Here is a 55,512-nt window from a genome sequence, read left to right as displayed (position 1 = left end):
AGCAGGCCGGCCCCGCGGGCGAGCCCCTGGGCGAGGAGCGCCCGCTGCCGCTGACCGCCGGAGAGCACCGCGAAGGGCTCCCGGGCGAGCGCGGCGATCTCCATCCGCTCGAGCGCGGTGGCGATCGCGTCCGCCGCGCGCGCGTCGCTGCGGCGGAGGCGGCCGAGCCGACCCCAGGTGCCCACCGCGACCACGTCGCGCACCGTCACCGGGAGGAGGTCCGGGATCGACGCCCGCTGCGGCACGAAGGCGATCGCTCCGGTGACGTCCCGCGTGCCGGACGTCAGTGGACGCACTCCCGCGATCACCTCCAGAAGCGTCGACTTGCCGGCGCCGTTCGGCCCGGCGATCACGGTCAGCGAGCGCGCGGCGACGTCGAGATCGACCCCCGTGAGAGCGCGGCGGGAGCCGAAGTCGACGTGAGCGCCTCGGAGGCGGACCGGGGGCTCGGGCAGGGGTGAGACGTCCATCCCGACGAGCGTACAGGAGTGATAACTGTTCTCATTATCGTGTACGGTCGGGCACCATGCCCAGCCTCCTCGCCGGAATCCTCGAGCCGTTCGCTCTCGACTTCCTCCAGCGCGCCCTCCTCGGCGGCGTCCTCGTCGCGGTCCTCTGCGGCGTCGTCGGCACCTGGGTGGTGCTCCGCGGGATGGCCTTCCTCGGCGAGGCGCTCGCCCACGGGATGCTCCCCGGCGTCGCCCTCGCGACGGTGCTCGGCGCGCCCGTCCTCGTGGGCGGCGCAGCCAGCGCGGTGCTGATGAGCCTCGGCATCGCGGCCCTGCAGCGGCGCGGACGACTGTCCTACGACACCAGCATCGGCCTGCTCTTCGTCGCCATGCTGGCGCTGGGGGTCATCGTGATCTCGCACTCGGGCAGCTTCGCCACGGACGCGACCTCGATCCTCTTCGGCGACATCCTCGCGATCACCCCCGTCGACATCGGGGTGCTCGCCGCCGCCGCCGGAGCCGGCCTCCTCGTCGCGGCGGCCTTCCACCGCCCGCTCGTCGCCCTGGCGCTGGATCCGCGCATCGCCGCGGTGCTCGGGCTCGGTCCGCGCTCGGCTCAGGCCGCGCTGGTCGGCCTGGTGACCCTCGCCGTCGTCGCCTCCTACCAGGCGGTCGGCTCGCTCCTCGTCGTCGGGCTCCTTCTGGCTCCCGCGGTGGCCGCCGGGCACTGGACCACCCGCATCCCGACCCGGATGCTGCTCGCGTCGATCCTCGGCGCGGCCTCCGTGCTCGTCGGCCTGCTCGTCTCCTGGCACGCGGCCACGGCCGCGGGCGCCTCGGTCGCCGGCACGGCCATCGCGGTCGCCGCGGTGTCCTGGGCGGTCCGCTCGGCCGCGTCGGCCCTCGCGTCCCGGTCGGGCCCTCAGCCGGTCGCCGCATGAGGCCCTGCCGGCACCGCCCCTCCCCCGCTCACCCTCGAAAGGACTCCGTGCACTCCCGAACCACCGCCTCCACCGTCCTCCTGGGCGCTCTCGCGCTGGGCCTGGCCGCCTGCTCGACCGATGCCTCCGCGCCGGCCGCGGACGACACGGGCTCCGGCCACGGCGCCGTCGCGAACGCCGCCGAGCTCGCCGAGCCGCGCCTGGGGCTGACGACGATCGACCCGTCGGGCGCCGTGTCGCACCTCGACCTCCTCGACGAGACGGTCACCGGCCTCGGCACCATCGGCGCACCGAGCGCGATGACGACCGACGGCCGCTACCTCTTCGCCCAGACCGATGCGGGCGTCGAGATCGTCGACAGCGGCGTGTGGACCTGGGACCACGTCGACCACTTCCACTACTACCGCGCGGACCCCCGCCTGATCGGCACGGTCGAGGGCTCCGGGACGGCCGTCGTCGCCACGACGAACCTCTCGACCACCGGCGGAACCGGACTCTTCTTCCCCGACTCCGGCGAGGCGGTCCTCCTCGACACCGAGGCGCTGTCGAAGGGCGCGATCGTCGAGCGGTTCCGGAAGGACGTCGAGCCCGGACCCGGGATGGTCGTGCCCGTCGGCTCGTCCGCACTGGTGACCGAGGGGTCCGGATCCGGAGCGGCCGTCGCCGGCTACGACTCGGACGGCGAGCCGACGGGCCTCCGCGAGGCCTGCCCCGACCCCGCCGGGACGATCACCACCCGCGTCGGCGCCGTCATCGGCTGCTCCGACGGCGCACTCCTGGCGTCGATCGAGGACGAGGAGCTCATCGTCGAGCGGATCCCCTACCCCGCCGGCACCACCGCGCCACCCGCCGCCTCCTTCGACAACCGCGAGGGCCGCCCCACGGTCGCCGGCCTCGCCGGGGACGCGGGCATCTGGCTCCTCGACACCCGGGAGCGCTCCTGGAGCCTCCTCCCCTCTCCCGCCCCGCTGGCGCAGGTCACCGCGGTGGACGACGCGGACGAGACCGTCCTCGCCCTCGCCGCCGACGGCCGCGTGCTGGTGCTCGACGGCTCCGACGGCGCGGTCCTCGCCGAGACCGCGCCCCTCGTCGCCGACACGACCGCGGACGGCTCGCGGCCCGTCCTGATCGCCGACCAGCAGCGGGCCTACCTCAGCGCACCCGCCGAGCGGAAGCTGCACGAGATCGACTACGCGGACGGCGCGCGCCTCGCCCGCACCTTCGAGACCGCCACCGAGCCGGCCTTCACGGCGGAGACGGGCCGATGAGGCGCCGCTGGGCCCTCGCGTCCGCCGCGGCGGTCCTGCTCCTGTCGGGCTGCACGTCCGCGGAGGAGGACGAGAGGCCCCTCGTCATCGTCTCCACCAACATCCTCGGCGACGTCGTGGGCGAGCTCGTCGGCGACGAGGCGCAGGTCGTCACGCTGATGAAGCCCGACGCCGACCCGCACTCCTTCGAGATCTCGGCGCAGGAGGCGGCGCGCCTGCGCTCCGCCGACCTCGTCGTCTCGAACGGGCTCGGACTCGAAGAGGGCCTGCAGCAGCACCTCGACGAGGCCTCCGGTGAGGACGTCCCCGCGTTCGTCGCCGGCGACGCCGTCGACGTCCTCGACTACAGCGAGGGCGACGCGGAGGGGAGCCCGGACTCGCACTTCTGGACGGACCCCGGCCGGATGATCGACATCGTCGACTCCCTCGGGCCCGTGCTCGCCGCGCTCGACGGCGTCGATCCGGCCGCCGTCCGGGACCGGACGGCCGGCTACCGCGCCGAGCTCGAGCGGCTCGACTCCGAGATGGCCGCGGCGTTCGCCGCGATCCCCGCCGAGCGCCGCGCCCTCGTCACCAACCACCACGTCTTCGGGTACCTCGCCGACCGCTTCGACTTCGACGTCGTCGGCGCCGTCATCCCGGGAGGCACGACCCTCGCGGCGCCGTCCGCCTCCGACCTCGCCGATCTCGTCGACGCGGTCGAGCAGACCGGCGTCCCCACGATCTTCGCGGAGTCCTCGTCTCCCGACCGCCTGGTCCAGGCGCTCGCGAGCGAGGCCGACATCCGCGTGGAGGTGGTCGAGCTGTTCACGGAGTCCCTGACGGGGCCCGAGGGCGGCGCTCCCGACTACCTCGCCATGATGCGCGTCAACACGCAGCGCATCGCCACCGGGCTCTCCCCGTGAGCCCTCCGATCCACCACCAGGAAGAAGAAGCACCCATGCAGAATCCCCACGTCCGGCGGGCGGGCCTCGGCCTGATCGCCGCCTGCTCGATCACGGTCCTCGCGGCCTGCTCGTCGAGCTCGACCCCGGCCGCCGAGTCCTCCGCGTCCACCGCGCCGGCCACCGAGGCCGCGGCGGCCGCCGGCGCCCGCGTCGCCGTCGCCTACGAGGGCGGCATCCTCGTCCTCGACGGCGAGACCCTCGAGACCGTCGCGGACCTGGACTCCGAGGAGTTCACCCGCCTCAACCCCGCCGGCGACGACCGCCACGTCATAGTCACCATGAGCGAGGGGTTCCAGCTCCTCGACACCGCCGCCGGCACCAGCGGCGAGCCGGAGCTGACGGACATCGTCTTCCCCGCGGACACCCCGGGCCACGTCGTCCGGCACGCCGGGAAGACCGTCCTCTACGCCGACGGCACGAGCGACACGACCGTCCTCGAGACCGCCGACCTGGCGTCCTCGGACGGGATGCCCGAGACCGAGACCATCCCGGGCGTCGAGGCGCACCACGGCGTCTCTATCGTCCTCGAGGACGGCACCTTCCTCACCACGGTCGGTGACGCCGACGGGCGCACCGGCATCGAGGTGCGCGACGCCTCCGGCGCCGTGACGGCCACGAACGACCAGTGCCCCGGTGTCCACGGAGAGGGCACGGCCGAGAACGAGGTCGTCGTCTTCGGCTGCGAGAACGGCGCCCTGGTCTACGACGGCGGCGAGATCACGAAGCTCGAGGCGCCGGACCAGCCGTACGGCCGCATGGGCAACGCCTGGGTCAGCGAGACCAGCCCGATCATCGTCGGCGACTACAAGGACGACCGCGACGCCGAGGGCTACCTCCTGCACCGCGTGGCGCTGATCGACACCGAGGCGAAGACCCTCGACGTCGTCGACCTGCCCGAGGGCGTCGAGTACACCTTCCGCGGCGTCGCCCGCGGCCCCGACGACCTGGCGTACATGATCGCCTCGGACGGCGCGATCCACGTCCTCTACCCCCAGACCGGCGAGCTGACCGCCTCCTACCCCGTCGTCGACGCCTGGGAGAGCCCGGTCGAGTGGCAGGACCCGCACCCCGCGATCACGGTCGCCGGGGACATCGCCTACGTGACCGACCCGGCCGCCGACAGCATCCACGCCGTCGACCTCACCACGGGAGAGGTCGTCGCCACGGGCGAGCTCGACGTCACGCCGAACGAGATCGCCGTCGCCGCGAGCTGACCATCGGCACGGAGGAGGGGCGCGGGGCCTTGGGCTCCGCGCCCCTCCTGTTCACCTCGAGGGGCCAGGATCTCCGCATGACGACCGACTTCGATCTCGACCAGGTGGTGCGCGACGTGACCGCGAACGTGCGCAAGAAGTTCCCCGACCACTCCGAGGAGCAGGTCGCGCCGCTCGTGCGCGAGGAGCTCGCGGACCTGCAGGACCGGCCCGTGCAGGACTACCTGACGGTGCTCACGGAGCGAGCGGTGAAGCGCCGCCTCAAGCGCGAGGCGCGCGGGGAGTAGACCGGGTCAGGCGAGCGCCCGCTCGATCGACGCCCGCAGCGCCGGAGCCGGCCGGAGCGCGCCCGCCTCCTCCGCTTCGAGGAGCGCCTGCGCGTCCGCCGGGCTGTGCTCGCGGTACCAGCGGTCGACCGGGACGCCGTGCCCGGGCCGGCTCAGCACCTCGACGGCGTCGCCCGCCTCCACCGATCCGCGGTGCAGCACCCGCAGGTAGGCGCCGGTGCGCCCCTCGTCGGCGAAGCGCTTCACCCACTGGGGCTCTCCGAGGGCCCGTTGGAACGTCGCGCACGGCGTCCGCGGCATCGTCACCTCGACCTCGACCGCCTCGCCGATCCGCCAGCGCTCGCCGATCACGGCTCCGCTCACGTCGAGGCCCGCGATCCGCAGGTTCTCGCCGAACATCCCCGCGGCCACCGGCCGCCCCAGGCGCTCCGCCCACCAGACCGCGTCCTCGTCGGAGTAGGCGTAGAGCGCCTTGTCGAGGCCGCCGTGGTGCGCGCGATCGGCCTGCACGTCGCCGTAGAGGCCCAAGTCGCGCACTCCGACGGGACCCTCGACCGGCCGCTTGTCGATCGCGGTCACGCCGACCGTGCCGGAGTCGGGCAGGAGGCGGGCGACGCGGCACACGGCGAGCAGGCGGGGCATGCCGCCATGGTGCCAGCACTAGGCTCGCCGCGTGCGCGACGCGACCGCTCCTCCCCGGCTCGACCCCCTCCTCCTCGACGGCCTCGCCGAGGGGTATGCCGGGGACACGGGCGCCCGGGAGCAGGCCGAAGGACTGCGCTTCGCCGGCACCGACCTCACCGGCGCCGATCTCACCGCGGCCTCCTTCAGCGAGTGCGTGCTGGAGGGAGTGGTCCTGGACGGCGCCCAGCTGCGGGCCGCGTCGATCGCGGAGTCGCGGCTCGAGCGGCTGGACGTCCCCGGGCTCTCGGCGCCGCGGAGCCGGCTCCGATCCGTCGAGCTGCTCGCCTCGCGGCTGGGCTCGGCCGAGCTCTACGAGAGCACCTGGGAGCAGGTGCGCGTGGCCGACTGCAAGCTCGGCTACCTGAACCTCCGCGGCGCCGCGGTGCGCGACGTGCTGCTCGAGCGCTGCACGATCGACGAGCTCGACCTGGCGGGTGCGACCGGCACGCGGCTGCGCCTGGTCGACTGCGACGTCCGCTCCCTCGATCTCTCCCGGGCCCGGATCGAGCACCTCGATCTGCGCGGCGCCGGGCTGCACGTGCTCACCGGGCTGGACGGCCTCCGGGGCGCCACCCTCTCCGAGCTGCAGCTCAGCCTCCTGCTGCCGCTGTTCGCGGAGCACTTCGGGGTGCGGGTGGGCTGAGCCGCCGGTCCGCCTAGCGCCGGCGGGCGATCAGCCGCGTCAGAGCGCGGCGGCCGAGGAGGAACACGGCCAGCACGACGGCCGTCACGATCACGAAGCTCCACTGCACGCCCTGCCCGGAGGCGATCCGCAGGAGCATCCCGCCCGCGACGGTCACCGCCCAGACGACGAGCCCGGCGGGCACGATCCGGTCCGGGGAGCGCCACGAGCGCGTGACGACCCAGCCGAGCAGGAGCGCCGCCAGGAACGGCCAGAGCGTGGTGAGCAGGCCGATCAGCGCCGACCCCTCGTCGTGGCTCCCGCGGCCGATCAGCACGAAGACCAGGACGAGCACGGCGTCGAGGGCGAGGCCGAGCCCCGCGTGCCGGGTCATGCGGGCTCCGTCACGAAGTCGATGAGCTGCTCGACCCGGCCCAGCAGCGCCGGCTCCAGGTCCTGGAAGGTCCGCACCCGGCCGAGAATGCGCTGCCAGGCGCGCGCGATGTCGGCCTGCTCCTCGTGCGGCCAGCCGAGCGCCTCGCAGATCCCGTGCTTCCACTCGGTGCCGCGAGGGATCTCGGGCCAGCGCTCCAGGCCGATCCGGCCGGGCTTCACGGCCTGCCAGACGTCGATGTAGGGGTGGCCGACGACGAGGACGTGGGCGCCGTGCGGACCGGCGGCGACCTGCTCGGCGATCCGCGACTCCTTCGAGCCGCGCACCAGGTGGTCGACGAGCACGCCGATGCGGCGCCCCGGACCGGGCCGGAACTCTCGCACCAGCTCGTCGAGGTTGTCGACGCCCTCGATGTACTCGACGACGACGCCCTCGACCCGCAGGTCGTGGCCCCAGACCTTCTCGACCAGCTCGGCGTCGTGCCGGCCCTCGACGTAGATGCGGCTGGGCAGGGCGACCCGCGCCTTCGCGTCGGCGACGTGGAAGGAGCCGGAGGCGGAGCGCGCGCGACCGAGGCCGGCGTCGCGCTTCAGCCCGGGCGCCTTCAGCGACACGGGCTTCCCCTCGAGGAGGAACCCGGGCCCGAGCGGGAACACACGGACCTTGCCGAACCGGTCCTCCAGCCGCACCATCCGCAGCTCCACTCCGAGCACGGCGCCCACGAAGCCGGAGGCGACCTCCTCGACCACCAGATCGCGCTCGGCCTCGACCACCGCCACCTCGACCCTGCCGCGGGCGCGCCAGTCGCCGGCGAGCACGTCCTGCCCGTACCTGTCCTCGTCCATCGCACCGAGGGTAGCCGGAGGCGCGCGGGGCGCCGCGCGGACACGGCGCATGCACCTCTGCTTACATGAGCAGATGACCGAGGACCTCGAACCCGCCGCCGAGCTCTTCAAGGTGCTGTCCTCCTCCTCCCGGCTGCGCCTGCTCCGGGCCCTCGCCGAGGAGACGTCGACGGTCGGGCGGCTGGCCGAGGTGACCGGGCTCTCGCAGCCGCTGGTCTCGCAGCACCTGCGGATGCTCCGCACCGCCGGGCTGGTCGCGGTCGAGCGCGTGGGCCGCGAGGCGCACTACTCCGTCGCCGACACCCACGTCACGCACATCGTCGACGACGCTGTCCGGCACGCCCTGGAGGGGTGACCTCCGTCCTTGTCGGGAACGATGATCGCTCTCGATTAGGCGCATCCATTGCAATGCGTTTATGGATCTGGTCGACTGGAGCCCGTCGCGTCCGCGGCCCCCGCATCCGGAAAGGCAGCACCATGAGCACCACCGATCTCCACGCCGAGCACCCCGTCACCGAGCACGAGCACGGCGAGGGCTGCGGCCATCCGGCCGTGCAGCACGAGGACCACGTCGACTACGTCCACGGCACGCACCACCACGCCCTGCACGGCGACCACTACGATGAGCACGAGTCGGAGGCCGAGCACTCGACCGCCGACCACGAGCACGGCGACGCCTGCGGCCACGAGACCGTGCAGCACGACGACCACGTGGACTTCGTCCACGACGGCCACAAGCACGCCGCTCACGCCGGCCACTACGACGAGCACTGAGGCCGTGCGCGACGGGAGGGCTCGCACCCTCCCGTCGGCACTCAGCCCTGACGGGCCTTGAAGCGCGGGTTCAGCTTGTTGATCACGAAGACGCGGCCCCGGCGGCGGACCACCTGCGAGCCGGGCTGCGCCTTCATCGACCTGAGGGAGTTGCGGACCTTCACGGATGCTCCTGTCGTTAATGAGAACTGTTATCGATAGAGTAGCGGTCCATGGAGCCCCACCACCCCGCACCCCCCGTCCTCGCCGTCACCCTCGTCAGCGCGACCGACCCCCAGGACGCCGGGCGGACCGCCGCGCTCCTCGCCGGCAGGCCCGAGTCCCGGATCGCCTTCGAGGTCGATCCGCCCGGCGCCGACGGTCCCGCTCTCGCCGAGGAGCTCCACCGGCGCCTCGCGGCCGACGCCGACGACGGCCACCGCGGTCACACGGTCGTCGCCCTCGATGGCCAGGCCGACCCGCTCGAGATCGGACTCGTGCTCGAGCACCTCTGCGCGCAGCGGCATCCCGCCGACACCCGCATCGCGATCCTCGACGTGGTCGCCGTGACGTCGACGGAGGAGATCCTGCGCGTGCTCTGCGGCGGCGCGGGCCCCTCCTTCGACTCGGCGGAGCGCCTCGCCGCCCGCCTGGAGTTCTCGAGCCTCGTCGCCCTCGCCGAGCCCCTCTCCGAGAGCGACCCCGAGCGGACCGCACTCGTCCGCGACCTCCTGCGAGCACTCGCCCCCACCGCCGATCTCCTCCCCGCCGGTGAGCTCCCGGCGGCGCCACGGAGGCTCCACCCCCGGCGCGCGCACGCGATCGCCTCCTCGATGGGCTGGCAGTGCGCCCTCAACGGGACCTCGCGGCGCCGCGCCTCGGGCACGACCGTCGAGGAGTTCGTGTTCCGCGATCCGCTGCCCTTCCACCCCGGCCGCCTGAGCACGGCGGTCCACGGGGAGCTGGTGGCGGAGAAGGTGGGCCGCATCCTCCGCTCCCGCGGCCTGGTGCGCCTGGCGACGCGCGCCGACCGGGTCGGCTCGTGGTCGGTCGCCGGCGACGTGCTGACGCTGGACCCGACCAGCCTGCTCAGCTGGGACGAGGACGCGCCTCTCGGCCAGGAGCTCGCCTTCTTCGGGACGGGCCTGGACACCGGGAGGCTGACCGCCGTCCTGCAGAGCTGCCTGCTCACCCCCGAGGAGCTGCTGGCCGGCCCCGCCGCCTGGGCGGAGTACGCGGACCCCTTCCCGCGCTGGGTGGACGAGCACCGGAACTGAACCGAGCGCCCTCCGTCGCGCGGGACTCGACGAGCGCGACCCGGCCCCTGCGTCCGAGCGCCGCCCGCCCCGCGCCAGCCGACCGTGCGCCGGGAGTGTGACGCGCGGAGGCTCCCGCCGGGCGGCGGGTGGGTAGGCTGACCGGACAGCACGTGCTCCGGGGTCGGTGGGAATTCCGAACCGGCGGTCACAGTCCGCGAGCCGCAGCCCCTCGAGAGGGGCGGCGGTTGACCTGGTGGAACTCCAGGACCGACGGTGAAAGTCCGGAGGAGAGGCAGCACGAGCGTCGCGCATCACCGCGCGATGCTGAGCGACGGTGCCCGCGCACCGTCGATCGAGACCCCGGAGTTCGGCGACGAACGGAAGAACCGGGAATGACGATCGACTACGAGCACGCGATGCGCCGGGCGCTGGCGCTCGCCGAGCGCGGGCCCGCCCGCGGACCCAACCCGCGCGTGGGCTGCGTGATCCTCGCGCCCGACGGCACCGTCCTCGGCGAGGGCTGGCACCACGGAGCCGGCACCGCGCACGCCGAGGTCGACGCCCTGTCGCACGTCGCGGCGGGCGCCGCCGAGGGCGCGACGGCCGTCGTCTCGCTCGAGCCGTGCGACCACACAGGGCGCACGGGTCCCTGCAGCCGCGCCCTGATCGAGGCGGGCGTCTCCCGCGTCGTCTACGCCGTGCCGGACCCGGGCGAGCGCTCGGCCGGCGGCGGTCGCACCCTCCGCGAGGCCGGCGTCGAGGTGATCGAGGGCGTGCTCGCCGAGGAGGGAGAGCAGTTCCTCCACCCGTGGCTCACCGCGACCCGCCTGCACCGCCCCTTCGTCACGCTCAAGTGGGCCTCGACCCTCGACGGCCGCACCGCGGCGGCGGACGGCAGCAGCCGCTGGATCACCGGAGCGGCGGCCCGGCAGCGCGTGCACGAGCAGCGTGCCGCGCACGACGCGATCCTCGTCGGCACCGGGACCGTCCTCGCCGACGATCCCGCGCTCACCGCCCGCGGCGACGGAGGCGAGCTCCTCGCCCACCAGCCGGTACCCGTCGTCGTCGGCACGCGCCCCGTGCCGCCGGGCGCCCGCCTGCACGAGCACCCCCGCGCCGTCGTGGTCGAGCGCACCCGCGACCTCGCCGCGGTCCTCGCGCACCTCTACTCCGCCGAGATCCGCAGCGTCTACGTCGAGGCCGGACCGACCCTCGCCTCCGCGCTCGTCGCCGACGGACTGGTCGACGAGTACCTCGTGTTCCTCGCGCCCGCGCTCCTCGGCGGCCCCCGCCTCGCGCTCGGCGACCTCGGCGTGGAGAGCATCGGCGGGGCCCGGCGCCTCTCCCTCCGCTCGGTCGAGATCCTCGGCGACGACCTCCTCGTGACCGCGCGCCCCGACGTCCTCCCCGCGGGCGGTGCCGGCACCCCGGCCCGCCTCCCCCACGCCCTGCAGATGGAGACCCACTGATGTTCACCGGAATCATCGAGGAGAAGGGCGTCGTGACCGCCGTCGAGGCGGGCGCCGACGCGATCCGCCTCAGCATCCGCGGGCCCCTCGCCGTCGAGGGCGTGCGGCACGGCGACTCGATCGCGGTCTCGGGCGTCTGCCTCACCGTGGTCGAGCACACCGACCAGGGCTTCATCGCCGACGTCATGGCGCAGACCCTACGGATGTCGACCCTCGACACCGTGGGCGTCGGCGACCCCGTGAACCTCGAGCGCGCCGCGCTGGTCGGCGACCGGCTCGGCGGCCACATCGTCCAGGGCCACATCGACGGCACGGCGACGCTGCTCGCGATCGCACCGGGGGAGGCCTGGCGGGTGCTGCGGTTCTCGCTGCCGACCGGCATCGCTCCGCTCGTCGTCGACAAGGGCTCGATCGCGGTGGACGGCGTCTCGCTGACCGTCTCGGCGATCAGCCCCGCCGCCGAGCCGGAGCAGTGGTTCGAGGTCTCGCTGATCCCCGAGACGCTCGCCGTCACCACGCTGGGCGCGCGCGCGATCGGCGATCAGGTCAACATCGAGACCGACGTCCTGGCCCGCCACGTCGAGCGGATGCTCGCACTGCGCTCGATCGCGGAGGCCCGCTCATGAGCCTCGCCACCATCCCCGAGGCCGTCGAGGCGCTGCGCGCCGGGCGCCCGATCATCGTCGCGGACGACGAGGGCCGCGAGAACGAGGGCGACGTCATCGTCTCGGCCCAGCTCGCCAGCCAGGAGACGATCGCCTGGATGGTCCGCCACTCCTCCGGGTTCATCTGCGCGCCGATGACCAACGAGATCGCCGACCGCCTCGCCCTGCCGCTGATGGTGGTCGAGAACGAGGACCCGCGCGGCACCGCCTACACGCTGTCCGTCGACGCGGCCGACCGGCTCTCCACCGGCATCAGCGCCTCCGACCGCGCGCACACCCTCCGCGTGCTGGCCGACCCCGAGGCGACCCCCTCCCGCCTGAACCGCCCCGGCCACATCCTGCCGCTGCGCGCCGTCGACGGCGGCGTGCGCGAGCGCGACGGGCACACGGAGGCGGCGGTCGACCTGATGAAGCTCGCCGGCCTGTACCCCGTGGGCGCGATCTCCGAGATCGTCGCCGAGGACGGCGAGATGATGCGGCTGCCCGGGCTGATCGCTCTCGGCGAGCGCGAGGGCGTGCCGGTGACCACGGTCGCGGCCCTCATCGCGTACCTGCAGGAGTTCCACTGCGACGCGGAGGTGCCCGTCACGGTCGCGGTCCCGGAGAGCGCGCGCGTGAGCTTCGAGGTCGAGACCACGGTGCCGACCACCCACGGCCCGTTCCGCATCCGCGCCTACCGCGACCGGCAGACCGGAGCGGATCACGTCGCGATCCTCGCGGGAGAGGTCGCCGCGGGGCGGCCCGCCCTGGTGCGCGTGCACTCCGAGTGCCTGACCGGCGAGGCGTTCGGCTCGCTGAAGTGCGAGTGCGGGCCCCAGCTCGACGCCGCCCTCGACACGATCCAGCGGGACGGCGGCGTCGTCGTCTACCTCCGCGGGCACGAGGGCCGGGGCATCGGCCTGATCAACAAGCTGCGCGCCTACCGCCTGCAGGAGGACGGCCTCGACACCCTCGACGCGAACCTCGCCCTCGGGCTCCCCGCCGACGCGCGGGACTACGGAGCGGCGGTCGGGATCCTCGAGGACCTCGGCCTCACCGAGGTGCGCCTGCTCACCAACAACCCCGAGAAGGTCCGCCAGCTCACCGACCGCGGCATCGTCGTCGCCGAGCGCGTGCCGCTCGTCGTCGGGGTCGGCGCCTTCAACGAGGGCTACCTCGAGACCAAGCGCGACCGCATGGGCCACACCCTCGACAGCGTCCTCGACCACGACCCCCTCGACGCCGGGATCTCCGGCCTCGCCCTCGACGCCGGGATCGCCGGCGCCACCACGAAGGAGTAGCAATGGCCGGTAGCGGCGCCCCCACCACCTCCCCTCTCGACGGCGCGGGACTGCGCGTCGTCGTCATCGCGGGGACCTGGCACGAGCAGATCAGCGACGGTCTGATCGCCGGAGCGGGCCGAGCCCTCGACGAGGCCGGAGCGTCCTGGTCGCTCGTGCGCGTGCCCGGCTCGTTCGAGCTGCCCGTCGCCTCGAAGGCGGCCCTGGAGGCGGGGGCCGACGCGGTCGTCGCCCTCGGCGTGATCATCCGCGGCGGCACCCCGCACTTCGAGTACGTCTCGGACGCCGCCACCTCCGGGCTCACCACCGTCTCGATCCTGACGGGCAAGCCGGTCGGCTTCGGCGTGCTCACCCTCGACACCGAGCAGCAGGGCATCGATCGCGCGGGCCTTCCCGGCTCGAAGGAGGACAAGGGGCGCGAGGCGGCCGAGGCGGCGGTCTCGACCGCTCTGCTCCTCCGCTCGCTGCGCAGCTGAACCACTGCGGGCGGCCCCCGTCCTGGGGCCGCCCGCACACGAACCTGGGAGAACACGGAGTAAAGTGGTCGGGTCGTCACGAGCGACCCCTCTCTCCTCCCCCTCGCCCCAGCGGTCCGCGACGCCCGATCGACGCCCCGCCCCGCCGGCTCAGGGGGAGTCGCCGTCCACACGGAGCCCCTCCCTCATGTCCTCTCCCGCCGTCTCCGACGCGCCAGCAGCCGCCCCGCAGAACTCCCGCGGCCGCGTCATCCTCGCCAGCCTCATCGGCACCTCGATCGAGTTCTACGACTTCTACGCCTACGCGACCGCCGCCGTCCTGGTCTTCCCGTCGCTCTTCTTCGTCAACGAGGACCCGGCCACGGCCCTCCTCGCCTCCTTCGCCGTCTTCGGCGTCGCGTTCATCGCGCGCCCGATCGGGTCGATCATCTTCGGCCACTTCGGCGACCGCGTCGGCCGCAAGGGCACCCTCGTCGCCTCGCTGCTCACCATGGGCGTCGCGACCTTCCTGATCGGCTGCCTGCCCACCGCGCTCACGCCCGGCTGGGAGTTCCTCGCTCCGTTCCTGCTCGTCGTGATGCGCTTCTGCCAGGGCCTCGGCCTCGGCGGCGAGTGGTCCGGAGCCGCGCTGCTCGCGACCGAGAACGCACCGGCCGGCAAGCGCGCCATCTACGGCACCTTCCCGCAGCTGGGCGCACCGATCGGCTTCATCGTCGCCAACGTCCTGTTCCTGGTGCTCGCGAGCACGATGAGCGACGAGACGTTCGCGGCCTGGGGCTGGCGCGTGCCGTTCCTGGCGAGCGCCGTGCTCGTGATCATCGGGCTCTACGTGCGGTTCAAGCTCGTCGAGACGCCCGCGTTCCAGAAGGTCGTCGAGAAGGGCGAGGTCGCCAAGCTGCCCCTCGCCCGCGTCTTCGTCACCAGCTGGCGCCCGCTCATCCTGGGCACCTTCATCATGCTGGCGACCTACGTGCTCTTCTACCTCATGACCACGTTCACGCTGACCTACGGCACCTCGCCCGTCGACGGCGCGGTTCCGGGCCTCGGCTACACGCGCAACGACTTCCTCGTCATGCTGATCGTCGGCGTCGTGTTCTTCGGGATCTTCACGCTCGTCTCCGGCCCGCTCGCGGAGCGCTTCGGCCGCCGGCGCACGCTGCTCGTGGTGACCGCGGCGATCCTCGTCTTCGGCCTGCTCTTCGTGCCCCTGTTCAGCGCCGGCTTCGCGGGCGTCATGGCGGTCCTGATCCTCGGCTTCACGCTGATGGGCCTGACCTTCGGCCCGATGGGCGCCGTCCTCCCCGAGCTGTTCCCGACCAACGTCCGCTACACCGGCTCGGCGATGGCGTACAACCTCGCATCGATCCTCGGAGCGGCCCTCGCGCCGATCATCGCGGTCGCGCTGTGGAGGGCGGCGGGCGGCAGCACCGTGCTGGTCGGCCTCTACCTCAGCGTCGCGGCCGTGCTGACGCTGATCGCGCTCCTGCTCTCCAAGGAGACGAAGAACGCGTCGTACCACGACAACGTCTCGTAGGACTCCCTGCAGAGGACGGCCCGACGGGATCCCCCGGCGGGCCGTCCGCGTCTCCGCTCCCTCCCTGAGCACCGGGCCCGCCCTCTGGCGGCCTGCTCGCAGCGACGACGGGGCAGAATGGACGGCGATGAGCACCACCACCTCCCGGCGCGGCGGACGACGACCCTCCCGCGACGACGGACCCCGCGCCTCCTTCTCGCAGCTCGTGCCCTACCTGCTCGAGCACCGCGCCATCCTCTCGGTCGTCGTGGTCCTCAGTCTGTTCGGAGCGGCGGCGAGCCTCGGCCAGCCCCTGCTCGTCGGCCAGGTCATCACCCGGGTCCAGTCCGGTCTCGATCTCGGCCCGCTCGTGTGGGCCCTCGTCGGCCTGGTCGTGGCCTCCGGGCTCATCTCGGGCTTCGCGCACTACCTGCTCCAGCGCACCGGCGAGGGGATCGTGCTCTCGAGCCGCCGCCGCCTCGTCGCACGGCTGCTGCGCCTCCCCATCCGGGAGTTCGACGCGCGCCGCACCGGCGACCTCGTCTCGCGCGTCGGCTCCGACTCCACGCTCCTGCGCGCGGTGCTGACCCAGGGGCTCGTCGACTCGATCGCGGGCTCCCTCGTCTTCGTCGGCGCGATCATCGCGATGGCCGTCATCGACTGGGTGCTGCTGCTGATCATCGTGGCGGTGGTGGCGGTGGCCCTCGGGCTCGCGCTGACCCTCGGCCGCGGCATCCGCACCGCCAGCCGCAAGGCGCAGGAGAAGGTCGGCGATCTGGCCGCGGCCGTCGAGCGCGCCATCAGCGCCGTCCGGACGATCCGTGCCGCCGGAGCCACCGATCGCGAGATCGCGGTCGTCGACCAGCACGCGACGGAGGCGTACCGCCTCGGGATCCGCGTCGCGCACGTCTCGGCCCTCGTGGTGCCGGTGGCGGGGATCGCCATGCAGGTCGCCTTCCTCGCCGTCCTCGGCGTCGGCGGCTACCGCGTCGCATCCGGCGCGATCGACATCGCCCAGCTGGTCTCGTTCATCCTCTTCCTCTTCATGATGGTGATGCCGCTCGGCAACTTCATCGGCGCCATCACCTCGGTGAACTCGGCGCTGGGCGCCCTCGGCCGCATCCAGGAGATCATCGACCTGCCGATCGAGGGCGACGGCGACGCCTCCGCGGGCGGCCTCGGCGCCGGCGTGGCGGAGGAGGCCATCTCCTTCGAGGACGTGGTGTTCTCCTACGAGGAGGGCGCCGTGCCCGACGCGGCGGCCGTAGCGGACGAGCGCGACCGCACCGTCCTGCGCGGCGTCTCCTTCACCGTGCCGCGTGGCAAGCGCACCGCCCTGGTCGGGCCGTCGGGAGCGGGCAAGAGCACGATCCTCGCCCTCATCGAGCGGTTCTACGACCCGGAGGCCGGCGTCGTCCGACTCGGCGGTGTCGACATCACGGCCATCGACCGCGACGCGCTCCGCGCGCAGATCGGCTACGTCGAGCAGGACGCCCCGGTCCTGGCCGGCACCATCCGCGAGAACCTCGTCCTCGGCCGCCCCGACGCCGACGACGCCGACTGCCTCCGGGTGCTCGAGGCGGTGAACCTGACCGACGTGCTCGAGCGCAACCCGCTCGGCCTGCACGCGCCGGTGGGCGAGAGCGGAGTGATGCTCTCGGGCGGTGAGCGTCAGCGCCTCGCGATCGGCCGCGCGCTCCTGGCGGCCCCGCCGATCCTGCTGCTGGACGAGTCCACGTCGAGCCTCGACGGACTCAACGAGCAGCGCCTGCGCCTGGCGATCGACGCGGTCGCCGAGAACCGGACCCTGCTGGTGATCGCGCACCGCCTGTCGACGGTGGTCGATTCCGACCGCATCGTCGTGCTGCAGAAGGGCGAGGTCGTGGGAGTCGGCACCCACTCCGAGCTCGTCGAGTCGACGCCGCTCTACCGGGACCTCGCCAAGCACCAGCTGCTCGTCTGACGGACGCCGCAGCGGCGTCTCGCGACCGCCGCTGCCTCATGCCGGTCGACCAGCCGCGCAGCGCCGTGACGAGACGCCCGCACGTCTCGCCCGGCAGCCTGCGCCCGCTCGTCCCTCAGCGCGGCGGCAGCCGCAGGGCCCCGTCGAGCCGGATGGTCTCGCCGTTGATCATGGGGTTCTCGACGATGTGCCGCACCAGGGCCGCGAACTCCTCGGGGCGTCCGAGGCGGGCCGGATGCGGCGTCGCCGAGCCGAGCGCCTCGCGGGCCTTGTCCGGCAGCCCGGCGAGCAGGGGCGTGTCGAACGTGCCCGGTGCGATCGACACCACGCGCACGAGCCGGGCCGCGAGCTCGCGCGCGAGCGGCAGGGTCATCGCCGCCACGGCTCCCTTCGACGCGGCGTAGGCCGCCTGTCCGATCTGCCCCTCGAAGGCGGCGACGGAGGCGGTCGTGACCAGGACTCCCCGCTCCCCATCGATCGGCTCCCGCTCGGCGATCGACGCCGCGGCGAGGCGCAGCACGTTGAGCGTCCCGGTCGTGTTGATCCGCAGCACCCGGTCGAACTGCTCGAGCGGCAGCGGCCCGTCGCGTCCGAGCAGCCGCCCGGGTGTGGCCACGCCCGCACAGCTCACGGCGACGCGCAGCTCCCCCGCCGCCGCCACGGCGCGCGAGACGGCGTCCGGATCGAGGACGTCCCCGGCGATCAGCTGCACGGAGGCGGGCAGACGCGCGGCCTCCACCGCGTGCGGCAGGTCGAGCACGACCACGTGCGCTCCTGCGGCGTCGAGCGCCGTCGCCGTCGCGGCTCCCAGTCCGGATGCTCCCCCCGCGATCAGCGCGGACGTCCCCTCGAGTCGCACGGTCAGCCCGCCGGAGCGGGGGTGGAGTCGGCGTCGGGCTCGTCGGTCGGCTCGCTGCCGGGCTCCCCCGTCGGATCACTGCTCGGCTCTCCGGACGCGAGCGCCTGCGCCGAGCAGTCGGTCAGGGTGGCGTCGTAGGCGTCCCGGGCGCGCTGCGCCGCCAGGCGGACCTCCTCCTCCGCAAGCGGGCTCGCGAGCGGCGGCCGGTCGCTCAGGCCGTAGCGGGCGAGGCAGTCGCTGATCAGGCGGGTCATGCGCGCGCCGCTCTCGGGATCGGCTGTGCCGGTGGGCGCCGGGGCGGCGGTCGCGACGGAGCCCGAGTCGCGCACGGACCCGTCCGGCACCTCCGCGGCGGGACCGGAGCAGGCGGTGAGGCTCAGTGCGAGCGCGACTCCGACGAGCAGCGCGACGGGCGGGCGGAGCGTCGTGCGCAGGAGCATGGACGACCTCGTTCGTGACGGCTGCGGGCAGGAGTGCGGCCACGGTAGCGCAGTCGATGCTTCCGGCGAGCGCTGGGCGCGCTCTCACGCCCCAGTGGCACCCCCAACGGGGCACAGGCGCGCCTGTCAGGAGGGCTCGGCGAGCGCCCACATCGCGACCGCCGACGCCGCAGCGACGTTGAGCGAGTCGATCCCGTGCCGCATCGGGATCTGGACGGCGACATCGGCGGCGGCGAGCGCGTCGGCGGTGAGACCCTGCCCCTCGGTGCCGAGCACGAGGGCGACGCGGTCCGGAGCGCGGGCGGCGAAGTCCCGCAGGGGCACCGCCTCCGGGGTCAGAGCCATCGCCGCGATCGTGAAGCCCGCTCCGTGCAGGAGCCGCTGCGTCGACGGCCAGTCGCCGACGCGCGTCCAGGGCACCTGGAGGACCGTTCCCATGCTCACGCGGATGGCGCGGCGGTAGTACGGATCGGAGCAGCGCGGCGTCACCAGCACGGCATCGGCTCCGATGGCCCCGACGGAGCGGAAGATCGCGCCGACGTTCGTCGGGTCGACCACGTCCTCGAGCACGACGACGCGGCGCGCTCCCGCGAGCAGGTCGGACGGGTCGGGCAGCACGGGCCGGTCCATCGCCGCGATCAGGCCGCGGTGCAGGGTGTACCCGGTGAGCTCGGCCAGGAGCTCACCCGGGCCCGTGAAGACGGGGACGTCGAAGCAGCCGACCAGGCGCTCGGCCTCGCCTGCCGATCCGCCGAGGGCGAGCACCGAGCGCGGCCGGTGCCCGGCGGCGAGCGCACGCTCGAGCACGAGCGCCGACTCCGCGATGTACAGGCCGTGCGGGCCGCGGGCGTTCTTCAGCGCGACGTCCGTGGCGTGGGCGTAGTCGCGCAGCCTCGGGTCGTCGAGCGCGGTGACCTCGATCCGCTCCACCGGATCAGGCGAAGGGGTCGGGGGTGAGCGTGTACTTGGTGCTGAGGTACTCGTGGATCCCCTCGAGTCCGCCCTCGCGGCCGAGGCCCGACTGCTTCACCCCGCCGAAGGGCGCCGCCGCGTTCGACACCACGCCGACGTTGAGGCCCATCATCCCGGTGGCGAGCCGCTCGATCATCCGCTGACCGCGGGCGAGGTCGCGCGTGAAGACGTAGGACACCAGTCCGTACTCGGTGTCGTTGGCGAGCTCGACGGCGTCGTCCTCGTCGGTGAACGGCACGATCGCGAGCACCGGGCCGAAGATCTCCGTGCGCAGGATCTCGCTCTCCCGGTCGACCCCCGCGAGCACGGTCGGCCGGTAGAAGTGGCCGGCCCCCTCGATCCGATCGCCGCCGGTGAGCAGGCGCGCGCCGCGGGAGACGGCGTCCTCCACCAGCGCGGACGCCTTCTCGACCGCGCGCTCGTCGATCAGCGGGCCGATGGTCACCCCGTCCTCGGTGCCGCGGCCGACGCGCAGAGCGCGCACGCGCTCCACGATCCGCGCGGCGAACTCCTCGGCGATCGACTCGTGCACGAAGAAGCGGTTGGCGGCCGTGCAGGCCTGGCCGATGTTGCGGAACTTCGCGAGCATCGCGCCCTCGACCGCCCGGTCGAGGTCGGCGTCCTCGAACACGACGAAGGGCGCGTTGCCGCCCAGCTCCATCGAGGTCCGCAGCACGTTCTCGGACGCCTGCTGCAGCAGCGTGCGCCCGACGGGAGTGGAGCCGGTGAAGGACACCTTCCGCAGGCGGGGATCCGACAGGATCGGAGCCGACACGGCTCCCGCCGAGGACGTGGTGACCACGTTGAGTACGCCGTCGGGGAGCCCCGCCTCGGCGAGCAGCGCCGCGAAGGCGAGCGTGGTGAGCGGAGTGAGCTCGGCCGGCTTCACGACGACGGTGCAGCCCGCCGCCAGCGCCGGAGCGATCTTCCGCGTCGCCATCGCGAGCGGGAAGTTCCAGGGCGTGATGAGGTAGCAGGGGCCCACCGGGTGCTGCGAGACGATCATCCGGCCGCTGCCCTCGGGCGAGACTCCGTAGCGTCCGCTGATGCGCACCGCCTCCTCGCTGAACCAGCGGAGGAATTCGCCGCCGTACACGACCTCGCCCCTCGCCTCCGCGACCGGCTTGCCCATCTCGAGCGCCATCAGGAGCGCGAACTCCTCGGTGCGCTCCTGCAGGAGGTCGAACGCCCGCCGGAGGATCTCGCCCCGCTTCCGCGGCGCCGTCGCGGCCCACGACGGACCGGCGGCGACGGCGGCGTCGAGCGCCCGGACCCCGTCCTCCGGAGTCGCGTCGGCGATCGAGACCAGGACCGCTCCGGTGGCCGGGTCCTCGACGTCGATCGAGCCGCCGCCGGAGGCGTCCACCCACTCACCGCCGATCAGCAGCTGCGTGGGGATGCGGGCGAGCAGAGCGGTCTCGGCGGCGCGGGACGCGACGGAATCAGTCACAGGAGGGAACCACTTCTTCGGATCGGAGCGCGCAGACCGCGCCAGGAGGAGCTTCTCGTCCTCCCAGTGTAGGACGGGCGATCGCTCCGGGGGCGGGGTCGCCGGGAGCCGCGAGGACCTGCGCCTCCGTGAGCCCTGTGGAGGGACGAGCCCTCAGACGGACCGCTCGACGCGGATTCCCGCCTCCGTGAGCTCGCGCAGCGCCGCGGCACTCGCCTCCTCGGAGACGCCCGCGACCAGGTCCTCGAGCACGCGGACCTCGAGCCCCGCCCGTCGCGCGTCGAGTGCCGAGGCGCGCACGCAGTGGTCGGTCGCGAGTCCCACGACGTCGAGCGCGGTGACGCCCCGCTCCGCGAGCACGGCGCCGAGCTCCTCGCCCGCCTCCGTCGTGCCCTCGAAGGCCGAGTAGGAGGGACGGCCCTGTCCCTTGAGGATCTGCACGTCGATCCGAGCGGTGTCCAGGGCCGGGTGGAACCGCGCGCCGTCCGTGCCGGCGACGCAGTGGACGGGCCAGCTGTCGACGAAGTCCGGCTCCACCGCGAAGTGGCCGCCGTTGTCGGAGTCGCCCTCGTGCCAGTCGCGGGAGGCCAGCACCGCGGAGTACCGGTCGGCGTGCGCCGCCAGATGCGCGGTGATGCCCTGGGCGACGGCCGCGCCGCCTGTGACGGCGAGCGCGCCGCCCTCGGTGAAGTCGTTCTGCACGTCGACGATGAGGAGTGCGGTGGTCATCGTGGGCCTTCCGGGAGGAGGTAGCGAGGAGGAGCAGGAGGTCGACCCGCCCGCGTCAGGAATCGGAGAGCGAGGATCCGCAACGGTACACACCCGTCACGAGAGTGTCGATCGCGGTCTTCGCCGAGTCGGAGACGTCGCCGAGAGCGTAGACCGCGAAGGTCAGCTCGGTGCCGTCCGCCGCGGTGACCACGCCGGCCAGGGTGTAGCCGGTGTCTATCCAGCCCGTCTTCGCCCGCACCGCGCCGTCTGCCGCGGCGTTGTCGCCGGCGAAGCGGTCGGAGTAGGAGAGCGAGCCCGTCCGGCCCGACACCGGCAGGCCGTCCAGGAGGATCCCCAGCTGCCCCTCGCGGGCCTGCACCTTCCGGAGCAGCTCGGTGAAGTACGCCGGCGCGACCGCGTTGTCGTCGCTCAGGCCGGAGCCGTCGACGATCGCGATCCCGGACGTGTCGACGCCGTAACCGGCGAGCCCCTGCAGCACACCGGCCTGCTCGGCAGCGAAGTCGCTGCCCGCGCCGGTGCGGATCGCGACGAGCCGCGCGAGCATCTCGGCGATCGCATTGTCGGAGACGAGCAGCATCTGCTGCACGAGCGTGCCGACCGGGGCCGACTCCACCGTGCCGAGAACCGCGGCGCCAGCGGGAGCGGTCCCGGTGGAGACCACGGGCGAGCCGTCCAGCTCGTCGGCGAACGCCTCTCCGGCCCGGCCGACCGGATCCGTGCCGCGCTCGGAGGTCGAGGCCGTGGGGTCCACGCGATCGCCGTCCACCTGGAGCGCCGTGATCTCGGGCATGTAGCCGTCGACCTGCTCCTTGCGGTTCCAGCTCGGCTGCCAGGTCTCGCCCGAGTAGAGGGAGGAGTCGAGCACCAGCGACGTGATCGGCGTCCCGGCGGTGGACGGGTCCGCCTCCCAGGCGCTCTCGACCTGCGCCGCGAGGTCGTCGAGGTGGGCCGCTCCGGCGTAGGTCGACTCCCGGCCGGTCGGGAGCCGGGTCAGGGTGAGGTCTCCCCCGCCGACGAGGACGACGCTTCCGGGCTCGCTCCCGCGGACCACGGTGGTGGCGATGCGCGTGTCCGGGCCGAGGACCGCGAGCGCCGACGCGGCCGTGAGGATCTTGAGGGCGGAGGCGGTGCGGGACGCGGTCCCGCCCCCGCGGTCGAACAGGACCTCGCCCGTCGCGGCGTCGACCACACGCGCCTGCATCGAGCCCAGGCGCGGGTCGGTAGCGAGCCCCGCCACCGAGCAGGTGCGGAGCGCCTCGGCCGCCGCTTCGGCGGTGGGCCGCGCCGTGGCCGTCGGCGTCGGTGCGGGAGTCGCGGTGGCGGTCGGGGTCGAGACGACGGGCAGCGCCCCGGGCTCCGCGGCGCTGCCGAGGGCCGTCCCCACGCCGAAGGCGCCGCCACCGAGCACGGCGGCCACGAGCACCGCGGCGACCACGAGAGTGCGGCGACGGCGGGGAGGAGGCGTGTCGGTCATCCGCAACAGGGTAGCGACACGAGTTCGACGCGACCTGGACGTCGAGGATGAGGCCGGGAACTCGCGGATCCGGCCGGCACGTCGCGGATGACGGGAGAGGGAGCCGCCTGTGGGAATCGAACCCACGACCTTCTCATTACGAGTGAGACGCTCTGCCGACTGAGCTAAGGCGGCGTGCACGCGGGGCCTGAGCCCCGGACACGATTACACAGCATAGCCTGCTCGCGCCCCCGGGCGTGAATCAGGACGGCGCGGTCGAGCAGAGGCTCCGCGACGGCGGCGGCGACCGCCGCGCTCGGCTCAGGCGAGCGCGCCGCGGAGCTCCTCGAAGGAGCGGGCGATGCGTCCGGGCAGGGCCTCCCGGCCGTCGTGATCGACCCAGGCCGCCCAGGCGTGGCGGACGGCGGCGAGCCCGAGGAGCGTCAGCATCCGCGCCCGGCTGCGCACCCGCTCCGCGTCGTCGTCCTCCTGGCCGAGACGCTCGGCGACGAGCCCCTCGACCGCGAGCTCGAACTCGCGCATGCCCGCGATCTTCAGACCGACCAGATGCGGGTGCTCGCGGAAGAGCGCGCGGCGGAGGACGTGCAGCTCCCGGTCCTCCTCGAGCGGCTCCTCCATCGCGGCGACGAAGACCCGCTGCAGGTCCTCGAGCACGGCGCCCCGGCCCGCGACGAACGCCGCCGCCGTCTCGTCGGCGATGACCGGGAGCCCGCCGACCAGCGCGTCCTCCTTCGAGGCGAAGTAGTTGAAGAAGGTGCGCGTGGAGACGTCGGCGGCGCGCGAGACGTCGTCGATGGTCACGCGCTCCGGCCCGCGCTCGCTAGCGAGGCGGAGGACGGCGATCTCGATCGCCCGCCGCGTGGCCAGGCGCTTGCGCTCGCGAAGCCCGGGCTGCTGCTCGCGGGACCGCTCCTGCTCGGTCAGCACTTCGGGTCCACCTCCGGGACGGTCCCCTCGAGCAGGTACGCGTCGACCGCGTCGTTCACGCAGGACGTCGACTTGTTGTAGGCCGTGTGGCCCTCGCCGTCGTAGGTGACCAGGTGACCGGCGGAGAGCTCGCCCGCGAGCGCCTGCGCCCACACGTAGGGCGTCGCGGGATCGTTCGTGGTGCCCACGACCAGGATGGGCGCCGAGCCCTCCGCGGTGATCGGCTCGCGGGAGCCCTCGAACGCCGCCGGCCACTCGCTGCAGAGGATGTCGCCGTAGGCCATGTAGCGGCCGATCGTCGGCGCGGCCTGCTCGAGAGCGGCCTCGTCGGCGCGCATCGAGACGGTGTCGGCGTCGTAGGAGTAGTCGACGCAGTTGATCGCGAGGAACGCCTCGGTGGTGTTGTCCGCGTACCGGCCGTCCGCGTCGCGCCCGTTGTAGGCGTCCGCGTACTGGAACGCGACCGCGGCGTCGCCCCGGCGGACGCCGGCCAGCATCTCGCTCAGCGCTCCCCACGCCGTGGCGTCGTAAAGCGGGTAGACGATCGCGGTGAACAGCGTGCTCGCGCCGAGCTCACGGCCATCGGCGGCCCGGATCGGCGAGGCGTCCACGTCCTCGAGCATGCGCTTCAGCTGGGCCATCCCCGCGTCGACGGTGCCGGTGAACGGGCAGTCGTCCGAGCGGAGGCAGTCGGCGAGGTAGGCGCGCAGTGCGCTCTCGAACCCCTTCGCCTGCTCGCGCACCACGTCGAACGAGGTGGCCGCCGGATCGATCGCGCCGTCGAGGACGAGGCGGCCGACCCGGTCCGGGAACAGCCCGGCGTAGGTCGCTCCGAGGAACGTGCCGTAGGAGTAGCCGAGGTAGTGCAGCGTCTCGTCGCCGAGTGCCGCGCGCAGCACGTCGAGATCACGGGCGGCGCTAGGGGTGCCGACCTCGGGCAGCAGCGGCCCGCTGCGCTCCTGGCAGGCGGCGGCGAACGCGGCAGCGGTCGTGCGCTGCGCCTGGATCCACTCGTCGCTGCCCCGCTCCCCGGGCGTGATGTCGTAGAGGTAGGAGTCGAGGCCCGCGGCGTCGAGGCAGGAGACCGCGGTGGAGGCGCCCACTCCGCGCGGATCGAAGCCGACGACGTCGTACCGGGCGGCGAGCGCGGAGTCGACCGCGTAGTCGGCGCTGTCGCGGATGAAGTCGACGCCCGACGCTCCCGGTCCGCCCGGGTTCACGAGCAGGGAGCCGATCGCCGGTCCCTTCGTCGCGGGTCGGCGCACCAGGGCGATCGACGCCGTCTCCCCCGAGGGGTCGTCCCAGTCGAGCGGGACTGTCGCGTCGGTGCAGAGAGCGCCGTCGCCGCAGTCGTCCCAGACCAGCACCTGCGAGTAGTAGCGCTCCAGGGAGTCGTCGACGGTCTGCGGATAGGGGGTGGAGGTCCGGTCGACGCTCGGGCCGGGCGCGAAGCAGCCGGTCAGGAGGGACGCGGCCGCGGCGAGCGCGACGACGGCGGCCGACCGGCGCCCCCGCCTCACGCGGCCACCGGGCGGCGCGCCGCGACGACGAGCAGCGCCTCGAGAGCGAGGACCGGGGAGACGTTCGCGTCGATCCGCTGCCGGGCGGTCGCGATCGCGTCGAGGACGGCGAGCGTGCGGTCGGGCGGAGTCGCGTCGGCGAGCGCGGTCATCTCGGTCCGGACCTCCTCGTTGATGACGCCGCCGGGCGCTCCGAGCTGGAGGCGCACCACGTCGCGGTAGAGGGAGAGCAGGTCGACGAGGATCCGGTCGAGGCCGTCGCGGAGGCTCCGCGTCGCGCGTCGCTTCTGATCCTCCTCGAGCGCCCGCAGCTGCGAGCGGAGCTGCGCGGGCACGGTGCCTCCGGGCTCGACGCCGAGCGAGCGCAGCGCCTGCTGCCGCTCGGCCTCGTCGCGCTCGAGGGTGATCGCCTTGGCGTCCTCGGTCGCGACCTCGATCATCCGCGCAGCGCCGAGCACCGCGTCCGAGACGCCGCGGAGTCGCAGGGCGATGCGGAGCGTCTCCTCGCGGCGCTCGCGCGCGTTCGCGTCGGTCGCCAGGCGGTGCGCCATCCCGATGTGGCTCTGAGCCTGGCGGGCGGCGCGCTCGGCGGTCTCGGGGTCGACCCCGTCGCGGCGCTCGAGGAGACCGGCGACGTCCTCGACGCTCGGCACGCGGAGCCGCACGGAGCGGACGCGGGAGCGGATGGTGGGGAGCAGATCGGCCTCGCTCGGGGCGCACAGGATCCAGACCGTGCGCTCCGGCGGCTCCTCGAGCGCCTTCAGCAGCACGTTGGACGTGCGCTCGCTCATCCGGTCGGCGTCCTCGATGACCATGACGCGGTAGCGCGACACCGAGGGCGAGTACTGCGAGCTGCTGACCAGCCGCCGCACCTCGTCGATCGAGATGATCACGCGCTCGGTCGTCAGCACGGCGAGGTCGGGATGGGAGCGGGCGGCGACCTGGCGGCAGTCGGGGCACTCCCCGCAGCCGCCGTGGCGGCAGAGCAGTGCGGAGGCGAACGCGTAGGCGAGGTTCGAGCGGCCGGACCCGGGAGGGCCGGTGATGAGCCAGGAGTGCGTCATCGACGACGACTCCCGGCCACGGTCGTCCCGGGGCGTCGAGGCGTCCTGCAGGGCGCCGATGGCGTGCTCCTGCCCGACGAGCTGGCTCCAGACGGTCATGCCACCAGGCTAACCGCGAGCACCGACAGCCGACGCGCCGTCGAGGAGCGCGGCGACCCGCTCCCGCACCGCGGCCGCGATCTCCTCGACGGGGAGACCGGCGTCCACGACGAGGAAGCGCTCGGCGTCCGTCTCGGCGATCGCCAGGAACGCCTCGCGCACGCGCCCGTGGAACTCCGCCTTCTCGGCCTCCAGCCGGTCGAAGCGCGTGCGGGCCGCGTCGAGCCGGCCCCGCGCGACGGCGGGGTCGAGGTCGAGCAGGACGGTGAGGTCGGGCCTCAGGTCGTGGGTGGCCCACTCCGAGAGCCGCCGGACCTCGACGGCGTCGAGGACCCGCCCGGCTCCCTGGTAGGCGACGGAGGAGTCGATGTAGCGGTCCTGCACGACGACCTCGCCGCGCTCGAGCGCCGGTCGCACGAGCGTCCCGATGTGCTGAGCGCGGTCCGCCGCGTAGAGCAGGGCCTCGGCCCGCGGATCGATCTCGCCGCGGTGGTGCAGAACGATCTCGCGGATCTGCAGGCCCACCTCGGTTCCTCCGGGCTCGCGGGTGCGGACGACGGTCTCGCCCCGCGTGCCCAGCCACTCCTCGAGCAGCCGGGCCTGCGTGGTCTTGCCCGCGCCGTCCCCGCCCTCGAGGGTGACGAACAGCCCGGTCACGACTCCGTCGCGTCCGACGTCTCGGCGGCGGCCGCCGCGGCCGCGCGGCTCGCGGCGGTGGCGCGGGGCGCGGCGGGCTTCTTCGCTGCGGTCGTCTTCTTGGCGGCCGCGGTCGTCTTCGCCGCGGTCGTCTTGGCCGCGGTGGTCTCAGCCGTGGTGGTCTTCGCGGCCGCGGTCTTCGCCGCCGTCGTCTTCGCCGCCGTCGTCTTGGCCGCCGTCGTCTTGGCCGCGGTCGTCTTCGCCGCGGGCTTCCTGGCCGGCGCGCGCTTGGCCGGAGCCTTCTTGGCCGGGCCCTTCGCGCGCTTGTCGGCGAGCATCTGGACCGCCTGCTCGAAGTCGATCTCCTCGATCGTCAGGCCCTTGGAGATCGTGACGTTGGTCTCGCCGTCGGTCACGTAGGCGCCGAAGCGTCCGTCGCGGATCCGGATCGGCTTGCCGCTGACGGGGTCCGCCTCGAACTCCTTCAGCGCGCTCGACGCGCGTCGCGCCCCGTACTTCGGCTGGGCGAAGATCTCGAGCGCCGTCGGCAGGTCGACCTCGAAGATCTGGTCCTCGCTGGTGAGCGACCGGCTGTCGGTGCCCTTCTTGATGTACGGGCCGTACCGGCCGTTCTGAGCCGTGATCGGCTCGCCGCTCTCGGGGTCGTCACCGACCGTGCGCGGCAGGTCGAGCAGGCGCAGCGCCGTCGCCAGGTCGATCGACGCGACGTCCATGGACTTGAAGAGGGAGGAGGTGCGCGGCTTCACGACAGCGGGCTTCTTCGCGCCGCGCTTCGCGGGCACGGGCTCGACGACCTCCCCGGTGGCGGGATCCGCCGCGGTCTCCGGCTCCGGATCGACCTCGGTCACGTAGGGGCCGAAGCGCCCGTCCTTGACGACGACGGTCTTGCCCGAGTCGGGGTTGCTTCCCAGCACGCGGTCGGTCTGCACCGGGGCGTCGACGAGCTCCTGCGCCTTGGCGGGCGTGAGCTCGTCGGGAGCCAGCTCGAGCGGCAGGTTGACGCGACGCGGCGTCTCCTGCCCCTCCTCCTGGGCCACCTCGAGGTAGGGGCCGTACTTGCCGATGCGCAGGGTGATGTCGTCGGTGATCCGGACGGAGTTGATGCTCTTCGCATCGATCTCGCCGAGGTTGTCCACGACGTGTCGGAGCCCGGGGTGCGTGCCTCCGCCGAAGTAGAAGCGGTTGAGCCAGGCGACGCGGTCCTCCTCGCCGCCGGCGATGCGGTCGAGGTCGCCCTCCATCTCGGCGGTGAAGTCGTACTCCACCAGGTCGGAGAAGAAGTCCTCGAGCAGCCGGACCACCGAGAAGGCGATCCAGTTGGGCACGAGGGCGGTGCCGCGCGGAGTGACGTAGCCGCGGTCGACGATGGTGGAGATGATCGACGCGTAGGTGGAGGGCCGGCCGATGCCGAGCTCCTCGAGCGCCTTGACCAGGCTCGCCTCCGTGTAGCGCGGGGGCGGCGAGGTCTCGTGGCCCTTGGCCTCGACCTCGGCGACGACCAGGCTCTGGCCGACCTCGAGCACCGGCAGCTTGGCGTCCTTCTCGTCGCGGGCGCCGTGACGCTCCTCGTCGCGCCCCTCCTCGTAGGCGAGGAGGAATCCGCGGAAGGTGATGACGGTTCCGGAGGCGGTGAACTCGGCGGTCTTCGCGACGTCGCCGGCCGGCTCGGCGAGCAGCGTCACGGTGGCGGTCGAGCCCTTGGCGTCGGCCATCTGCGAGGCGACGGTGCGCTTCCAGATGAGCTCGTAGAGGCGGAGGTCGTTGCCGCGGAGGGTGCCCGAGAGCTGGTCCGGGGTGCGGAAGGTCTCGCCCGCTGGCCGGATGGCCTCGTGCGCCTCCTGCGCGTTCTTGTTCTTGCCGGAGTACAGCCGGGGCTTGTCCGGGACGGTCTCGGCTCCGTAGAGGGACGCGGCCTGAGTGCGTGCGGCGTTCAGCGCCTGCTGCGAGAGCCCGGGCGAGTCGGTCCTCATGTAGGTGATGAAGCCGTTCTCGTAGAGCGACTGCGCGACGCTCATCGTCTGGCGCGCCGAGAAGCGGAGCTTGCGCGCCGCCTCCTGCTGGAGCGTGGACGTGGTGAACGGGGCGGCGGGGCGGCGCGAGTACGGCTTGGACTCGAGGTTCGAGACCCGGACCGTGGTGGCGGGGTCGCGCAGCGCCTCGGCGAGGGCACCGGCGGTGGACTCGTCGAGGACGGTGACGTCGCCCTTCAGCTGACCGCGGTCGTCGAAGTCGCGGCCGCTTCCGATCCGCTTGCCGTCGAGCCGGGCCAGGCGGGCGTCGAAGCCCGCCGCGGCGTCCGACTCGGGCGCCAGCACGGTGGCGAGGTCCCAGTAGCTCGCCGACACGAACGCCAGGCGCTCCCGCTCGCGGTCGACCACCAGGCGGGTCGCGGCCGACTGCACCCGGCCGGCCGAGAGCCCGGGGCCGACCTTGCGCCACAGCACGGGCGAGATCTCGTAGCCGTAGAGGCGGTCGAGGATGCGGCGGGTCTCCTGGGCGTCGACCAGGGAGGTGTCGATGTCCCGGGTGTTGTCGCGCGCCTTCTGGATCGCGTCCTTCGTGATCTCGTGGAAGACCATGCGGTGCACGGGGACCTTGGGCTTGAGCTCCTCGAGGAGGTGCCACGCGATGGCCTCGCCCTCGCGGTCCTCATCAGTGGCGAGGTAGAGCTCGTCGGCGTTCTTCAGCGCGCGCTTGAGGTCGGCGACCGTCTTCTTCTTCTGGTCGGACACGACGTAATAGGGCTCGAAGCCGTTGTCGACGTCGACGGAGAACTTGCCCAGCGGGCCCTTCTTCAGCTCCGGGGGGAGGTTCTTCGGCTCGATGAGATCGCGGATGTGCCCGACGGAGGCGAGCACCTCGTAGCCGTCGCCCAGGTACTGGGCGATGGTCTTGGCTTTCGCCGGCGACTCGACGATCACCAGCTTCTTCGTGCCGGACACAGTTCTCCTCGATTGGTGCTGTCGGGTCGGACGACCAGTGGTCCGACGTCCCCTGCTGCGGGGAGACGGTGCGCGGCGACGTGGTGCGGGGAACGGCGACGCGTCCCCATCGGCGGGGGCGCCCGACAGGCACACCATACACACTGACCCCGGACGTGCTGCCCCCTCCCGAGGACACGGGGACCTCGGGAGGACGCTGGACACGGCCTCGGAGCCGCCTGCCCGGCCTGCCGTCGACGGGGGTGACGCGCGGCGCCGATCGGCGCATGATGAGGCATGGCAACGACGCACACCACCACGACCTCCGCCTACACGGCCAAGCTCCTCGACGGACCGCTGGAGGGCAAGACCCTCCGCCGGGGATACGGCGACGATCAGGCCCCCGCCGCACGCCTCGAGATCCCCGGGGCGAGGGCGGGCTCCCGCTACATCTACCTCCTCGCCGGCGGCCTCGAGCACGACGAGGGCGCGGGCGCCCTGCCGACCGCCGCCGCGTACCGGTACCAGCGACTCTCCTCCGACTGACGCGCTCCCGCGGCGTCGTCCGGACCTCGGTCCGGACGACGCCCGCTGCTGCCCCCGCCCTCAGGGCGGCGGGCCGGCCCTCGACCGCGCCGTGAGGGAGAGCGGACCCGCGGTGACGGCCGCCTCCGTTCTCGCGACGCCGCCGTCGACGTCGCAGAGGACGAGCTCGGCGCCGTTCGCGCGGGCTACGGCGGCGGCACGTCCGCACGGATCCCCGGCCAGCAGGCCGGAGGCGACGTCGGCCGCTGCCAGGGACGAGGCGTCCGCGGCGGCGACCGCTCGCTGGTGCCCGACGACTCCTGCGCAGCCGGCGAGGACGGCGGCCGTCACCAGGATCGTGCCCGCGACGACTCCGATCGCCACGACCGCGGCCGATCCCTCCTCCCGGTCGCGGACAGCCCCGGGGAGCCGGCGGATCATCCGCCCCCGCCCAGCGCGCAGGACCGGACCGAGACCGGGAGCGAGACCGCCGGGAGCGGGCGCAGCCGGGCCGCGACGTCGACGCAGACCAGTCCGTCCTGCTCCCCCGCCGTGAGCGACGCCCCCGTCACCCGGGCGAGCGGCGCGCGGGGGTCGTCGCCCCGGGCCGCGGACCGGGCCGCGTCGGCGGCCGCGTCGACGAGCCGGACGTACTGCGCCGAGGCCGCTACCGACCCCAGGCACAGCGCCAGCACCGCGACCACCGCCGGGAGCACGAGCGCGAGCTCGGCAGTGGCCGAGCCCTCCTCCTGGACGAGCCGCCCGCGCAGCAGCGGAAGGCCTCTCATCCCGCCGCGGTGAGCGCGCGGGTCACCAGGTCGGTCAGGATGCTCCGCACCTCGTCGCCCTTGAGGATGACCACCAGCAGCCCGGCGAAACCGACTGCGGCCATCGTCGCGATCGCGTACTCCGCCGTCGCCGACCCCTCCTCGTCGCCCAGAGCGCCGAGACCTCCCCACCCGGGTCGGCGCCACTCGACGCGCCCCGCGGAGACGTCGATGCCCGTTCCTCCGCCGGACGCCGCACCTCCGCCGCTCCTCGAGCCCCGGCTCGTTCCGGGCACACCACTTCCCGCATCCCTGCTCCTACCGAGTCCTCGACTCCGGGAGCCTCCCCCGCCGCTGATCGCCGTGTCACTTCTCATCCGTCCTGCTCCGTTCCGCCCCGCTCCGTGCCCCTCCTCCGAGGATCGCTGACTCCCGATCCCACCGATCGACCCTCCGGCCGATCCGTGGAGACGCCTCCCGATCCCGCCCCTGTGGAGGAGCGGTCGACCGCGTCACGCCGCCACCGAGAACGTCGAGAGCAGCACCGAGACGACCATCGGAGCCACTCCGAGCAGCAGGAACGCCGGCAGCACGCAGATCCCGAGCGGCAGCATCAGGGTCACGCCGAGCCGAGCGGCTCGCTCCCGCGCCCCGGAGGACGCCCGTGCCCGGACCAGAGCCGCCTCGCTCCGGAGCAGGCGTCCGGCCGGCACACCCGCCGCCGCGGAGAGGGCGAGCACCGGGTCCGCGTCGGAGAGCACGCGCTCGCCCGAGTCGAGCCCGCACTCGGCGAGCGCCGCCACGACCCGGGCGCGCGACGACTCGATCGAGCCGCCACCGGCCAGCGCCACCGAGAGGAGGTCGAGCGCGAGCCCGGGCGCCGGATCGGCCGGGGCCGCGCTTCGGACGAGGCGCCGCGCCCACGCGTGCGCGGCCGCCATCAACCCGGCTCCCCCGACCAGGCAGACCGCACCGGGCACCGTCCCGAGGAGCACGCCGACCACGTCGAAGCCCAGCAGTGCCCCCAGACCCAGCGCCGCCAGCGGCAGCGCGCTCACGACCCTCCCGGTGGCGGAGGGACCGGCCAGAGCCACCTCGATGTCCCGGCGGGCGCGCGCCAGCTCGCGCAGGGACTCCGCCAGCTCGCCGAGAGCGGCGGCGACCGGCGCGCCGGAGTCGGCGGCCACCCGCCACGCGGCGGCCAGCGCTGCCCACGCGGTCGCCTCACCGGTGTCCGGCGCTCGCCGTCGCGGCCGCTTCCGCTCCGAGCCGCTCCGCCGCGAAACCGGCGTCCCGCGCAGCAGCGCCTCCGTCACGTCGCCCCCGCGGCCGGCCTCCTCCGACACCGCCCGGAGCAGTCGCCGCCGCCGCGCGTCCCCGCTGTCCGCCCCCTCCGCCCCCGCGAGATGCCCGAGGGCCGACGCGGGAGCCACTCCCGCCGCGAGGAGGACGGCCAGTCGGTGCACGACGGCCGCGACCTCGTCCAGCCCGTCGCGGCCCGTCACGCGCTCGACCTCGAGGCGCTCGGGAGCGACCCGTCCTCGACCCTCAGGCGGCCGGCCGCGTCGAGCGCGAACGTCCCGAATGCCGCCAGCCGCCGCCGCCCGTCGCGGCGCTCGAGGTGGAGCACCAGGTCGATCGCGCTGACCGTCTGGCGGGCGATCGCCTCGGGCCCGAGTCCCGCGAGGACCCCGAGCGCCTCGAGACGCGCGGGCACGTCCTCGAGGGAGTTCGCGTGGAGGGTCCCCGCACCGCCGTCGTGCCCGGTGTTCAGCGCGGACAGCAGCTCGCGCAGCTCGACGCCGCGGCACTCGCCGAGGACCAGGCGGTCCGGACGCATCCGCAGCGCCTCCCGCACGAGCCGGTCCAGGCCCACGGCACCGGCGCCCTCGAGGTTGGGCTGCCGCGCCTCGAGCGAGACGACGTGCGGGTGCGCCGGCCGGAGCTCGCCGACGTCCTCGATGGCCACGATCCGCTCGGTCGGCGCCGCGCACCCGAGCAGGGCGCCGAGCAGGGTGGTCTTGCCTGATCCACCGGCTCCCGTGATCAGCAGGTTCCACCGCTCGCGGACCGCCCGGCGCAGAAGCCGCACTCCGTCGTCGTCCAGCATCCCGGCCGCCTGCAGCTCCCCGAGCGTCCAGGAGTCCGACCGCGGCACCCGCACCGACACGAGCGCTCCCCCGGTCGCCACCGGCGGCAGCACGACGTGCACGCGGACCCCGTGGCGGAGCCTGACGTCCACGCACGGGCTCGCCTCGTCGACGTGCCGTCCACCGGCCGCGACCAGCGCGACGGCCAGCCGCCGTGCTCCGGCGGCGTCGAGCGTCCACTCCGGAACCCGCTCCGCACCACCGCCCCGGTCGATCCAGAGGCCCGCGCCGCCGTTCACGAAGAGGTCGGTCACCGCGGGATCCGCGGCGTGCGGCGCGAGCAGCCCGAGACCGGCGGCGGCGGGCCGCACCGGCAGCGGGTCGCGGCGGTGCTCGGCGGGGACGAGGGGGACGAAGTCGCGGGTCATCCCGGCACGCTAGGAGCCCGTTCCGCGCGCCGGGCGCTCCCTGCCCGGTCGGAGGAGAGACGCCCGCGTCGGCGCCTGTGGAGGAACGACCCGGGCCGGACGCGCGCGCAGGGGCGGCCCGGGGCTCTCGGCAGGGAGCCGCTCCGAGGAGGGGCCCCACGGCGCAGAGAAGCCCAGTCGACGACGAGACGTCCCGGCAACGCGGAAACGCCCCCGCGAGCAGGACTCGAGCGGGGGCGTCCCTCCGCCGGATCCGGCGGGAAGAAGGGGGCGGCACCCATTGGGGGGAACAGGTGCCGCCTCGGCGGCGCTGGATTGGGGGGAATCACTTGCGCCGCTGGGCCGAAGTTCATTCGGCCGTATGCAACTGTAGGGGACGGATCGCGATTCGCCAAGCCCGGATCCTGTTCTCTGCGGACTCTTATCCGACACCCGCCCCGCACCCAGCTTGCGGCGCTCGGCGATCCGCGCTGGAGGCGGGCGCTACGGTGGTGCGACGCCGACCGCGCGGGCCGGCGAACGTCTCACTCGCGAAGGAGCGAATCGCAGATGTCCACTCCCCCCGACGCCCCGGCCGCCGACCGGAACGCCATCGACAACCTCCTCCACGAGACCCGCCGGTTCCCGCCGCCGGCCGATCTCGCCGCCGGAGCGGTCGCGACCGCCGCGCTCTACGACGAGGCCGCGGCCGACCGCCTCGCCTTCTGGGCCGACCGGAGCCGCGAGCTCCTGCACTGGCACCGGCCGTTCACGCGCACCCTCGACTGGAGCGAGCCCCCGTTCGCGAAGTGGTTCGACGACGGTGAGCTGAACGTGGCCTACAACTGCCTCGACCGCCACGTCCTGGCCGGCCACGGCGACCGCGTCGCCCTGCACTGGGAGGGCGAGCCCGGCGACTCCCGCTCGATCACCTACGCCGAGCTCACCGCCGAGGTGAAGCGCGCCGCGAACCTGCTCACGAGCCTCGGCGTCCGCGCCGGCGACCGCGTCGCGATCTACCTGCCCATGATCCCGGAGGCGGTCATCGCGATGCTGGCCGTCGCCCGGCTGGGGGCGGTCCACTCCGTCGTCTTCGGCGGCTTCAGCGCCGAGAGCCTGCGCGCGCGCATCGACGACGCGGAGGCGACACTCGTCATCACCGCCGACGGCGGCTGGCGCAAGGGCGCCGTCTCGCCCCTGAAGCCGGCGGTCGACGCCGCGCTCGCCCTCGGCGGCGAGTCCAGCGTCCAGCACGTCCTGGTCGTGCGCCGCGGAGGCAACGAGGTCGCCTGGCACGAGGGGCGCGACCTCTGGTGGCACGAGGAGATCGTGACGGTCGACGCCGACCACGTCGCCAAGCCGTTCCCCGCCGAGCAGCCCCTCTTCATCCTCTACACGAGCGGCACGACCGGGAAGCCCAAGGGCATCCTGCACACCAGCGGCGGGTACCTCACCCAGGTCGCCTTCACGCACCGCGCGGTCTTCGACCTGCACCCCGAGTCGGACGTCTACTGGTCGACCGCGGACGTGGGCTGGATCACCGGGCACAGCTACGTCGTCTACGGCCCGCTCGCCAACGGCGCCACCCAGGTGATGTACGAGGGCACTCCCGACAGCCCGCATCCCGGCCGCTGGTGGGAGATCGTCGAGAAGCACGGCGTGACGATCCTCTACGCGGCTCCCACGGCGATCCGCTCCTTCATGAAGCTCGGCCGGCAGATCCCGCAGCGCTTCGACCTCTCGAGCCTGCGCCTGCTCGGATCGGTCGGCGAGCCGATCAACCCGGAGGCGTGGGTCTGGTACCGCGACGTCATCGGCGGCGGCCGCACCCCCATCGTCGACACGTGGTGGCAGACCGAGACCGGCGCGATGATGGTGTCCCCCCTGCCCGGGGTGACGACTCTCAAGCCCGGGTCCGCGCAGGTCGCTCTGCCGGGGATCTCGATCGACGTGGTCGACGACGCCGGGACGCCGGTCGGCGCCGACGAGGGCGGACTGCTCGTGATCACCGAGCCCTGGCCGGCGATGCTGCGCGGCATCTGGGGCGACCCGGAGCGCTACGTCGAGACCTACTGGTCGAAGTTCGGCGACCGCTACTTCGCGGGTGACGGAGCGCGTCGCGACCAGGACGGCGACCTCTGGCTCCTGGGGCGCGTGGACGACGTGATGAACGTCTCCGGCCACCGCCTCTCGACCGCCGAGATCGAGTCGGCCCTCGTCTCCCACCCGGTCGTCGCCGAGGCGGCCGTCGTGGGAGCCGCGGACGAGACCACCGGCCAGGCCGTGGTCGCGTTCGTGATCGCGAAGGCGAGCCAGGCCGAGGCGCTGGCCCACGGACACGACGAGCTCGAGGCCACCCTGAAGGCGCACGTCGCCGAGCACATCGGCGCGATCGCCCGCCCGAAGCGGATCTTCGTGGTGCAGGAGCTGCCCAAGACCCGCTCGGGGAAGATCATGCGCCGGCTGCTGCGCGACGTTGCGGAGGGACGCGCCGTGGGCGACACGACGACGCTCGCGGACACGCAGGTGATGGCGGTGATCTCCTCCGCGATCGCCGCGGACTGACCGGGCACCGCACGCCCCCTCCCGCCGCGTGGGCAGGAGGGGGCGGTGCGTCAGTCGAAGGCGACGATCAGCTCGACCTCGACGGGAGCGCCGAGGGGCAGCTCCGCCACCCCGACGGCCGATCGCGCGTGACGGCCGGGCTCGCCGAACACGTCGCCGAGCAGCTCCGAGGCGCCGTTGATCACGCCGGGCTGCCCGGTGAAGCCGGAGGCGGACGCGACGAAGCCGGTGAGCTTCACGATCCGCGTCACCCGGTCGAGCGACCCGATCGCGTCGGCGACGGCCGCGAGCGCGTTGAGGGCGCAGGTGCGGGCCAGCTCCTTCGCCTGCTCGGGCGACACCTCGGCGCCGACCTTGCCGACCAGCGGCAGAGAGCCGTCGACGAAGGGGATCTGCCCGGCCGTGTAGACGAGGCCGCCGTGCACGACGGCGGGGACGTAGGCGCCGGCGGGGACCGCGACCGCCGGCAGCTCGACGCCGAGCTCCGCGAGACGCTCGGCGATCACGCGCCGGCCTCGGCGACGGGGCGCTTGAGGTACGCGACGAGGCCGCCCTCGGGACCGGTCACGATCTGGACCAGCTCCCAGCCCTCGGATCCCCAGGTGTTCAGGATCGCCGTGGTGTTGTGGATCATCAGCGGGGTGGTGATGTACTCCCAGCGCGGGACGGACATGGCTCTCCTCGGGTGCGGCCGGTGCGGGACGACTGCTGAGCGCCGCGCGTCGGCGGGATGAGCGCCGCGGCTCGTCCGAGCGCGGCGACTACGCTGATTCTATGTCGGGGCAGGGCGGGACCAGAGTCGTGAAGACCATCGGGGGCGCCGTCGGCGGTCTGATCGGCATCGTCGCCATGAGCGTCGTCGCGGGAGTCCTGGTGGCCGCGTCGGTGACGCCGGCGATCGCGCTGAGCGGCATGGCCGCCGGCAACACGGTGGAGATGTTCGACAACCTCCCCGAGTACCTCGAGATCGGCACGCTCGCCGAGAAGAGCGACGTGTACGCGAAGGACTCCTCCGGCGGCGACGTGCTGCTCGCCTCCTTCTACGCCCAGAACCGCGTCGAGGTGGGCTGGGACGAGATCTCGCCGTTCGTGAAGGACGCCGTGGTCGCCTCCGAGGACCCCCGCTTCTACGAGCACGGCGGCATCGATCTGCTCGGCACCGTCCGCGCGGCCGCGACGACGGCCATGGGCGGGGACGTCCAGGGCGGCTCCTCCATCACGCAGCAGTACGTCAAGAACGTGCTCGTGCAGAAGGCGGAGGCGCTCAGCGATCCGATCGAGCGCGACGCGGCCTACCGCGAGGCCACGGAGACCGCTCCGGAGCGGAAGGTCGCCGAGATGCGGCTCGCCATCGGGCTCGAGAAGGAGTACCCGAAGAACGACATCCTGCTGGGCTACCTCAACATCGCCCTGTTCGGCGGCACCGTCTACGGCGTCGAGGCGGCCGCCCGCTACTACTTCGGAGTGAGCGCGAAGGACCTCTCGCTCGCGCAGTCCGCCGCGCTCGTCGCGATCGTGAACAACCCCGAGAAGTTCCGCTTCGACCGGCCCGGCGACCCGGCGAACCCCGCCGCGGAGGGCTACCCGCAGACCCGGGACCGGCGCGACTACATCATCACCCGCATGGACCTCGAGTCGAAGGTGACGTCCGAGCAGGCGCAGGCGGCCGTCGCCGAGCCCGTGACGCCGAACATCACCGAGCCGAGCACCGGCTGCCAGACGGCCGGAGTCGCGGCCTTCTTCTGCGACTACGTCACCTGGGTCATCAAGAACGACGACGCGTTCGGTGCGAGCCAGGACGAGCGCGACGCCACCTTCAAGCGCGGCGGCTACCGGATCTACACGACCCTCGACTCCGACCTGCAGCAGGCCGCCGTCTCGGCCACCGACGACTGGGTGCCCAAGTCGATGGCGAACGTGAACATCGGCAGCGCGAGCGTCTCGGTCGAGGTCGGCACCGGCCGCATCCTCGCGATGACCCAGAACAAGGACTACTCCAACGATCCGGACCTGACGGGCCCCAACTACACGAGCGTCAACTACAACACCGACTTCGGGTACGGCGGCTCCTCGGGATTCCAGGTCGGCTCGACCTACAAGGTGTTCACCCTCGCGGAGTGGCTGCAGGAGGGGCACTCGCTCGGCGAGAGCGTCGACGGCACCCGCCGCGCCTACACGACCTTCCGTGACAGCTGCGAGCCCGACGGCGTCTACTACGGCGAGTCCTGGAACCCCGGGAACGACGAGGGCGGCAACGGAGGAGTGACCACGGCCCTGCAGGCCACGACCGGCTCGATCAACACCTCGTTCGCCGCCATGGCCCAGCAGCTGGACCTCTGCGGCATCCGCAACACGGCGCTGGCGATGGGCGTGCACCGTGCCGACGGGACCGAGCTGCAGAAGCTCGCGCCGACCATCCTCGGCACCAACGAGATCGCTCCGCTCACGATGGCCACGGCCTTCGCCGGCTTCGCGAACAAGGGCACCGTCTGCACGCCCATCGCGATCGACCGCATCGTCGACCGCACGGGCGCCGACGTCGCGCCGCCCGCCTCCGAGTGCAGCCAGGGGATGTCCGAGGAGGTGGCCGCGACCGCCGGCTACGCCCTGCAGCAGGTGCTGACGGGCGGCACCGGCGCCCCCTCCAACCCCCGCACCGGGGTGCCGCACATCGGCAAGACCGGCACCACGGACGACGCGCTGCACACGTGGATGGTCGGCGCGAGCACCGAGGTCGCCACCGCCACCTGGGTCGGCAACGTGACCGGCTTCACCTCCATGCGCGGATTCAGTCTCAACCGGGTGAACGCCGGTCAGGTGCGCCACCAGATCTGGCCGCGCATCATGCGCGTCGCCGACGCCAAGTACGGCGGGACGGCGTTCCCGGCTCCGGTCCGCTCGCTCGTCGACGCTCCGCAGGAGGCCGTGCCCCAGGTCACCGGCCAGAGCCCCTCTGCGGCGGCCTCACGCCTGCGCTCCGTCGGCTTCACGGTCCGCGTCGACACTTCTCCGGTCCCCTCCGACCGCCCGGCAGGGAAGGTCGCGCAGACGAACCCGCCCGCCGGGTCGCGCGTCTCCCGGGGCGCGGAGATCACCCTGCAGATCAGCGCCGGACCGGGCGCCCCGCCCCGCGCGGGCTGAGCCCCGCACCCCCGGCTGCTCCCGAGGGAGCGTCCGGCAGAATGAACGCGGCCGCGCTCGCGGCCGACGTGCGAGAGAAGGACCCATGACCGGACGCACCCGTCGCCCCCTCACCACCGCCCTCGCGACCGTCGCCGCGGCCGGAGCCGTCGCCGCGGCCTGGGGCATCGGCGTCGAGCGGACGTTGTTCACCGTCCGGCGCACGTCGTTCCCGGTGCTGCCCGCCGGTTCCGAGCCGATCCGCGTCCTGCACGTGTCGGACCTGCACATGGCCCCGTGGCAGACGAAGAAGCAGGAGTGGATCCGCTTGCTCCTCGCCCTGGCGCCCGACGTCGTGGTCGACACCGGCGACAACCTCGGCCACCGCGACGGCGTGCTCGGCATCCGCCGAGCCCTGGAGCCCTTCGCCGGGATCCCCGGCGCCTTCGTCAACGGATCCAACGACTACTTCGGCCCTCGGATCAAGAACCCGCTCCGCTACTTCGTCGGCCCCTCCAAGAACCCCAAGCAGCACGAGGCCGATCTCGACACCGACGGGCTGACCGGCTTCTTCTCGGACGGGCTCGGGTGGGTGGACCTCAACAACCGCGCCGAGAGCATCACGGTGAAGGGGACGCGCATCGAGTTCTTCGGCGTCGACGACCCGCACATCGGCCTCGACCGCATCGACCTCGTCGCCGGAGCCGTGGACGAGCTGCGCGGCGCGGAGGACGGACCGGCCGGGGTCAGCATCGGCGTGGCGCACGCGCCCTACCAGCGCATCCTCGACGACTTCGTCGCCCGCGGCGCCGAGGTGATCCTCGCCGGGCACACGCACGGCGGGCAGGTCTGCGTCCCGGGCTTCGGCGCCCTCGTCACCAACTGCGACATCCCGCGCGACAAGGTCGCCGGCTCGACGACGTGGGACAACGGACTGCGCAGCTCGTACCTCAACGTGTCCGCCGGAGTCGGCACCTCGATCTACGCACCGGTGCGCTTCGCCTGCCGGCCCGAGGTGACCCTCGTCACGCTCACTCCGGCGGCCTGACGAGGGGTGTCCGACGGCGGTCCGGAAATCGGCTACTATTGTCGAGGCTCGTGAGCGGTTCTCCGTGATGAGCACACCGGGGTGTGGCGCAGCTTGGTAGCGCGCCTCGTTCGGGACGAGGAGGTCGTGGGTTCGAATCCCGCTACCCCGACCGGTGAGAAGCCCGGCCAGGATCGATGATCCGGCCGGGCTTCGTCGTTCCCGGGGCGTTCTCGGAATTCTGCTGTGGCGGGGCTCGCCCGCAGGCGGATGCTCGCCCGGGCCGGAGCCTGGTCGACGACGGAGCCGGCGCGATCACCGCCCCGCGCTCTCCGGCTCGAGCACCCCTGACGGCGTCCCGAGCGTCCTGCGCACGGGCGTGCCTCCAGCCCACTCCCCCGCGCCTCCCGGCCCGATCCCAGCAGCCGGGAGCGAGACTGTTCTTCCGCCGTCGTCGCCGCCCCCGCCCGACGACCGACGAGAGGAGCACCGTGACCCGGTCGCTCACCCGCCTCACCCTCGCCATCAGCGTGCCCTACGTGGTCGCGCTCGCAGCCATCGCCTTCTGGCCGACGCCCGTCGATGCGGGAGTGCGGGGGGATCTCGGCCGGGTGACCTCCTGGTTCGCCCGGCACGGCCTCCCGATGGTCGACTACGCGTTCATCGAGTCGACCGCCAACATCGCCCTGTTCGTGCCCCTGGGGCTGCTCCTGGCCCTCAACCTGCGGCTCCGGAGGGCGTGGGTCGCTGTGGCCGTCGGCGCCGTCGTGAGCTCGCTGATCGAGGCGGGCCAGCTGCTCTTCCTCTCGGCGCGCTTCGCGACCGTCGACGACGTCGTGATGAACACCTCCGGCGCGCTTCTCGGCGCGGTCGCCGGCGTCCTGCTCCGGATGGTCGTCCGCGCACGACGACGCCGGAGGGCGGCGGAGTGGGACGACGCCTTCGCGCACATCCCCCTCCGCGGCACCTCCGGCGTGGTGGCGGATCAGCCGAGCCGCGTCCGCTGAGACGACGGCTCCGCCGCGTCAGCGGCCGAGGCCGCGGTACTCCCAGCCGGCAGCACGCCAGGCGGCGGGGTCGAGGCAGTTGCGACCGTCGACGAGGAAGGTGTTGGCCACCTTCGCCGCCGTGGCCGCGGGGTCGAGGGCGCGGAACTGCTTCCACTCCGTCACGACGACCACGGCGTCGGCACCGGCCAGCGCCTCGTCGACGTCGGTCGTGTAGGTGATCTCGGGGTAGCGGCGGCGCGAGTTCTCGATCGCCTCGGGGTCGGTCGCGACCACGGTCGCACCGAGGTCGTGCAGGCGAGCGGCGACGTCGAGCGACGGCGAGTCGCGGATGTCGTCCGACTCCGGCTTGAACGCCAGACCGAGCACCGCGATGCGGCGGCCCTCGACGGAGCCGCCCAGGCCCTCGGTGACGAGGTCGACGACGCGCTGACGGCGACGCAGGTTGATCGCGTCGACCTCTTTGAGGAAGGCGACGGACTCGCCGACGCCGAGCTCGTCGGCGCGGGCAGAGAAGGCGCGGATGTCCTTCGGGAGGCAGCCGCCTCCGAAGCCGATGCCCGCGTTCAGGAAGCGGCGGCCGATCCGCACGTCGTAGCCGATCGCGTCGGCGAGCTGCGTGACGTCCGCGCCGGTGACCTCCGCGATCTCGGCGATCGCGTTGATGAACGAGATCTTGGTCGCGAGGAAGGCGTTGGCCGAGACCTTCACCAGCTCGGCGGTGGCGTAGTCGGTGACCACGAGCGGGGTCTCGGCCGCGAGCGCCGTCGCGTAGACCTCGTCGAGGGTCGCCTTCGCCGCTGCTCCGGCCTCGCCCGCAGGCACGCCGTAGACGAGCCGGTCGGGGCTGATCGTGTCCTTGACCGCGAAGCCCTCGCGGAGGAACTCGGGGTTCCAGGCGAGGGTCGCACCGGAGGAGGCGATGCGGTCGGCCAGGCGGGCGGCGGTGCCGACGGGGACGGTCGACTTGCCGACGACGAGGGAGTCCGCCTCGAGGTAGGGCAGGAGACCGTCGATCGCCGAGTCGACGTAGGTCATGTCCGCGGCGTTCTCGCCCGGCTTCTGCGGGGTGCCGACGGCGACGAAGTGCACGGCCGCACCGGCGGCGTCGGCCATGTCGGTCGAGAAGCGCAGGCGCCCGGAGGCGACGCCGGAGGACAGCAGCTCCGGGAGGCCGGGCTCGAAGAACGGCGCGGTGCCGGCGGCCAGGGCGTCGATCTTCTTCTGGTCGACGTCGATGCCGATGACGTCGTGGCCGAGCTCGGCCATGGCGGCAGCGTGGACGGCACCGAGGTAGCCGCAGCCGATGACAGAAAGCTTCACAGGGGTTCTCCGAATCGTGGCGGGTTCGTGTCGCGGTCGCGACGGTGAGGAGGAGCGATGCGATGCGGCGAGGCGTCAGCGCGCCCGCGGACGCGCGACTACCGCCGCGCCAATGCTCTCAGATCGCGGGAGACGTCGGCGACAGCCGCCGCGATCTGCGCCGCCACGCGCTCGTGCACGGCCTCGCTGCGGCCGATCGGGTCCTCGATGTCGTCGCCGCCCTCGCCCCGCGGGGCGCGCCCGCGGTGGGCGGCGGCGAGCCGCACGACGGCGCGGAGCCGCGCGGCGGGGTCCTCGACCGTCGGCAGCGGCACCTCCCGCAGCACGAACGGCAGCACGCGGGCGAACTCGAGCAGCGTGAAGCCGCGGAGGAGGAGCGACGGGAAGCGCCGGGAGGCGTCGACCAGGTGGTCGCGCGTCATCGTGAGCAGGAGGTCGGCGTCGCCGACGATCGCGTCGCCGAGCACCGCGCTCGTGTGCGCGGCCGGGTCTCCCCCGTGCTGAGCCGAGAAGCGGGCCGAGACCGGGTCCATCGGCAGTCCGTCGCGCGTCCTCACTCCGGCGCTCGTGAACGCGAAGAGCGGACCTCCCGCGGGTGATGTCGCGTCGGCGAGTGCGGCGCGCAGCAGCTGCTCCGCCATCGGCGACCGGCAGATGTTGCCGGTGCAGACCGAGAGCACGGTGAAGACGGGGGCGGCGGAGGCGGCGACCGGTTCGTCCGGTCGCCAGCTCCGGCGGGCGGGGCGGGCGGAGTCGTCTCCCGGGAAGATCATCGCGGGGCGCTCAGGCCGAGGTCGACGCGGGCTCGGGCTCGACGGCCGTGTCCGGGCGGGCACCCGATCGCTCGGAGCCGTAGTAGCTCGTGTAGTAGTAGCCGTAGCCCCGGCCGACCTGGCCGCGCGCGGGCACGCGGTTGAGGATCACGCCGAGGGTGTGGCCGCTGACCCGCTCGATGTTCTGGATCGCCTTGCCCAGCTCGTCGGTCGTCGTCCTGCCCGCGGAGATGACCACGAGCGCGCCGTCGGTGCGGGCGGTGAGGATGGCGCCGTCCGTGACGGGCAGGAGCGGCGGCGCATCGACGATCACGATGGCCTCGCGAGCGATCTCGTGCAGGAGGATGTCCATGCCGTTGGAGCCGAGCAGCTCGGACGGGTTCGGCGGGATCGACCCGGCTCCGAGCACCCAGAGGTTGCCGGACGGGCCCCACGGCTGCAGGACGTCCTGCAGTTCCGCCTTGCCGATCAGCAGGTCGGTCAGGCCGACGCCGGGAACGAGGCCGAACGACTTGGCGACGGTGGGCTTGCGGAGGTCGCCATCGACGACGACGGTCCGCTGGCCGGAGGCGGCAAGCGTCACCGCGAGGTTCGCGGTCACCGTCGACTTGCCGTCCGAGGGCAGCGGGCTCGTCACGACGATGATGCGCGGCGGGCTGTCGATGTTCATGAACTGCAGGTTCGTGCGGAGCTCGCGCAGCGCCTCGGCGAGTGCGTGCTTGCCGTCGGCCTTGATGTAGTCGGTCGTGTCGGCCTCGGGGACGATGCGGTTGGTCTCGCTGAGGCGCTTGTCGACGGGGAGGGTGCCGACCACGGGGAGGTCGAACAGGCGCTCGACCATCTCGGCGGTGCGGATGCGCCGGTCCAGCGTGTTGCGGACGAACGCGTAGACGAGACCGAGGACGAGGCCCGCGAGCGCGCCGACCGCGAGGACGAGGCGCAGGTTCGGGAACGCCGGCGAGGACGGGAGCGCCGCGGCCTGCAGAACGGTGAGGGAGACCGTGTCGCCGACGCCCGTCTCCTGGTTGACCTGCTGCACCTTGGTGGCGATGGCCGCGACCCAGGCGTCGGCGAGCTTCTGCGCGCCCTCGGGGGTGGAGGCGGTGGCGCTGACCTTCATCACCGGGGCGACCGTGTCGGCCTGCACCGTGATCGCCGAGATCAGCGTGGCGGGCGAGACGTCGAGGCCGAGGCTGTCGATCGCGATCTGCGCCACGTCGCGCGAGGTGGCGATCGGGACGTACGTGGCGAGGCTCGACTTGGCGACGGACTGCGCGATCTGCTGCGTGTAGATCGCCTGGCTGTCGTCGGCACCGGTGGTGGCGACGGAGACCAGGCCCTGCGAGTCGGCGACGTACCGCGGCTTCTGCGTCAGCGACCAGCCGAAGGCGACGAGAGTGCCGAGGAGGATCGCCGCGACGATCGGGATCCAGTGGTCGCGCAGCAGCCGGAGGACGTCTCGAAGTTCCACAGAGTCAGATTTCCTTCGCTGGTACGGATCACGCGGCGGGCGCCGGCGACGGGTTCTTCCGAATTCTGACACAGCGCTTCCGCGCCCTCGGCGCCAGGCGCGTCAACCGTGCCACCTGTCGGGGGTGGGCTCCGGCGGAGTCCCTCTCGTGATCACTCCGAGGCCCTCGAGCTCGACGACCGCCGACTCGACGACCGCCTCCGCATCGACGCCGGCGGGCGGCGGGCCCGCCTCCTCGAGCACCGCGGCGACGAGACCGGGCAGATCGGAGCCCCGGCCGGCGTGGCGCCAGATCGTCGGGCCGATGCCGGACAGGCGCACGAGGGTGCCGCCGCAGAACACGAGCAGCTGGCCGTCGGCGAGCTCCACCGCGTCGTCCGCAGGGGTGCGCAGGACGGTGCCGGGCAGGGCCTCGCCCACAGGGTCGAGCTGCACGGAGACCACGTCGGACCAGGCGGACGGGGCCTCGGCGCCGAGGGACGCGAAGACCTCCTCGACCAGGTGCACCACGCTCGCGGCCTCGGAGTAGACCAGTCGCCGGACGCCGCCCAGCGCCGAGAGGGTGCGGACGAGATCGGCGATCGGCCGCGGTCGGGCCGAGAGGTACGAGGTCTGCGGCACCAGATCCTCGATCGCGTCGACCGGGTCGACGTGCTCGAGGAAGGGCGTCCCGACGCCGTCGCGGCGCTCGAGCAGGAGGACGCCCGCCAGACGCAGGGGCGCCTCCGGGACCGGTCGGAGGGCGAGCGACCCGGGGGCCAGCTGCGCCTTCGGCGCCGATCCGGTCAGCGGCTTCACCGACAGCGGCTTGGGATAGGGCAGGACGCGCCCCTCCGGGGTCACGCCGACCGTCTCGTCGGTGACGTAGCCGAAGCGGGACCCGAGCGTCCGGGCGATGGTGGTCTTGCCGGTCCCGGAGGCGGCGACGAAGGCCAGCACGCGGCCGGACTCGTCGGAGATCCCGCAGGCGTGGAGCATCAGCAGGTCGGCGCGCCGGGCGCCGATCGCCTCGAGGGTCAGGGTCGAGGTCAGGGACTCCTCGAGCTGCGCGAGCGTGGCGCTCGAGACCCGGGGCGAGCCGTCGACCGGGACGGAGGGATCGTGCCCCACCTCGGCGAGGACGTCGCGTGCTCCCGCGTCGGGCTCGGACGCGCAGGCGGCCCAGCTGTCGGCGATCCGCGCCGCGTCCTCGTCGCCGACGCCGCGTCCGAAGACCACGCGGAACGGGGTCTCGAGGACCGAGACGGACAGGGTGCGGGGCTCGGCGCCCCTCCCCCCGGCGATCAGTACGCCCCGTCGCGGGCGAGGACGGCGCGCGCGGTCTTGAAGAGGATGACGATGTCGCCGGTCATCGACCAGTTCTCGACGTAGTACAGGTCGAGGCGGACGGTGTCCTCCCACGAGAGGTTCGAGCGTCCGCTGACCTGCCAGAGCCCGGTGATGCCCGGCTTCATCAGGAAGCGGCGGTGCACGTGCTCCTCGTACTGCTCGACCTCGCGGGCCAGCGGCGGGCGGGGGCCGATCAGGGACATGTCGCCGCGGAAGACGTTCAGGAACTGGGGCAGCTCGTCGAGGCTGAAGCGCCGGAGGATCGCGCCCACCCGGGTGACGCGCGGGTCCTTCGCCATCTTGAAGAGGATCGAGTTCCCCTCCGCACGCTGCTGCGACGCGAGAGCCGCCAGTCGCGCCTCCGCGTCGACGACCATCGAGCGGAACTTCAGCATCTCGAAGGTCGCGCCGTTCAGACCGATGCGCTCCTGCCGGAAGAGCACGGGCCCGGGGCTGGTGACCTTGACCAGCACGGCGACGACGACGAGCACCGGCGCGCTGAGGATGATCAGCATGGTCGACGCGAGGATGTCGAAGAGGCGCTTGGCGAACCGCTGGCGGCCGTCGAAGCGCGGGGTCTCGACGTGGATCAGCGGAAGGCCCGCGACGGGGCGGGTGTGGATGCGCGGACCGCCGATGTCGGTGAGGCTCGGCGCCACGACGAGGTGCTCGCGCCCGGGCTCGAGCGTCCAGCTCAGCTCGCGGATCCGCTGCGGCGCCAGCTCGTCGGAGCTCGTGACGACCACCGTGTCGGCGCCGGTGGCGTCCATCACGGCGCGGACGCCGTCGATCCCGGTGAACCCGTGGACCGCGAGGCCCGAGAGCTCCTGCTCGCTCCGCAGCGCGTCCGCACCGCCGACCGAGGTCGAGACGGCGCCGACGAGCTTGTAGCCGGCCTCGGTGCCGCGGCGCAACTCGCGTGCGGTGTGCAGGACGCTCGCGCGGGAGCCGAGGAGCACGACCTGGCTCGAGAAGCGGCCCGCCCGGCGCTGCCGGGTGAGCCAGGAGCGCCAGACCAGGCGGCCGACGCAGATCAGCACGATCCCGGCGGGGAACGCCGTGATGATGTAGCCGCGCGCGAGCAGGATCTGGAGCAGGTAGGCGATGATCGCGACGATGCCGAAGAGCCAGATGGAGGCGTCGACGACGCGGCGGTACTCGACGTAGCCGGTGCCGACGATCCGGCGGTCGCGCGTGTCGAAGACCTGGAGGGCGAGGAGCCAGCCGACCGACAGGGCGACGGACACCCAGGTGTAGCTGACCGCGATGTCGGCGGGGTTCTTGAACCCCAGGTCCGAGTTCAGGTTCAGGTCGAACCAGAAGAGCTGCGTGCCGAAGACGGAGAGGACGATCGCGACGACGTCCGTGATGAGCAGCCGTCGCCGGTAGTCCTGCTCCCACGACGGCCGACGCCTCAGCGGTGCCCCTTGCGCCGTCATCGTTTCCCCCGACCTTTCCTGCTGCTTCGAAAGGCGTAATTCCGTTTCCGGTGTTGTCACGTCGTCAGGCTACCCACTTCCTCGTTTCGGAGGGGTGTCGCGCCGGTGAGGAACGCTCGACCGGTCACCCGCGGAGCCGGCCGCGGCTCTCCTGGAGGTAGCACGCGCCGCACAGCGACTCGTAGGTGACCGCCGTTCCGTCGATCGCGACCTGATCGCCGTCGAACACGAAGCGGCCGTCCACGACGCGCCCGTTGAAGATCGCTTTGCGCCCGCACCGGCAGATCGTCTTCAGCTCCTCGAGGCTGTGGGCGATCTCCAGGAGCCGCCTGCTTCCCGGGAACGCGGCGGTGCGGAAGTCCGTGCGGATGCCGTACGCCAGGACGGGCACGTTCTCGAGGATGGCGATCCGGAGCAGATCGTCGACGTGCGACTCCGGCAGGAACTGCGCCTCGTCGACGAGCAGAGCACTCACGTCGCGCTTCGACTCGGCCAGCACGCGGGCCCGGGCGGCGGTGAAGACGGCCACCGGGTCCCCGTCGGGTTCGAACAGGATGTCCACCGGACGGGTCACGCCGAGCCGCGACACGATCAGCTCCTCGCCCTTCGTGTCGACGGCCGGCTTGGCCAGCAGCACCCGGTGCCCGCGCTCCTCGTAGTTGTGCGCGGCCTGCAGGAGCGACGTGCTCTTCCCGCTGTTCATCGCTCCGTAGCGGAAGTACAGCTTGGCCATCAGGTCTCCTCGGGGCGGGTCCGGAGGCGGGGCCCCCGGGGTGAGCAGGGGCCGGTCACGGGAGGAACCCGTCCTCGCCGGCGCGGCGGATCAGATCGGCCCGGCGGCTCGCGGGCCTGCCGACGGCGACGTACTTGCGGCGCACGCGCTGCAGGTAGGTCTTCGCGGTCTCGAACTGCACGTTCATCTTGGCGGCGACCTCGGGGGTGCTCGATCCGGACGCGTAGAGGCGCAGCGCCTCCAGCTCGCCGGCGCTGAGCCGTGGGCGCTGCTGCGCCGCGACTCCGGACGGCAGGGGCCGCCACTGCGCGGACGAGACGTCGGCAGAGCGCATCTCGAGAGCGGCGCGGGTCTGCTCCATCACCTCGGCGAGCGGGCGCGACTTCGCCAGGTGCCGCACCGCTCCGGCCTTCAGGGCGCGCTCGCGGACCTCGTCGTCCTCGCTCGCGGAGAGCGCCACGACCGCGGCTCCGGCCGCCCGGCAGGTCCGGATCCGCGCCTGGATCGAGATCGGCTCGCGCAGCTCGACGTCCATCACGACCACCTGGGTGGGGAAGACATCGCTCGTCACCAGGTCGTGCCAGGTGGAAGCGGCCACGACGACCTCGAAGTCCGGGGCGTGGGTGCGGATCCACGCGCTCGTCGCCGCGAGCAGGTCCTCGCGCGGGTCGAGCAGGCCGAGCCGGACCGCACGGGGTGCCGCGTCGCGGGCGCTCCGGGCGGAGGAGCCCGAGGGCTCACCGGAGCGGGTGACCATGCGGACGATCCTAGCCGCGGCCGGGCCCGCCCCCGGCTCAGAACAGCGTCGGCTGCCCGACGCCCGGCAGGATCGCGGCGCGCTCCGGCCCGAGCTCCCCGACCAGCAGCCCGTCGTGCTGGAGGGAGCGCCGCTCGCCGCCGAGGGTCCGCAGCGTCCCGAGCGAACCGAGGGCGGAGGACTTGACGGAGCCGGTGGCCGGGTCCTCCTCGCCGCGCTCGAGCCCGTGCGCGCGCATCAGCGGGCGGATGCGCGCCGAGAGCCAGCGCCGGTACTCGAGAGGCGCGTAGGCGTCGCGGCCCGGGTAGAGCGCTCGGTACTTGTCGACCAGCTCGGGGTGCTCCTGCCCGAGCCACTGCAGGAACCACTCCTTCACCCCGGGCTTGAGGTAGAGGGTCGAGTACATGATCGTGCTGGCGCCCGCCTCGCGGCAGGCCCGGAGCGACTCGTCGAGGTGCGCCCGGGTGTCGGTGAGGAACGGCAGGATCGGCATCAGGAACACCGAGCAGTCGAAGCCGGCCTCCCGTGCCGCGGTGACCGTCGCCAGCCTGGCCGCCGCGGTCGGCGCACCCGGCTCGACGGAGCGCTGGAGGCCCTCGTCGTAGACGGCGATCGACACTCCGAGGTCGACCGGGACGTGCTCGGCGGCCTCGCGGAGCAGCGGCAGGTCTCGCCGCAGCAGCGAGCCCTTCGTGAGGATCGAGATCGGGGTGCCCGAGGCGGCGAGCGCGGCGATGATGCCCGGCATCAGCCGGTAGCGGCCCTCGGCGCGCTGGTACGGATCGGTGTTGGTGCCGAGTGCCACGGGGTGCCGCTCCCAGCTCGGCTTCGCGAGCTCCCGGGTGAGGACCTCGGCGACGTTCACCTTCACGACGATCTGCGAGTCGAAGTCGCGGCCGCCGTCGAACTCGAGGTACTCGTGCGTGGGCCGGGCGAAGCAGTAGGTGCAGGCGTGGGTACAGCCGCGCATCGGGTTGATGCTCCAGCCGAACGGCATCTTCGAGGAGGTGTGCACGCGGTTGAGCGCCGACTTCGCGAGCACCTCGTAGAAGGTGATGCCCTCGAACTCCGGCGTGCGCACCGTCCGCACCAGGTCGGTGAGCTTGACGAGGCCGGGCAGGGCGGCCTCGTCGGCCGTGCCGATCGACTGCCCGCTCCACCTCATGGAGCCATTAGAACATACGTTCGAGCGCGTCGCAGCCGATCAGACCGAGGCGGACAGCTCCAGCGTCTCGGCGGTCGCGGTGACCGTCTGCTCGGCCTTCTCGGGCGCGTCGTTGAGGGTCGAGCCGTAGCTCTGCACCAGCGCGCGGATCCGCGGCTCCCAGGCCTTCATCCGGTCGGGGAAGCACTTCTGCACGATGTCGAGCATGATCGGCACGGCGGTCGAGGCTCCGGGCGAGGCGCCGAGCAGGCCGGCGATCGTGCCGTCCCCTCCGGTGATGACCTCGGTTCCGAACTGCAGCACGCCGCCCTTCTTCTCGTCCTTCTTCATCACCTGGACGCGCTGGCCGGCGGTGATCAGGTACCAGTCCTCGTCGCGGGCGGTGGGCAGGAACTCGCGCAGGGCCTTCATCTTCTTGCCACGGCCGGCGAGCACCTCGCCGATCAGGTACTTCATCAGGTCGAGGTTGTCGCGGGCGACCGCGAGCATCGGGCCGATGTTGTGCGGCCGGATCGACAGTGGCAGGTCGAGCCACGAGCCCCGCTTCAGGAACTTGGGCGTGAAGCCCGCGTAGGGGCCGAAGAGGAGGGACGATTCGCCGTCGACGACGCGCGCATCGAGGTGCGGCACCGACATCGGGGGCGCGCCGACGGCGGCCTTGCCGTAGACCTTCGCCTTGTGCCGGGCGACCAGCTCGGGGTTGTCGGTGCGGAGGAACTGCCCCGAGATCGGGAAGCCTCCGAAGCCCTTGATCTCGGGGATGCCCGACTTCTGCAGGAGGTGCAGCGCACCGCCGCCGGCGCCGACGAAGACGAAGCGGGCGGTCACCGACTGGGGCGTGCCTCCGACGACCTGCTTGAGGTCGAGGCGCCAGGTGCCGTCCTTCTGCCGGGTGATGTCGGTGACCTCGCGGCCGGTGTCGAGCGTGCCGCCGTGGGCGACGACGTGGTCGAACAGCTGGTGGGTCAGCGAGCCGAAGTCGACGTCGGTGCCGGCCGGCATGCGCGTCGCCGCGTAGGGGCCGCCGCCGGCGGGACGCTGCTCCATCAGCAGGGGCGCCCACTCGTGGATGGTCTTGACGCTCTCGGTGAACTCGATGCCGGCGAACAGCGGCTGGTCCTTGAGGGCCTCGTAGCGCTTCCGGAGGTACTCGACGTTGGCCTCGCCGTGCACGAAGGTCATGTGCGGCGCCGGGTTGATGAAGCTGGAGGGCTCGCGGATGTCGCCGGACTCCACCAGGCTCGACCAGAACTGGCGCGAGATCTGGAACTGCTCGTTGATCTGGATCGCCTTGGCCGGGTCGACGGAGCCGTCGGCCGCCTCGGGCATGTAGTTCAGCTCGCAGAGGGCCGCGTGACCGGTGCCCGCGTTGTTCCACGGGTTCGACGACTCCTGCGCGACGTCGCCGAGGCGCTCGTAGGCGGCGATCGTCCAGTCGGGCTGCAGCTGGGTGATGAGGGCGCCGAGCGTGGCGCTCATGATGCCCCCACCGATGAGGGCGACGTCGACCGGTTCCGAGGAGTTCACGAGAGTCGAGTTTACGCTCGCCCGCGGACGCCGCGGCCGGGAGGGGACCCGCTCCCCCATCAAATTCGCGGCTTTTCCACCCGGAGGGGGCCGGAGCGCTCGGCGCCGGCCCCGTCCACGCCGGTCAGGACACGGGCTGCTTGGCCGCGATGAGCTCGGCGATCTGCACGGCGTTCAGGGCCGCGCCCTTGCGGAGGTTGTCGTTGCTGATGAAGAGCGCGAGGCCGCGTCCCTCCGGGGCGCCCTCGTCGGCGCGGATGCGGCCGACGAAGCTCGGGTCCTTGCCCGCGGCCTCCAGCGGAGTCGGCACCTCGCGCAGCACGACGCCGGGCGCGTCGGCCAGCAGCTCGCGAGCACGCTCGGGGCTGAGGGCGGAGGCGAACTCGGCGTTGACGGAGAGCGAGTGGCCGGTGAACACGGGGACGCGCACGCAGGTGCCCGAGACCAGCAGCTCCGGGAGCTCGAGGATGCGGCGGCTCTCGTTGCGGAGCTTCTTCTCCTCGTCGGTCTCGTTCGAGCCGTCCTCGACCAGGCTCCCCGCGAAGGGGATGACGTCGAAGGCGATCGGGGCGACGTACTTGTCCGGCGCGGGGAAGTCGACCGCCGAGCCGTCGTGCACCAGGTCGAGCAGGTGCTCGTCGGCGACGGCGGCGCGGACCTGGCCGGCCAGCTCGTTCGCTCCGGCCAGCCCGCTGCCGGACACGGCCTGGTAGGTGCTGACGATCAGGCGCGTGAGCCCCGCCTCGCGGTCGAGGACCTTGAGGATCGGCATCGCGGCCATCGTGGTGCAGTTGGGGTTGGCGATGATGCCCTTGACCGCCTGGTCGATGGCGTGGGGGTTCACCTCGCTGACGACCAGCGGGACCTCGGGGTCCATCCGCCAGGCGCTGGAGTTGTCGATCACGGTGACGCCGGCCGCGGCGAAGCGGGGCGCCTGCGCGCGCGATCCCGTGGCTCCGGCCGAGAACAGGGCGATGTCGAGCCCCGACGGATCGGCGGTCTCCACGTCCTCGACCACGACGTCCTCGCCGCGGAACGGCAGCGTCGTGCCCGCCGAGCGGGCGGTGGCGAAGAAGCGGATGGACGCGATCGGGAAGTCGCGCTCCTCGAGGAGGCGGCGCATCACCTTCCCGACCTGGCCGGTCGCGCCGACGACGCCCACGTGGAGGGGGGTGCTGCTCATGCTGTGCTCTTTCGTCCGTGCGGCGCGCGGGCCGCTCGTGGCGGGGGGATCGAGGGAGAGGGTACCGGTCGGTCCGGCCGCTCGGGAGGAACGGCCGGATCGCGAGGGTGTCCGGCCGTCAGCGGCCGGTGCCGGCGTAGACGACGGCCTCGTCCTCGGCGTCGAGCCCGAAGGCGGTGTGCACGACGCGCAGAGCCTCGTTCACGGTGTCGGCGCGGGTGACGACCGAGATGCGGATCTCGCTCGTGGAGATCATCTCGATGTTGATCCCGGCCTCGTAGAGGGAGCGGAACAGCTTCGCGGAGACGCCGGCGTTGGTGCGCATCCCGGCGCCCACGAGCGCGAGCTTGGCGATCTGGTCGTCGTACTGCAGGGACTCGAAGCCGACCTCGTCCTTCTCGGCGTTGAGAGCCATGAGGACCGTCTGGCCGTCGGCCTTGGGCAGGGTGAACGAGATGTCGGTGCGGGCGGTGGCCGCAGCCGACACGTTCTGCACGATCATGTCGATGTTGGAGCCGGTCTTGGCCACGATCGTGAAGATCTGCGCGGCCTTGCCCGGGATGTCGGGGACTCCGACGACGGTGATCTTCGCCTCGTTCAGGTCGGCGGCGACTCCGGCGATGATGGGCTCTTCCACGGCTTGTCCGTTCTGCTCGGCGCCGGAGGTCTCGGCGTTGTAGACGATGGTGCCCTCGTTGGGGCTGAAGGAGGAGCGCACGTGGAGCGTGACTCCGTGGCGGCGGGCGAACTCGACGGCGCGGATGTGCAGCACCTTCGCTCCCGCGGCGGCCAGCTCGAGCATCTCCTCGCTGGTGATGCGGTCGAGCTTGCGGGCCTTCTTGACGACCCTCGGGTCGGCGGTGAAGACGCCGTCGACGTCGGTGTAGATCTCGCAGGTGTCGGCGCCGAGTCCTGCGGCGAGCGCGACGGCGGTGGTGTCCGAGCCGCCGCGGCCGAGGGTGGTGATGTCCTTCGTGTCGCGGTTGAAGCCCTGGAAGCCCGCGACGATGACGACGGCGTTCTCGTCGAGCGCCTCGCGGAGGCGGACCGGGGTGATGTCGACGATACGGGCGGCGCCGTGCTGCGCGTCCGTGATCATGCCGGCCTGGCTGCCGGTGAAGGAGCGGGCCTCGAAGCCCATGCTCTTGATCGCCATCGCCAGCAGCGCCATCGAGATGCGCTCGCCCGAGGAGAGCAGCATGTCGAGCTCGCGAGGGGCGGGGATGGGCGTGACCTGGTGGGCGAGCTCGAGCAGGTCGTCGGTGGTGTCGCCCATGGCCGAGACGGCGACGACCACGTCGTTGCCCGCCTGCTTGGTGGCGACGATCCGCTTCGCGACCCGCTTGATGCTCTCCGCGTCGGCGACGGAGGACCCGCCGAACTTCTGGACGATCAGGCTCACGTGCTGCTCCCGTGTCGGTGGCTGGGCCGCCGTCGCGACCCGACGGGCGAGTCTACCGGTCGACCGCATGCCGGAGCGGTCATGCGACTCCGGCGGCCGCGTCAGTTCTCGACGAGCCGGCGGCCCTCGAAGGCGCGGCCGAGGGTGATCTCGTCGGCGTACTCGAGGTCTCCGCCGACGGGCAGCCCGGAGGCCAGACGGGTGATGCGGATGCCGAGGGTGCTGAGCATGCGCGAGAGATAGGTCGCCGTCGCCTCGCCCTCGAGGTTCGGGTCGGTCGCGATGATGACCTCCTGCACCTCGCCGTCCGCGAGCCGCTGCAGCAGCTGGCGGATGCGGAGCTGATCCGGGCCGATGCCGTCGATCGGGCTGATCGCGCCGCCGAGCACGTGGTAGAGCCCGCGGAACTCGCGGGTGCGCTCGATCGCCGGGACGTCCTTCGCCTCCTCCACGACGCAGATGACGGCGCGGCTGCGGCGCGGATCGCGGCAGATCCCGCAGGTCGCCTCCTCCGCCACGTTCCCGCAGATGTCGCAGAAGTGCACACGGCCGCGCAGCTCGAGCAGGATCTCGGCGAGCCGGGTGACGTCGAACGTCTCGGTCTGCAGGATGTGGAACGCGATGCGCTGGGCGGACTTCGGACCGATGCCGGGGAGCCGGCCGAGCTCGTCGATCAGCTCCTGGACGATGCCTTCGTACATGCGGTCGCCTCCTCTCGGGTGGGGCGGACGGCATCCCCTCGGTGTCGACCTCGTCCC

The 55,512-nt window shown here is 72.9% G+C and carries 55 protein-coding genes, 2 tRNA genes and 1 riboswitch (1 of these 58 only partly in view); of the genes, 21 read left to right on the top strand and 36 right to left on the bottom strand.

Translation table 11 applies throughout. The features are described 5' to 3' along the window. A protein-coding gene (gene aztA, locus C5C99_RS07025) for a zinc ABC transporter ATP-binding protein AztA (protein ID WP_104339836.1) crosses the window boundary here: on the bottom strand, positions 1 to 470 show its 5' portion. It extends 202 nt beyond the left edge of the window; the window shows 470 of its 672 coding nt (coding positions 1-470); it begins with the start codon at positions 468 to 470; its stop codon lies off the left edge, out of view. Positions 471 to 526: 56 nt separating this feature from the next. On the opposite strand from aztA, the gene aztB reads away from it, so the two are divergent. The 5 genes from aztB to C5C99_RS07000 all read left to right on the top strand — a co-directional run bounded on the left by aztB (position 527) and on the right by C5C99_RS07000 (position 5,106). Further along, the gene (aztB, locus tag C5C99_RS07020; protein WP_104272854.1) at positions 527 to 1,390 is read left to right on the top strand and encodes a zinc ABC transporter permease AztB; all 864 of its coding nucleotides are present in this window, start codon (positions 527 to 529) and stop codon (positions 1,388 to 1,390) included. Positions 1,391 to 1,437: 47 nt separating this feature from the next. After that, a complete protein-coding gene (locus C5C99_RS07015) occupies positions 1,438 to 2,658 on the top strand; it encodes an ABC transporter (RefSeq protein WP_104226905.1) in 1,221 nt (406 codons plus the stop codon). Next, on the top strand, positions 2,655 to 3,563 hold the full coding sequence (aztC, locus tag C5C99_RS07010) for a zinc ABC transporter substrate-binding protein AztC (RefSeq protein WP_104339835.1): 909 nt from the start codon (positions 2,655 to 2,657) through the stop codon (positions 3,561 to 3,563). Before C5C99_RS07015 ends, aztC begins: the two co-directional genes overlap by 4 nt. A 35-nt stretch (positions 3,564 to 3,598) precedes the next feature. Then, positions 3,599 to 4,819 (top strand): zinc metallochaperone AztD, encoded by a 1,221-nt coding sequence (gene aztD / locus C5C99_RS07005; RefSeq protein ID WP_104339834.1) that lies wholly within the window; start codon positions 3,599 to 3,601, stop codon positions 4,817 to 4,819. Positions 4,820 to 4,896: 77 nt separating this feature from the next. Next, a complete protein-coding gene (locus C5C99_RS07000) occupies positions 4,897 to 5,106 on the top strand; it encodes a three-helix bundle dimerization domain-containing protein (protein WP_104262881.1) in 210 nt (69 codons plus the stop codon). Between the two features lie 6 nt (positions 5,107 to 5,112). On the opposite strand, the gene C5C99_RS06995 is transcribed toward C5C99_RS07000, so the two are convergent. Then, the gene (locus tag C5C99_RS06995; protein ID WP_104255826.1) at positions 5,113 to 5,748 is read right to left on the bottom strand and encodes an MOSC domain-containing protein; all 636 of its coding nucleotides are present in this window, start codon (positions 5,746 to 5,748) and stop codon (positions 5,113 to 5,115) included. A 31-nt stretch (positions 5,749 to 5,779) separates the two neighbouring features. On the opposite strand from C5C99_RS06995, the gene C5C99_RS06990 reads away from it, so the two are divergent. Beyond that, positions 5,780 to 6,433 carry a pentapeptide repeat-containing protein gene (locus C5C99_RS06990; protein WP_104339833.1) on the top strand — a complete coding sequence of 218 codons (654 nt, stop codon included), beginning with the start codon at positions 5,780 to 5,782 and terminating at the stop codon, positions 6,431 to 6,433. A 13-nt stretch (positions 6,434 to 6,446) separates the two neighbouring features. On the opposite strand, the gene C5C99_RS06985 is transcribed toward C5C99_RS06990, so the two are convergent. Both C5C99_RS06985 and C5C99_RS06980 read right to left on the bottom strand, forming a co-directional pair. Continuing rightward, entirely contained in the window at positions 6,447 to 6,806 is a 360-nt protein-coding gene (locus tag C5C99_RS06985; RefSeq protein WP_104233715.1) for a DUF3054 domain-containing protein, read from the bottom strand. Next, on the bottom strand, positions 6,803 to 7,651 hold the full coding sequence (locus tag C5C99_RS06980; protein WP_104226898.1) for a DUF3097 domain-containing protein: 849 nt from the start codon (positions 7,649 to 7,651) through the stop codon (positions 6,803 to 6,805). Before C5C99_RS06980 ends, C5C99_RS06985 begins: the two co-directional genes overlap by 4 nt. 73 nt (positions 7,652 to 7,724) lie before the next feature. On the opposite strand from C5C99_RS06980, the gene C5C99_RS06975 reads away from it, so the two are divergent. Next, the gene (locus tag C5C99_RS06975) at positions 7,725 to 8,006 is read left to right on the top strand and encodes a helix-turn-helix transcriptional regulator (RefSeq protein WP_104222235.1); all 282 of its coding nucleotides are present in this window, start codon (positions 7,725 to 7,727) and stop codon (positions 8,004 to 8,006) included. A 122-nt stretch (positions 8,007 to 8,128) separates the two neighbouring features. Next, positions 8,129 to 8,425, top strand: a complete 297-nt coding sequence (locus tag C5C99_RS17465; protein WP_104222233.1) for a hypothetical protein — start codon at positions 8,129 to 8,131, stop codon at positions 8,423 to 8,425. Positions 8,426 to 8,466: 41 nt separating this feature from the next. On the opposite strand, the gene ykgO is transcribed toward C5C99_RS17465, so the two are convergent. Beyond that, on the bottom strand, positions 8,467 to 8,589 hold the full coding sequence (gene ykgO, locus C5C99_RS06965) for a type B 50S ribosomal protein L36 (protein WP_104226896.1): 123 nt from the start codon (positions 8,587 to 8,589) through the stop codon (positions 8,467 to 8,469). A gap of 48 nt (positions 8,590 to 8,637) precedes the next feature. Here ykgO and C5C99_RS06960 point away from each other — a divergent pair, with 48 nt between their 5' ends. The 7 genes from C5C99_RS06960 (at position 8,638) to C5C99_RS06930 (ending at position 17,029) form a co-directional block, all read left to right on the top strand. After that, positions 8,638 to 9,681, top strand: a complete 1,044-nt coding sequence (locus C5C99_RS06960) for a GTP-binding protein (protein ID WP_104247338.1) — start codon at positions 8,638 to 8,640, stop codon at positions 9,679 to 9,681. Between the two features lie 150 nt (positions 9,682 to 9,831). After that, positions 9,832 to 9,964: riboswitch (FMN riboswitch) on the top strand. A gap of 91 nt (positions 9,965 to 10,055) precedes the next feature. Further along, a complete protein-coding gene (ribD, locus tag C5C99_RS06955; RefSeq protein WP_258063655.1) occupies positions 10,056 to 11,132 on the top strand; it encodes a bifunctional diaminohydroxyphosphoribosylaminopyrimidine deaminase/5-amino-6-(5-phosphoribosylamino)uracil reductase RibD in 1,077 nt (358 codons plus the stop codon). Beyond that, a complete protein-coding gene (locus C5C99_RS06950) occupies positions 11,132 to 11,758 on the top strand; it encodes a riboflavin synthase (RefSeq protein WP_104339832.1) in 627 nt (208 codons plus the stop codon). The genes ribD and C5C99_RS06950 overlap by 1 nt, the downstream gene beginning before the upstream one ends. After that, complete coding sequence (gene ribA, locus C5C99_RS06945) at positions 11,755 to 13,077, top strand: GTP cyclohydrolase II (RefSeq protein WP_104222225.1); 1,323 nt, start codon at positions 11,755 to 11,757, stop codon at positions 13,075 to 13,077. The genes C5C99_RS06950 and ribA overlap by 4 nt, the downstream gene beginning before the upstream one ends. Before the next feature lie 2 nt (positions 13,078 to 13,079). Beyond that, positions 13,080 to 13,553 carry a 6,7-dimethyl-8-ribityllumazine synthase gene (gene ribH / locus C5C99_RS06940; protein WP_104222223.1) on the top strand — a complete coding sequence of 158 codons (474 nt, stop codon included), beginning with the start codon at positions 13,080 to 13,082 and terminating at the stop codon, positions 13,551 to 13,553. A 187-nt stretch (positions 13,554 to 13,740) separates the two neighbouring features. Beyond that, positions 13,741 to 15,087: an MFS transporter gene (locus C5C99_RS06935; protein ID WP_104339831.1), complete on the top strand. Its 1,347-nt coding sequence runs from the start codon at positions 13,741 to 13,743 to the stop codon at positions 15,085 to 15,087. Between the two features lie 127 nt (positions 15,088 to 15,214). Further along, on the top strand, positions 15,215 to 17,029 hold the full coding sequence (locus tag C5C99_RS06930) for an ABC transporter ATP-binding protein (RefSeq protein WP_104288191.1): 1,815 nt from the start codon (positions 15,215 to 15,217) through the stop codon (positions 17,027 to 17,029). 115 nt (positions 17,030 to 17,144) lie between these two features. Here the strand turns inward: C5C99_RS06930 and C5C99_RS06925 are convergent, their stop codons facing one another. The 12 genes from C5C99_RS06925 to topA form a co-directional block, all read right to left on the bottom strand. Then, on the bottom strand, positions 17,145 to 17,888 hold the full coding sequence (locus tag C5C99_RS06925; protein WP_104268882.1) for an SDR family oxidoreductase: 744 nt from the start codon (positions 17,886 to 17,888) through the stop codon (positions 17,145 to 17,147). Positions 17,889 to 17,890: 2 nt separating this feature from the next. Next, on the bottom strand, positions 17,891 to 18,328 hold the full coding sequence (locus tag C5C99_RS06920) for a hypothetical protein (RefSeq protein ID WP_104233723.1): 438 nt from the start codon (positions 18,326 to 18,328) through the stop codon (positions 17,891 to 17,893). Between the two features lie 126 nt (positions 18,329 to 18,454). Continuing rightward, a complete protein-coding gene (locus tag C5C99_RS06915) occupies positions 18,455 to 19,258 on the bottom strand; it encodes an RNA methyltransferase (protein ID WP_104339830.1) in 804 nt (267 codons plus the stop codon). A gap of 4 nt (positions 19,259 to 19,262) precedes the next feature. After that, complete coding sequence (locus C5C99_RS06910) at positions 19,263 to 20,750, bottom strand: NAD-dependent succinate-semialdehyde dehydrogenase (RefSeq protein ID WP_104260349.1); 1,488 nt, start codon at positions 20,748 to 20,750, stop codon at positions 19,263 to 19,265. Between the two features lie 153 nt (positions 20,751 to 20,903). Continuing rightward, a complete protein-coding gene (locus C5C99_RS06905; RefSeq protein WP_104233726.1) occupies positions 20,904 to 21,479 on the bottom strand; it encodes a nicotinamidase in 576 nt (191 codons plus the stop codon). A gap of 55 nt (positions 21,480 to 21,534) precedes the next feature. Continuing rightward, positions 21,535 to 22,956, bottom strand: a complete 1,422-nt coding sequence (gene dacB, locus C5C99_RS06900; protein ID WP_104339829.1) for a D-alanyl-D-alanine carboxypeptidase/D-alanyl-D-alanine-endopeptidase — start codon at positions 22,954 to 22,956, stop codon at positions 21,535 to 21,537. Between the two features lie 101 nt (positions 22,957 to 23,057). After that, a tRNA-Thr gene (locus tag C5C99_RS06895) sits at positions 23,058 to 23,130 on the bottom strand. Between the two features lie 126 nt (positions 23,131 to 23,256). Next, positions 23,257 to 23,883 (bottom strand): TetR/AcrR family transcriptional regulator, encoded by a 627-nt coding sequence (locus tag C5C99_RS17100; protein WP_181027157.1) that lies wholly within the window; start codon positions 23,881 to 23,883, stop codon positions 23,257 to 23,259. Continuing rightward, positions 23,877 to 25,403 (bottom strand): alpha/beta hydrolase, encoded by a 1,527-nt coding sequence (locus C5C99_RS06885; protein ID WP_104339828.1) that lies wholly within the window; start codon positions 25,401 to 25,403, stop codon positions 23,877 to 23,879. The genes C5C99_RS17100 and C5C99_RS06885 overlap by 7 nt, the downstream gene beginning before the upstream one ends. Then, positions 25,400 to 26,566 (bottom strand): DNA polymerase III subunit delta', encoded by a 1,167-nt coding sequence (locus C5C99_RS06880; RefSeq protein WP_104222203.1) that lies wholly within the window; start codon positions 26,564 to 26,566, stop codon positions 25,400 to 25,402. The genes C5C99_RS06885 and C5C99_RS06880 overlap by 4 nt, the downstream gene beginning before the upstream one ends. A gap of 9 nt (positions 26,567 to 26,575) precedes the next feature. Continuing rightward, positions 26,576 to 27,223 carry a dTMP kinase gene (tmk, locus tag C5C99_RS06875; protein ID WP_104247327.1) on the bottom strand — a complete coding sequence of 216 codons (648 nt, stop codon included), beginning with the start codon at positions 27,221 to 27,223 and terminating at the stop codon, positions 26,576 to 26,578. Further along, positions 27,220 to 30,165: a type I DNA topoisomerase gene (gene topA, locus C5C99_RS06870; RefSeq protein ID WP_104247326.1), complete on the bottom strand. Its 2,946-nt coding sequence runs from the start codon at positions 30,163 to 30,165 to the stop codon at positions 27,220 to 27,222. The genes tmk and topA overlap by 4 nt, the downstream gene beginning before the upstream one ends. Positions 30,166 to 30,441: 276 nt before the next feature. Between topA and C5C99_RS06865 the strand changes: the two genes are divergently transcribed. Further along, positions 30,442 to 30,690 (top strand): hypothetical protein, encoded by a 249-nt coding sequence (locus C5C99_RS06865; protein WP_104222197.1) that lies wholly within the window; start codon positions 30,442 to 30,444, stop codon positions 30,688 to 30,690. A 60-nt stretch (positions 30,691 to 30,750) separates the two neighbouring features. On the opposite strand, the gene C5C99_RS06860 is transcribed toward C5C99_RS06865, so the two are convergent. The 5 genes from C5C99_RS06860 to C5C99_RS06840 all read right to left on the bottom strand — a co-directional run bounded on the left by C5C99_RS06860 (position 30,751) and on the right by C5C99_RS06840 (position 33,954). Beyond that, complete coding sequence (locus tag C5C99_RS06860; protein ID WP_104272867.1) at positions 30,751 to 31,110, bottom strand: Rv3654c family TadE-like protein; 360 nt, start codon at positions 31,108 to 31,110, stop codon at positions 30,751 to 30,753. Next, a complete protein-coding gene (locus tag C5C99_RS06855) occupies positions 31,107 to 31,457 on the bottom strand; it encodes a TadE family type IV pilus minor pilin (protein ID WP_104222193.1) in 351 nt (116 codons plus the stop codon). The genes C5C99_RS06860 and C5C99_RS06855 overlap by 4 nt, the downstream gene beginning before the upstream one ends. Then, on the bottom strand, positions 31,454 to 31,732 hold the full coding sequence (locus tag C5C99_RS06850) for a DUF4244 domain-containing protein (RefSeq protein ID WP_244229600.1): 279 nt from the start codon (positions 31,730 to 31,732) through the stop codon (positions 31,454 to 31,456). The genes C5C99_RS06855 and C5C99_RS06850 overlap by 4 nt, the downstream gene beginning before the upstream one ends. Before the next feature lie 216 nt (positions 31,733 to 31,948). Beyond that, complete coding sequence (locus tag C5C99_RS06845; protein ID WP_104338307.1) at positions 31,949 to 32,941, bottom strand: type II secretion system F family protein; 993 nt, start codon at positions 32,939 to 32,941, stop codon at positions 31,949 to 31,951. After that, complete coding sequence (locus C5C99_RS06840) at positions 32,938 to 33,954, bottom strand: TadA family conjugal transfer-associated ATPase (protein ID WP_104262896.1); 1,017 nt, start codon at positions 33,952 to 33,954, stop codon at positions 32,938 to 32,940. Before C5C99_RS06840 ends, C5C99_RS06845 begins: the two co-directional genes overlap by 4 nt. A 549-nt stretch (positions 33,955 to 34,503) precedes the next feature. On the opposite strand from C5C99_RS06840, the gene acs reads away from it, so the two are divergent. Further along, complete coding sequence (gene acs, locus C5C99_RS06835) at positions 34,504 to 36,498, top strand: acetate--CoA ligase (protein WP_104262897.1); 1,995 nt, start codon at positions 34,504 to 34,506, stop codon at positions 36,496 to 36,498. Between the two features lie 50 nt (positions 36,499 to 36,548). Here acs and C5C99_RS06830 read toward each other — a convergent pair whose 3' ends face one another. After that, entirely contained in the window at positions 36,549 to 37,004 is a 456-nt protein-coding gene (locus C5C99_RS06830; protein ID WP_219813612.1) for a RidA family protein, read from the bottom strand. After that, positions 37,001 to 37,171, bottom strand: a complete 171-nt coding sequence (locus tag C5C99_RS17095; RefSeq protein ID WP_164861113.1) for a hypothetical protein — start codon at positions 37,169 to 37,171, stop codon at positions 37,001 to 37,003. The genes C5C99_RS06830 and C5C99_RS17095 overlap by 4 nt, the downstream gene beginning before the upstream one ends. 101 nt (positions 37,172 to 37,272) lie before the next feature. On the opposite strand from C5C99_RS17095, the gene C5C99_RS06825 reads away from it, so the two are divergent. The 4 genes from C5C99_RS06825 (at position 37,273) to C5C99_RS17460 (ending at position 41,652) form a co-directional block, all read left to right on the top strand. After that, positions 37,273 to 39,639 carry a transglycosylase domain-containing protein gene (locus tag C5C99_RS06825; RefSeq protein WP_104339827.1) on the top strand — a complete coding sequence of 789 codons (2,367 nt, stop codon included), beginning with the start codon at positions 37,273 to 37,275 and terminating at the stop codon, positions 39,637 to 39,639. A gap of 85 nt (positions 39,640 to 39,724) precedes the next feature. After that, positions 39,725 to 40,666 carry a metallophosphoesterase gene (locus C5C99_RS06820; RefSeq protein WP_104339826.1) on the top strand — a complete coding sequence of 314 codons (942 nt, stop codon included), beginning with the start codon at positions 39,725 to 39,727 and terminating at the stop codon, positions 40,664 to 40,666. Positions 40,667 to 40,743: 77 nt separating this feature from the next. Then, positions 40,744 to 40,817, top strand: a tRNA-Pro gene (locus C5C99_RS06815). A 319-nt stretch (positions 40,818 to 41,136) separates the two neighbouring features. Next, the gene (locus C5C99_RS17460) at positions 41,137 to 41,652 is read left to right on the top strand and encodes a VanZ family protein (protein WP_258059527.1); all 516 of its coding nucleotides are present in this window, start codon (positions 41,137 to 41,139) and stop codon (positions 41,650 to 41,652) included. A gap of 18 nt (positions 41,653 to 41,670) precedes the next feature. On the opposite strand, the gene C5C99_RS06805 is transcribed toward C5C99_RS17460, so the two are convergent. From C5C99_RS06805 to recR, 12 genes are all read right to left on the bottom strand, one after another. Next, positions 41,671 to 42,975, bottom strand: a complete 1,305-nt coding sequence (locus C5C99_RS06805) for a UDP-glucose/GDP-mannose dehydrogenase family protein (protein WP_104222179.1) — start codon at positions 42,973 to 42,975, stop codon at positions 41,671 to 41,673. Between the two features lie 98 nt (positions 42,976 to 43,073). Next, positions 43,074 to 43,748 carry a low molecular weight phosphatase family protein gene (locus C5C99_RS06800; RefSeq protein WP_104227254.1) on the bottom strand — a complete coding sequence of 225 codons (675 nt, stop codon included), beginning with the start codon at positions 43,746 to 43,748 and terminating at the stop codon, positions 43,074 to 43,076. Between the two features lie 10 nt (positions 43,749 to 43,758). Next, positions 43,759 to 45,219, bottom strand: coding sequence for a polysaccharide biosynthesis tyrosine autokinase (locus C5C99_RS06795; protein ID WP_181027156.1), 1,461 nt, complete (start codon positions 45,217 to 45,219; stop codon positions 43,759 to 43,761). Between the two features lie 102 nt (positions 45,220 to 45,321). Further along, positions 45,322 to 46,437: a hypothetical protein gene (locus C5C99_RS06790; protein WP_104227255.1), complete on the bottom strand. Its 1,116-nt coding sequence runs from the start codon at positions 46,435 to 46,437 to the stop codon at positions 45,322 to 45,324. Between the two features lie 65 nt (positions 46,438 to 46,502). Beyond that, entirely contained in the window at positions 46,503 to 47,987 is a 1,485-nt protein-coding gene (locus C5C99_RS06785; RefSeq protein ID WP_104222171.1) for a sugar transferase, read from the bottom strand. Positions 47,988 to 48,111: 124 nt separating this feature from the next. Beyond that, the gene (locus tag C5C99_RS06780; RefSeq protein ID WP_104227256.1) at positions 48,112 to 48,720 is read right to left on the bottom strand and encodes a thymidine kinase; all 609 of its coding nucleotides are present in this window, start codon (positions 48,718 to 48,720) and stop codon (positions 48,112 to 48,114) included. A 55-nt stretch (positions 48,721 to 48,775) separates the two neighbouring features. Continuing rightward, positions 48,776 to 49,477 carry a LuxR C-terminal-related transcriptional regulator gene (locus C5C99_RS06775; RefSeq protein WP_104260361.1) on the bottom strand — a complete coding sequence of 234 codons (702 nt, stop codon included), beginning with the start codon at positions 49,475 to 49,477 and terminating at the stop codon, positions 48,776 to 48,778. A 37-nt stretch (positions 49,478 to 49,514) separates the two neighbouring features. Continuing rightward, entirely contained in the window at positions 49,515 to 50,642 is a 1,128-nt protein-coding gene (locus tag C5C99_RS06770) for an Rv2578c family radical SAM protein (RefSeq protein ID WP_104233745.1), read from the bottom strand. Between the two features lie 39 nt (positions 50,643 to 50,681). Then, positions 50,682 to 52,229 (bottom strand): malate:quinone oxidoreductase, encoded by a 1,548-nt coding sequence (locus C5C99_RS06765; protein ID WP_104339825.1) that lies wholly within the window; start codon positions 52,227 to 52,229, stop codon positions 50,682 to 50,684. Between the two features lie 64 nt (positions 52,230 to 52,293). Next, positions 52,294 to 53,352 (bottom strand): aspartate-semialdehyde dehydrogenase, encoded by a 1,059-nt coding sequence (locus C5C99_RS06760; RefSeq protein ID WP_104227259.1) that lies wholly within the window; start codon positions 53,350 to 53,352, stop codon positions 52,294 to 52,296. A 118-nt stretch (positions 53,353 to 53,470) separates the two neighbouring features. Next, positions 53,471 to 54,754, bottom strand: coding sequence for an aspartate kinase (locus C5C99_RS06755; RefSeq protein WP_104260372.1), 1,284 nt, complete (start codon positions 54,752 to 54,754; stop codon positions 53,471 to 53,473). Between the two features lie 101 nt (positions 54,755 to 54,855). Further along, on the bottom strand, positions 54,856 to 55,455 hold the full coding sequence (gene recR / locus C5C99_RS06750; RefSeq protein WP_104222157.1) for a recombination mediator RecR: 600 nt from the start codon (positions 55,453 to 55,455) through the stop codon (positions 54,856 to 54,858). Positions 55,456 to 55,512 lie beyond the last annotated feature (57 nt).

The sequence above is a fragment of the Rathayibacter sp. AY1C4 genome, from assembly GCF_002932195.1.
Lineage (GTDB): Bacteria > Actinomycetota > Actinomycetes > Actinomycetales > Microbacteriaceae > Rathayibacter.
This window is presented reverse-complemented; position numbering and strand designations above follow the sequence as displayed.

Excerpts from the sequence above, each read along its gene's own strand:
- aztB (WP_104272854.1), top strand. The coding sequence starts at position 527 with ATGCCCAGCCTCCTCGCCGGAATCCTCGAGCCGTTCGCTCTCGACTTC.
- aztC (WP_104339835.1), top strand. The coding sequence starts at position 2,655 with ATGAGGCGCCGCTGGGCCCTCGCGTCCGCCGCGGCGGTCCTGCTCCTG.
- aztD (WP_104339834.1), top strand. The coding sequence starts at position 3,599 with ATGCAGAATCCCCACGTCCGGCGGGCGGGCCTCGGCCTGATCGCCGCC.
- C5C99_RS07000 (WP_104262881.1), top strand. The coding sequence starts at position 4,897 with ATGACGACCGACTTCGATCTCGACCAGGTGGTGCGCGACGTGACCGCG.
- C5C99_RS06995 (WP_104255826.1), bottom strand. The coding sequence starts at position 5,748 with ATGCCCCGCCTGCTCGCCGTGTGCCGCGTCGCCCGCCTCCTGCCCGAC.
- C5C99_RS06985 (WP_104233715.1), bottom strand. The coding sequence starts at position 6,806 with ATGACCCGGCACGCGGGGCTCGGCCTCGCCCTCGACGCCGTGCTCGTC.
- C5C99_RS06980 (WP_104226898.1), bottom strand. The coding sequence starts at position 7,651 with ATGGACGAGGACAGGTACGGGCAGGACGTGCTCGCCGGCGACTGGCGC.
- C5C99_RS06975 (WP_104222235.1), top strand. The coding sequence starts at position 7,725 with ATGACCGAGGACCTCGAACCCGCCGCCGAGCTCTTCAAGGTGCTGTCC.
- C5C99_RS17465 (WP_104222233.1), top strand. The coding sequence starts at position 8,129 with ATGAGCACCACCGATCTCCACGCCGAGCACCCCGTCACCGAGCACGAG.
- C5C99_RS06960 (WP_104247338.1), top strand. The coding sequence starts at position 8,638 with ATGGAGCCCCACCACCCCGCACCCCCCGTCCTCGCCGTCACCCTCGTC.
- ribD (WP_258063655.1), top strand. The coding sequence starts at position 10,056 with ATGACGATCGACTACGAGCACGCGATGCGCCGGGCGCTGGCGCTCGCC.
- C5C99_RS06950 (WP_104339832.1), top strand. The coding sequence starts at position 11,132 with ATGTTCACCGGAATCATCGAGGAGAAGGGCGTCGTGACCGCCGTCGAG.
- ribA (WP_104222225.1), top strand. The coding sequence starts at position 11,755 with ATGAGCCTCGCCACCATCCCCGAGGCCGTCGAGGCGCTGCGCGCCGGG.
- ribH (WP_104222223.1), top strand. The coding sequence starts at position 13,080 with ATGGCCGGTAGCGGCGCCCCCACCACCTCCCCTCTCGACGGCGCGGGA.
- C5C99_RS06935 (WP_104339831.1), top strand. The coding sequence starts at position 13,741 with ATGTCCTCTCCCGCCGTCTCCGACGCGCCAGCAGCCGCCCCGCAGAAC.
- C5C99_RS06930 (WP_104288191.1), top strand. The coding sequence starts at position 15,215 with ATGAGCACCACCACCTCCCGGCGCGGCGGACGACGACCCTCCCGCGAC.
- C5C99_RS06920 (WP_104233723.1), bottom strand. The coding sequence starts at position 18,328 with ATGCTCCTGCGCACGACGCTCCGCCCGCCCGTCGCGCTGCTCGTCGGA.
- C5C99_RS06905 (WP_104233726.1), bottom strand. The coding sequence starts at position 21,479 with ATGACCACCGCACTCCTCATCGTCGACGTGCAGAACGACTTCACCGAG.
- dacB (WP_104339829.1), bottom strand. The coding sequence starts at position 22,956 with ATGACCGACACGCCTCCTCCCCGCCGTCGCCGCACTCTCGTGGTCGCC.
- C5C99_RS06880 (WP_104222203.1), bottom strand. The coding sequence starts at position 26,566 with ATGACCGTCTGGAGCCAGCTCGTCGGGCAGGAGCACGCCATCGGCGCC.
- C5C99_RS06865 (WP_104222197.1), top strand. The coding sequence starts at position 30,442 with ATGGCAACGACGCACACCACCACGACCTCCGCCTACACGGCCAAGCTC.
- C5C99_RS06860 (WP_104272867.1), bottom strand. The coding sequence starts at position 31,110 with ATGATCCGCCGGCTCCCCGGGGCTGTCCGCGACCGGGAGGAGGGATCG.
- C5C99_RS06855 (WP_104222193.1), bottom strand. The coding sequence starts at position 31,457 with ATGAGAGGCCTTCCGCTGCTGCGCGGGCGGCTCGTCCAGGAGGAGGGC.
- C5C99_RS06840 (WP_104262896.1), bottom strand. The coding sequence starts at position 33,954 with ATGACCCGCGACTTCGTCCCCCTCGTCCCCGCCGAGCACCGCCGCGAC.
- acs (WP_104262897.1), top strand. The coding sequence starts at position 34,504 with ATGTCCACTCCCCCCGACGCCCCGGCCGCCGACCGGAACGCCATCGAC.
- C5C99_RS17095 (WP_164861113.1), bottom strand. The coding sequence starts at position 37,171 with ATGTCCGTCCCGCGCTGGGAGTACATCACCACCCCGCTGATGATCCAC.
- C5C99_RS06825 (WP_104339827.1), top strand. The coding sequence starts at position 37,273 with ATGTCGGGGCAGGGCGGGACCAGAGTCGTGAAGACCATCGGGGGCGCC.
- C5C99_RS06820 (WP_104339826.1), top strand. The coding sequence starts at position 39,725 with ATGACCGGACGCACCCGTCGCCCCCTCACCACCGCCCTCGCGACCGTC.
- C5C99_RS06800 (WP_104227254.1), bottom strand. The coding sequence starts at position 43,748 with ATGATCTTCCCGGGAGACGACTCCGCCCGCCCCGCCCGCCGGAGCTGG.
- C5C99_RS06785 (WP_104222171.1), bottom strand. The coding sequence starts at position 47,987 with ATGACGGCGCAAGGGGCACCGCTGAGGCGTCGGCCGTCGTGGGAGCAG.
- C5C99_RS06780 (WP_104227256.1), bottom strand. The coding sequence starts at position 48,720 with ATGGCCAAGCTGTACTTCCGCTACGGAGCGATGAACAGCGGGAAGAGC.
- C5C99_RS06775 (WP_104260361.1), bottom strand. The coding sequence starts at position 49,477 with ATGGTCACCCGCTCCGGTGAGCCCTCGGGCTCCTCCGCCCGGAGCGCC.
- C5C99_RS06770 (WP_104233745.1), bottom strand. The coding sequence starts at position 50,642 with ATGAGGTGGAGCGGGCAGTCGATCGGCACGGCCGACGAGGCCGCCCTG.
- C5C99_RS06765 (WP_104339825.1), bottom strand. The coding sequence starts at position 52,229 with ATGGGGGAGCGGGTCCCCTCCCGGCCGCGGCGTCCGCGGGCGAGCGTA.
- C5C99_RS06760 (WP_104227259.1), bottom strand. The coding sequence starts at position 53,352 with ATGAGCAGCACCCCCCTCCACGTGGGCGTCGTCGGCGCGACCGGCCAG.
- recR (WP_104222157.1), bottom strand. The coding sequence starts at position 55,455 with ATGTACGAAGGCATCGTCCAGGAGCTGATCGACGAGCTCGGCCGGCTC.